The sequence below is a fragment of the Streptomyces olivaceus genome, assembly GCF_000721235.1.
Classification (GTDB): Bacteria; Actinomycetota; Actinomycetes; order Streptomycetales; family Streptomycetaceae; genus Streptomyces; species Streptomyces olivaceus.
On sequence record NZ_JOFH01000004.1, the window covers coordinates 224,236 to 280,183 of the forward strand.

The 55,948-nt window shown below is 72.3% G+C and carries 51 protein-coding genes and 2 pseudogenes (1 of these 53 cut by a window edge); 23 read left to right on the forward strand and 30 right to left on the reverse strand.

The genetic code is table 11. From position 1 onward, the window contains the following. From IG94_RS0107125 to IG94_RS0107150, 6 genes are all read right to left on the reverse strand, one after another. Window positions 1-1,214, reverse strand: the 5' portion of a protein-coding gene (locus IG94_RS0107125) for a YeeE/YedE family protein (RefSeq protein ID WP_031032596.1). It extends 85 nt beyond the left edge of the window; the window shows 1,214 of its 1,299 coding nt (coding positions 1-1,214); its start codon is at window positions 1,212-1,214; the stop codon falls past the left edge of the window. A gap of 281 nt (window positions 1,215-1,495) precedes the next feature. Then, window positions 1,496-2,623: a peptidoglycan recognition protein family protein gene (locus tag IG94_RS0107130; RefSeq protein WP_031032597.1), complete on the reverse strand. Its 1,128-nt coding sequence runs from the start codon at window positions 2,621-2,623 to the stop codon at window positions 1,496-1,498. A 235-nt stretch (window positions 2,624-2,858) separates the two neighbouring features. After that, window positions 2,859-4,760, reverse strand: coding sequence for a molecular chaperone HtpG (htpG, locus tag IG94_RS0107135; RefSeq protein ID WP_031032599.1), 1,902 nt, complete (start codon window positions 4,758-4,760; stop codon window positions 2,859-2,861). A 129-nt stretch (window positions 4,761-4,889) separates the two neighbouring features. Further along, the gene (locus IG94_RS0107140) at window positions 4,890-5,873 is read right to left on the reverse strand and encodes a TAXI family TRAP transporter solute-binding subunit (protein ID WP_052410579.1); all 984 of its coding nucleotides are present in this window, start codon (window positions 5,871-5,873) and stop codon (window positions 4,890-4,892) included. Further along, complete coding sequence (locus IG94_RS0107145) at window positions 5,870-7,318, reverse strand: sensor histidine kinase (protein WP_031032604.1); 1,449 nt, start codon at window positions 7,316-7,318, stop codon at window positions 5,870-5,872. Before IG94_RS0107145 ends, IG94_RS0107140 begins: the two co-directional genes overlap by 4 nt. Window positions 7,319-7,328: 10 nt before the next feature. Next, window positions 7,329-7,988, reverse strand: coding sequence for a response regulator transcription factor (locus IG94_RS0107150; RefSeq protein WP_031032606.1), 660 nt, complete (start codon window positions 7,986-7,988; stop codon window positions 7,329-7,331). Between the two features lie 257 nt (window positions 7,989-8,245). Here IG94_RS0107150 and IG94_RS0107155 point away from each other — a divergent pair, with 257 nt between their 5' ends. Genes IG94_RS0107155 through IG94_RS0107165 form a run of 3 tightly spaced genes read left to right on the forward strand, consistent with a single transcriptional unit; the run spans window position 8,246 to window position 11,610 of the window. Then, window positions 8,246-9,271 carry an amidohydrolase family protein gene (locus IG94_RS0107155; RefSeq protein WP_031032608.1) on the forward strand — a complete coding sequence of 342 codons (1,026 nt, stop codon included), beginning with the start codon at window positions 8,246-8,248 and terminating at the stop codon, window positions 9,269-9,271. Window position 9,272: 1 nt separating this feature from the next. Continuing rightward, window positions 9,273-10,190 carry an amidohydrolase family protein gene (locus IG94_RS0107160; protein WP_031032609.1) on the forward strand — a complete coding sequence of 306 codons (918 nt, stop codon included), beginning with the start codon at window positions 9,273-9,275 and terminating at the stop codon, window positions 10,188-10,190. A 55-nt stretch (window positions 10,191-10,245) separates the two neighbouring features. Beyond that, complete coding sequence (locus IG94_RS0107165) at window positions 10,246-11,610, forward strand: MFS transporter (protein WP_031032610.1); 1,365 nt, start codon at window positions 10,246-10,248, stop codon at window positions 11,608-11,610. Between the two features lie 7 nt (window positions 11,611-11,617). Here the strand turns inward: IG94_RS0107165 and IG94_RS0107170 are convergent, their stop codons facing one another. Next, on the reverse strand, window positions 11,618-12,115 hold the full coding sequence (locus IG94_RS0107170; protein ID WP_031032613.1) for a DUF2975 domain-containing protein: 498 nt from the start codon (window positions 12,113-12,115) through the stop codon (window positions 11,618-11,620). 97 nt (window positions 12,116-12,212) lie between these two features. On the opposite strand from IG94_RS0107170, the gene IG94_RS0107175 reads away from it, so the two are divergent. From IG94_RS0107175 to IG94_RS0107195, 5 genes are all read left to right on the forward strand, one after another. Further along, on the forward strand, window positions 12,213-13,169 hold the full coding sequence (locus IG94_RS0107175) for a GlxA family transcriptional regulator (protein ID WP_031032615.1): 957 nt from the start codon (window positions 12,213-12,215) through the stop codon (window positions 13,167-13,169). Window positions 13,170-13,321: 152 nt separating this feature from the next. Continuing rightward, on the forward strand, window positions 13,322-14,320 hold the full coding sequence (gene gap / locus IG94_RS0107180; protein WP_031032617.1) for a type I glyceraldehyde-3-phosphate dehydrogenase: 999 nt from the start codon (window positions 13,322-13,324) through the stop codon (window positions 14,318-14,320). Window positions 14,321-14,369: 49 nt separating this feature from the next. Further along, window positions 14,370-14,867, forward strand: coding sequence for a peptidylprolyl isomerase (locus IG94_RS0107185; protein ID WP_031032624.1), 498 nt, complete (start codon window positions 14,370-14,372; stop codon window positions 14,865-14,867). 148 nt (window positions 14,868-15,015) lie between these two features. Further along, window positions 15,016-16,494 carry a glutamate-cysteine ligase family protein gene (locus IG94_RS0107190; protein ID WP_031032626.1) on the forward strand — a complete coding sequence of 493 codons (1,479 nt, stop codon included), beginning with the start codon at window positions 15,016-15,018 and terminating at the stop codon, window positions 16,492-16,494. 476 nt (window positions 16,495-16,970) lie between these two features. After that, window positions 16,971-17,909 carry a TauD/TfdA dioxygenase family protein gene (locus IG94_RS0107195; RefSeq protein ID WP_031032628.1) on the forward strand — a complete coding sequence of 313 codons (939 nt, stop codon included), beginning with the start codon at window positions 16,971-16,973 and terminating at the stop codon, window positions 17,907-17,909. Window positions 17,910-18,121: 212 nt separating this feature from the next. Here IG94_RS0107195 and IG94_RS0107200 read toward each other — a convergent pair. From IG94_RS0107200 to IG94_RS0107215, 4 genes and pseudogenes are all read right to left on the reverse strand, one after another. Next, window positions 18,122-19,732, reverse strand: a pseudogene (locus IG94_RS0107200) (glycoside hydrolase family 2 protein); the annotation flags it as partial. A gap of 52 nt (window positions 19,733-19,784) precedes the next feature. Further along, window positions 19,785-20,684, reverse strand: a complete 900-nt coding sequence (locus IG94_RS0107205) for a carbohydrate ABC transporter permease (protein WP_031032636.1) — start codon at window positions 20,682-20,684, stop codon at window positions 19,785-19,787. Between the two features lie 2 nt (window positions 20,685-20,686). Next, entirely contained in the window at window positions 20,687-21,628 is a 942-nt protein-coding gene (locus tag IG94_RS0107210; RefSeq protein WP_031032638.1) for a carbohydrate ABC transporter permease, read from the reverse strand. Window positions 21,629-21,641: 13 nt separating this feature from the next. Next, window positions 21,642-23,018, reverse strand: a complete 1,377-nt coding sequence (locus tag IG94_RS0107215; protein ID WP_031032639.1) for an extracellular solute-binding protein — start codon at window positions 23,016-23,018, stop codon at window positions 21,642-21,644. A 190-nt stretch (window positions 23,019-23,208) separates the two neighbouring features. On the opposite strand from IG94_RS0107215, the gene IG94_RS0107220 reads away from it, so the two are divergent. Further along, window positions 23,209-24,348, forward strand: coding sequence for a LacI family DNA-binding transcriptional regulator (locus tag IG94_RS0107220; RefSeq protein ID WP_031032642.1), 1,140 nt, complete (start codon window positions 23,209-23,211; stop codon window positions 24,346-24,348). A 17-nt stretch (window positions 24,349-24,365) separates the two neighbouring features. On the opposite strand, the gene IG94_RS0107225 is transcribed toward IG94_RS0107220, so the two are convergent. Then, window positions 24,366-25,856: a family 43 glycosylhydrolase gene (locus IG94_RS0107225; protein ID WP_031032644.1), complete on the reverse strand. Its 1,491-nt coding sequence runs from the start codon at window positions 25,854-25,856 to the stop codon at window positions 24,366-24,368. Between the two features lie 253 nt (window positions 25,857-26,109). Here IG94_RS0107225 and IG94_RS0107230 point away from each other — a divergent pair, with 253 nt between their 5' ends. From IG94_RS0107230 to IG94_RS43090, 4 genes are all read left to right on the forward strand, one after another. Further along, window positions 26,110-27,597 carry an NCS1 family nucleobase:cation symporter-1 gene (locus IG94_RS0107230; RefSeq protein WP_031032645.1) on the forward strand — a complete coding sequence of 496 codons (1,488 nt, stop codon included), beginning with the start codon at window positions 26,110-26,112 and terminating at the stop codon, window positions 27,595-27,597. Window positions 27,598-27,661: 64 nt separating this feature from the next. Next, window positions 27,662-28,387 (forward strand): aspartate/glutamate racemase family protein, encoded by a 726-nt coding sequence (locus IG94_RS0107235; protein WP_031032646.1) that lies wholly within the window; start codon window positions 27,662-27,664, stop codon window positions 28,385-28,387. Between the two features lie 146 nt (window positions 28,388-28,533). Beyond that, window positions 28,534-29,214 (forward strand): GntR family transcriptional regulator, encoded by a 681-nt coding sequence (locus tag IG94_RS0107240; protein WP_031032649.1) that lies wholly within the window; start codon window positions 28,534-28,536, stop codon window positions 29,212-29,214. A 126-nt stretch (window positions 29,215-29,340) separates the two neighbouring features. Next, window positions 29,341-29,565 (forward strand): hypothetical protein, encoded by a 225-nt coding sequence (locus IG94_RS43090; RefSeq protein ID WP_211269659.1) that lies wholly within the window; start codon window positions 29,341-29,343, stop codon window positions 29,563-29,565. 50 nt (window positions 29,566-29,615) lie between these two features. Here IG94_RS43090 and IG94_RS0107245 read toward each other — a convergent pair whose 3' ends face one another. After that, complete coding sequence (locus IG94_RS0107245; RefSeq protein WP_031032652.1) at window positions 29,616-30,530, reverse strand: MBL fold metallo-hydrolase; 915 nt, start codon at window positions 30,528-30,530, stop codon at window positions 29,616-29,618. 105 nt (window positions 30,531-30,635) lie between these two features. Here IG94_RS0107245 and IG94_RS0107250 point away from each other — a divergent pair, with 105 nt between their 5' ends. Further along, complete coding sequence (locus tag IG94_RS0107250) at window positions 30,636-31,043, forward strand: winged helix-turn-helix transcriptional regulator (protein ID WP_031032654.1); 408 nt, start codon at window positions 30,636-30,638, stop codon at window positions 31,041-31,043. A gap of 74 nt (window positions 31,044-31,117) precedes the next feature. Here IG94_RS0107250 and IG94_RS0107255 read toward each other — a convergent pair whose 3' ends face one another. After that, entirely contained in the window at window positions 31,118-31,912 is a 795-nt protein-coding gene (locus tag IG94_RS0107255) for an AraC family transcriptional regulator (protein WP_031032656.1), read from the reverse strand. 93 nt (window positions 31,913-32,005) lie between these two features. On the opposite strand from IG94_RS0107255, the gene IG94_RS0107260 reads away from it, so the two are divergent. Next, window positions 32,006-32,842, forward strand: coding sequence for a TSUP family transporter (locus IG94_RS0107260; RefSeq protein ID WP_031032657.1), 837 nt, complete (start codon window positions 32,006-32,008; stop codon window positions 32,840-32,842). Between the two features lie 191 nt (window positions 32,843-33,033). After that, complete coding sequence (locus IG94_RS0107265) at window positions 33,034-33,468, forward strand: hypothetical protein (protein WP_031032659.1); 435 nt, start codon at window positions 33,034-33,036, stop codon at window positions 33,466-33,468. A 19-nt stretch (window positions 33,469-33,487) separates the two neighbouring features. Here IG94_RS0107265 and IG94_RS0107270 read toward each other — a convergent pair whose 3' ends face one another. Continuing rightward, the gene (locus IG94_RS0107270) at window positions 33,488-33,904 is read right to left on the reverse strand and encodes a GtrA family protein (RefSeq protein ID WP_031032660.1); all 417 of its coding nucleotides are present in this window, start codon (window positions 33,902-33,904) and stop codon (window positions 33,488-33,490) included. A gap of 234 nt (window positions 33,905-34,138) precedes the next feature. Here IG94_RS0107270 and IG94_RS0107275 point away from each other — a divergent pair, with 234 nt between their 5' ends. Next, complete coding sequence (locus IG94_RS0107275) at window positions 34,139-34,702, forward strand: tellurite resistance TerB family protein (protein ID WP_031032661.1); 564 nt, start codon at window positions 34,139-34,141, stop codon at window positions 34,700-34,702. A gap of 61 nt (window positions 34,703-34,763) precedes the next feature. On the opposite strand, the gene IG94_RS0107280 is transcribed toward IG94_RS0107275, so the two are convergent. The 6 genes from IG94_RS0107280 to paaA all read right to left on the reverse strand — a co-directional run bounded on the left by IG94_RS0107280 (window position 34,764) and on the right by paaA (window position 40,246). Beyond that, on the reverse strand, window positions 34,764-36,242 hold the full coding sequence (locus IG94_RS0107280) for an alpha/beta hydrolase (protein ID WP_031032662.1): 1,479 nt from the start codon (window positions 36,240-36,242) through the stop codon (window positions 34,764-34,766). A gap of 266 nt (window positions 36,243-36,508) precedes the next feature. Further along, window positions 36,509-37,615: a 1,2-phenylacetyl-CoA epoxidase subunit PaaE gene (paaE, locus tag IG94_RS0107285; RefSeq protein WP_031032663.1), complete on the reverse strand. Its 1,107-nt coding sequence runs from the start codon at window positions 37,613-37,615 to the stop codon at window positions 36,509-36,511. After that, a complete protein-coding gene (gene paaD, locus IG94_RS0107290) occupies window positions 37,615-38,130 on the reverse strand; it encodes a 1,2-phenylacetyl-CoA epoxidase subunit PaaD (RefSeq protein WP_031032665.1) in 516 nt (171 codons plus the stop codon). The genes paaE and paaD overlap by 1 nt, the downstream gene beginning before the upstream one ends. Next, the gene (gene paaC, locus IG94_RS0107295; protein ID WP_031032666.1) at window positions 38,124-38,951 is read right to left on the reverse strand and encodes a 1,2-phenylacetyl-CoA epoxidase subunit PaaC; all 828 of its coding nucleotides are present in this window, start codon (window positions 38,949-38,951) and stop codon (window positions 38,124-38,126) included. The genes paaD and paaC overlap by 7 nt, the downstream gene beginning before the upstream one ends. Window positions 38,952-38,960: 9 nt before the next feature. Next, entirely contained in the window at window positions 38,961-39,263 is a 303-nt protein-coding gene (gene paaB / locus IG94_RS0107300) for a 1,2-phenylacetyl-CoA epoxidase subunit PaaB (RefSeq protein WP_031032668.1), read from the reverse strand. Continuing rightward, the gene (paaA, locus tag IG94_RS0107305; RefSeq protein ID WP_031032670.1) at window positions 39,260-40,246 is read right to left on the reverse strand and encodes a 1,2-phenylacetyl-CoA epoxidase subunit PaaA; all 987 of its coding nucleotides are present in this window, start codon (window positions 40,244-40,246) and stop codon (window positions 39,260-39,262) included. Before paaA ends, paaB begins: the two co-directional genes overlap by 4 nt. A gap of 226 nt (window positions 40,247-40,472) precedes the next feature. Here paaA and paaI point away from each other — a divergent pair. From paaI to IG94_RS0107320, 3 genes and pseudogenes are all read left to right on the forward strand, one after another. Beyond that, window positions 40,473-40,835 (forward strand): annotated as a pseudogene (paaI, locus tag IG94_RS43340) (hydroxyphenylacetyl-CoA thioesterase PaaI); the annotation flags it as partial. Window positions 40,836-40,990: 155 nt separating this feature from the next. Then, window positions 40,991-42,337 (forward strand): phenylacetate--CoA ligase PaaK, encoded by a 1,347-nt coding sequence (paaK, locus tag IG94_RS0107315; RefSeq protein ID WP_031032677.1) that lies wholly within the window; start codon window positions 40,991-40,993, stop codon window positions 42,335-42,337. A gap of 109 nt (window positions 42,338-42,446) precedes the next feature. Beyond that, window positions 42,447-43,745, forward strand: a complete 1,299-nt coding sequence (locus IG94_RS0107320) for a flavin-containing monooxygenase (protein ID WP_031032679.1) — start codon at window positions 42,447-42,449, stop codon at window positions 43,743-43,745. 79 nt (window positions 43,746-43,824) lie between these two features. Here the strand turns inward: IG94_RS0107320 and IG94_RS0107325 are convergent, their stop codons facing one another. From IG94_RS0107325 to IG94_RS0107350, 6 genes are all read right to left on the reverse strand, one after another. Further along, on the reverse strand, window positions 43,825-44,952 hold the full coding sequence (locus IG94_RS0107325) for a tryptophan dimethylallyltransferase family protein (protein ID WP_031032686.1): 1,128 nt from the start codon (window positions 44,950-44,952) through the stop codon (window positions 43,825-43,827). Window positions 44,953-45,159: 207 nt separating this feature from the next. Further along, the gene (locus IG94_RS0107330) at window positions 45,160-46,506 is read right to left on the reverse strand and encodes a cytochrome P450 (protein ID WP_031032688.1); all 1,347 of its coding nucleotides are present in this window, start codon (window positions 46,504-46,506) and stop codon (window positions 45,160-45,162) included. Between the two features lie 15 nt (window positions 46,507-46,521). After that, the gene (locus IG94_RS0107335) at window positions 46,522-47,112 is read right to left on the reverse strand and encodes a GTP-binding protein (protein ID WP_031032690.1); all 591 of its coding nucleotides are present in this window, start codon (window positions 47,110-47,112) and stop codon (window positions 46,522-46,524) included. Continuing rightward, window positions 47,087-47,464, reverse strand: a complete 378-nt coding sequence (locus tag IG94_RS0107340; RefSeq protein WP_031032692.1) for a DUF742 domain-containing protein — start codon at window positions 47,462-47,464, stop codon at window positions 47,087-47,089. Before IG94_RS0107340 ends, IG94_RS0107335 begins: the two co-directional genes overlap by 26 nt. Beyond that, window positions 47,461-47,862 carry a roadblock/LC7 domain-containing protein gene (locus IG94_RS0107345; protein ID WP_031032694.1) on the reverse strand — a complete coding sequence of 134 codons (402 nt, stop codon included), beginning with the start codon at window positions 47,860-47,862 and terminating at the stop codon, window positions 47,461-47,463. The genes IG94_RS0107340 and IG94_RS0107345 overlap by 4 nt, the downstream gene beginning before the upstream one ends. Beyond that, window positions 47,859-49,049: an ATP-binding protein gene (locus IG94_RS0107350; protein WP_031032697.1), complete on the reverse strand. Its 1,191-nt coding sequence runs from the start codon at window positions 49,047-49,049 to the stop codon at window positions 47,859-47,861. The genes IG94_RS0107345 and IG94_RS0107350 overlap by 4 nt, the downstream gene beginning before the upstream one ends. A 319-nt stretch (window positions 49,050-49,368) precedes the next feature. Between IG94_RS0107350 and IG94_RS0107355 the strand changes: the two genes are divergently transcribed. From IG94_RS0107355 to IG94_RS0107365, 3 genes are all read left to right on the forward strand, one after another. After that, window positions 49,369-50,121, forward strand: coding sequence for a sulfite exporter TauE/SafE family protein (locus tag IG94_RS0107355; RefSeq protein ID WP_211269657.1), 753 nt, complete (start codon window positions 49,369-49,371; stop codon window positions 50,119-50,121). Window positions 50,122-50,301: 180 nt separating this feature from the next. Then, a complete protein-coding gene (locus IG94_RS0107360) occupies window positions 50,302-51,660 on the forward strand; it encodes a cytochrome P450 (protein WP_031032700.1) in 1,359 nt (452 codons plus the stop codon). 135 nt (window positions 51,661-51,795) lie between these two features. Then, window positions 51,796-52,632, forward strand: a complete 837-nt coding sequence (locus IG94_RS0107365) for an ABC transporter ATP-binding protein (protein WP_031032702.1) — start codon at window positions 51,796-51,798, stop codon at window positions 52,630-52,632. Between the two features lie 239 nt (window positions 52,633-52,871). Here the strand turns inward: IG94_RS0107365 and IG94_RS0107370 are convergent, their stop codons facing one another. From IG94_RS0107370 to IG94_RS0107380, 3 genes are all read right to left on the reverse strand, one after another. Continuing rightward, window positions 52,872-53,204 carry a transglycosylase family protein gene (locus IG94_RS0107370; protein WP_282916614.1) on the reverse strand — a complete coding sequence of 111 codons (333 nt, stop codon included), beginning with the start codon at window positions 53,202-53,204 and terminating at the stop codon, window positions 52,872-52,874. Window positions 53,205-53,339: 135 nt separating this feature from the next. After that, window positions 53,340-54,809: a sialate:H+ symport family MFS transporter gene (locus tag IG94_RS0107375; protein ID WP_031032706.1), complete on the reverse strand. Its 1,470-nt coding sequence runs from the start codon at window positions 54,807-54,809 to the stop codon at window positions 53,340-53,342. A gap of 87 nt (window positions 54,810-54,896) precedes the next feature. Continuing rightward, window positions 54,897-55,826 (reverse strand): dihydrodipicolinate synthase family protein, encoded by a 930-nt coding sequence (locus IG94_RS0107380; RefSeq protein WP_031032707.1) that lies wholly within the window; start codon window positions 55,824-55,826, stop codon window positions 54,897-54,899. Between the last annotated feature and the right edge of the window lie 122 nt (window positions 55,827-55,948).

Here is a 55,948-nt window from a genome sequence, read left to right on the forward strand (position 1 = left end):
AAGACCCCCCACAGCCAGCCGCTGAGGCTGCCCGAGGCGATACCGGCCAGATAGGCGCCGATGTTGCAGCCGCCGGCCAGCCGGGCGCCGATGCCCATCAGCACGCCGCCGAGCACCGCGGCGAGCGCGGTGCGCCAGGGGATTCCCCGGTGCAGGGCCCAGGTGCCGCCGACCGCCGAGGCGAGGGCCGCGCCGATCATGATGCCGATGTCGGTCAGGCTGGTCTTGTCGGCGAGCACCGGACCCGCCAGCATCTCGGCGTTGCCGGGCCGCTGCCACCAGGTCCAGTTCTCCGGATGGCCGCCGAGGGCACCCACCAGCTCCGAGCCCCACAGGCTGAAGGCGCTCGTGACGCCCCAGGCGCCGCCGGAGACGAGCATGACCCCCGCCCCGAGCAGCGCGAGGACCAGGGCGCCGGCCGCCAGCGGCCACGAGCCGCGGACCGCCCGCAGCGCCGCACCGCGGGCCGAGGGCACGGTCCCCAGCGGCGGCGGATTGCGGCGGGCCTGGACGCGACGGCTGACCAGCACCACCAGCAGCAGCGCGGCGATGGTCACGCCCCAGGAGCCGAACCAGCCGATGTGCTCGGACAGGACGACGGGCTCCCAGGCCGGGAGGTCCTTCCACAGGTCGAACTGCCAGGCGGCCAGCGTGGCACCCCCGACGAAGCCGCCGAGGGTCAGCACGATCGACGTCTGCCCCGAGCCGACCGCGAAGAGGGTGCCCGAGGCGCAGGCCCCGCCGAGCTGCATGCCGATGGCGAAGAGCGCCGAGCCGGCGAAGAGACCGACGCCGATCGAGCCGGCGGACGGCGCCGGCTGGGAGCCGAACAGGCCGGTCTCCGTACCGATGAGCAGCGCGAACAGGGTGGCCGTGGTGCCGAGCAGCAGCGCGTGCGCGCGCAGCCCCGCACCGTTGCCGACGGCGATCAGTTGCCGCCAGGCGGAGGTGAAGCCGAAGCGGGAGTGGAACAGGGCGACGCCCAGGCCGAGCCCGAGCAGGAGCAGCACGCCGGGTTTGGCGCCGTGCGCGGACCAGACGTAGGCGGTCAGCGCGGCGGCGAGCAGCCCGGACACCACCAGGGGCGTCCGCCGCACCGGCGGCAGGGGCGGCGCCTCGGGACGCGGCGAGGAGGTGCGCACGGGAGCGAACAGGGCGGCGGACGCGCGCGGCGGCGCGGCCGGGGTCGACCCGGCGGGGGGCGCGGTGGTCACGGAAGTTCTCCGGGAGGGTGCACGGGGACGGCGGGGACTGGCGGACCGGCGGCGCGGGGCACGGCCGGTGAGGGCTCAGCGGCGACAGAGGCCGTCGTCGACGCACCACGCCGAGCACGCGAACAGCGCGAGGCACAGCAGCGGGGCGGATGCAGACATGCGTGCGAATATACGGAAGAGGGCGCTCCGGACGCCAAGCCGTCTCGCCATGCGGATGGCGTGGCGAGACGGCCCGGCGCCCGGAGCGCCCCGGGTCGCGCGGGTTCGGCTGTCCCCGGTCCTCAGGGAGCGGCCGCGGCGCGAACCTCGGCGAGGAGGTCGTACATCGTCTGGCCGGGGCAGTCGGTCTCGAGCCAGTCGCGGTGGCCGCTGACCGTCGCCACGTCCTTGGTGTCGCCGTTCACCGGGTTGACGAACGTGGTCTCCCCCTGCGGGTCCAGCCCGCCGAGCCGGGCGACGGCCTTGATCAGCCGGATCAGCGAGGCCTTGGCCGCGTCCGTCGGCCCCTGCTCGGACAGGTTGCCGAGCAGGGCGATGCCGAGGTTGCCCGAGTTGAAGCCTCCGGTGTGGAAGGCGGTGACGAGGTTGCCCTCGCCGTCGAAGGCGGGGCTGCCGTCGTCGCCGGAGTAGCGCCCCTCGTAGACCACGCCGGCCTCGTCGACGAGGAAGTGGTACCCGATGTCCCCCCAGTCGAGGGTGACCGCGTGGTACTCGTAGACGGCCCGGATGGTGGCGGCCGGGTCCGGGTCGTCGTTCACGGTGTCCGCGTGGTGGACGGTGATCGTCTGCAACGGGTAGTACGTCTCGGGCGAGTTGACCTCGCCGTCCTTGTACCGCTTGGACTCGTCGGCGCCCCAGGCCGGGCGGGACAGGTACTGCACACCGCGCACGCGCGTGGGCTCGGCCGGCACCTCGACGGTGCGGCGGGGGCCGCCGGTGGTGTCGATCGCGACGGTACGCACGTCGCCGGCGCCCTGCGTGGTGCGCACCTCGTAGCCGGTGGCCGCGCCCGCGGCGACGAGGGCCGCCCCGCCGCCCTCGACCGTGGCGCAGCCGCCGCCCAGTTCCCGCCATTCGCCCGACGCGGCGTCGCCGTCGGTGAAGCGGATCCCGGCTCCGCCGCGCGCGCCCTTCCAGCGCAGGCCGACGTAGGAGGCGGCGAAGGCGGTGGTCGCGGCGCCGGTGCCGGTGGCGGCGGCGGAGCGGGTCGCGGGGAAGTCCTCGCCGCCGGTCCCCTCGGATCGCGGTGCGGACTCGGCCTCGTCGTCGCCGGAGTCGGTGACCGCGAACACCGCCGGGGTCAACACCGCCCCGGCGGCCACGGCACCGCCGGCGGCGAGCGCGCCGCGCCGGGAGAGGGACCGCTTCCTGCGGTGTTCGGAGGGCGTGGGCTGAGGGGTTTCTGGCAAGGCAACTGCCCTTTCAGGCGTTCACGTGACGGGCGGTGCACCGTGCGGACTCCACGACGGCGCGCGCTTGATCGTCAACTCACCCTAAAGGCTGTGTACTTCGGTCATGCATCCCGCTCGCGACCATTTCGTGAAGGTTATGGCCAGAGCCGCGAATTCGCGAGAGCCACGTCCGCACGGGTGAGGCCCCGGGGCCGGGCGCCCCGGGGCCTCGTCCGTGTGCGGGCACGGCCGCCTACACGGTGCGCTCCAGGCGGTCCGCCATAAGCTGCACGAACCGGGCGGGATCGCCCGGCCGGCCGCCCTCGGCGAGCACGGCGAGGGCGTGCAGCAGCTCGGCGGTCTCGGTGAGTTCCGTACGGTCCGCCCGGTCGGTCCAGGCCCGGTTCAGGGACTTGACCAGCTGGTGCTCCGGGTTGAGTTCGAGGATGCGCTTGGCGCTGGGCACCTCCTGGCCCATCGCCCGGTACATGTTCTCCAGGGCGGGCGTGAGCTCCCCCGAGTCGGAGACCACGCAGGCCGGCGAGACGGTGAGGCGGGAGGAGAGGCGGACCTCCTTGACCTCCTCGCCCAGGTGCTCCGACATCCAGCCGAGCAGCCCGGCGTACTCCTCGCCCTGCCGCTCCTTCTCCTCCTCGCTCTTGTCGTCCTCGGTGCCGGAGAGGTCGATCTCGCCCTTGGCCACCGAGCGCAGCGGCTTGCCCTCGTACTCCCCCACCGCGTCGACCCAGACCTCGTCGACGGCGTCGGTCAGCAGGAGGACCTCGACCCCCTTGGCCCGGAACGCCTCCATGTGCGGGGAGTTCTCGATGGCCCGGCGGGACTCGCCCGTCATGTAGTAGATGGCCTCCTGGCCGTCCTTCATCCGCTCCGTGTACGCCTTCAGCGCGGTCGGCTCGTCGGCGTCGTGGGTGCTCTCGAACGAGGAGGCGGCGAGGATCGCGTCCTGGTTGTCGGAGTCGGTGACCAGCCCCTCCTTCAGTACCGCGCCGAACTCCCGCCAGAACGTGGCATAGCGCTCGGGCGCCGACGTCCTGAGGTCCTTGACCGTCGAGAGGACCTTCTTCGTCAGCCGGCGCTGGATCATGCGGATGTGGCGGTCCTGCTGGAGGATCTCGCGCGAGACGTTGAGCGAGAGGTCCTGCGCGTCGACGACGCCCTTGACGAAGCGGAGGTAGGGCGGAAGCAGCTCCTCGCAGTCGTCCATGATGAAGACGCGCTTCACGTAGAGCTGCACGCCGCGCTGGTAGCCCTGCGTGAACAGGTCGTGCGGGGCGTGCGCGGGCACGAAGAGCAGGGCCTGGTACTCGAAGGTGCCCTCGGCCTGGAGCCGGATGGTCTCCAGCGGGTCGCGCCAGTCGTGGCCGATGTGCTTGTAGAGCTCGTGGTACTCCTCCTCGGACACCTCGTCGCGCGGGCGGGCCCACAGGGCCTTCATCGAGTTGAGCGTCTCCGGCTCGCGGGCCTCGTCCGCGTCGTCGCCCGGCCGGGGCAGCAGGCGGACCGGCCAGGTGATGAAGTCCGAGTACTTCTTGACGATCTCCCGGATCTTCCACTCGGAGGTGTAGTCGTGGAGCTGGTCGTCGGAGTCGGCCGGCTTGAGGTGCAGGGTGACGGCGGTCCCCTGCGGGGCCTCGTCGAGCGGCTCCAGGGTGTAGGTGCCCTCGCCCTTCGAGGTCCAGCGGGTGCCCTGCGGTTCCCCGGCGCGCCGGGTGACGAGGGTGACCTCGTCCGCCACCATGAACCCCGAGTAGAAGCCGACGCCGAACTGGCCGATCAGCCCGTCGGCGCCGGCCGCGTCCTTGGCCTCGCGCAGCTCCTCCAGGAACTTGGCGGTGCCCGAGTTGGCGATGGTGCCGATCAGCCGGGTGACCTCCTCGTAGGACATGCCGATGCCGTTGTCGCGCACGGTCAGGGTGCGGGCGTCGGGATCGGCCTCCAACTCGATGTGCAGGTCGCTCACGTCGGCGTCGGGCGCGTCGTCGCGCAGGGCGGCGAGGCGCAGCTTGTCCAGCGCGTCGGAGGCGTTGGAGACGAGCTCGCGCAGGAAGACATCCTTGTTCGAGTAGACGGAGTGAATCATCAGCTGCAACAGCTGACGTGCCTCTACCTGGAACTCAAACGTTTCGGTCGTCATGGCTGGTGAGTACCTCACTGGTCCACAGATCGTCTGCACTGGCGCAGGCAACTCTAGAACAGCGGGGCACGCCTTCGAAGCCGGTCGGCCGTCCTGCGTCGGGCGTACCGGCCCGGACGGCGCCCGCCGTCAGCCGTGCAGGGAGCGGTACGCCGCCACCGCGCCGGGGTGAAGCGGCACGCTGCCCGTGCCGATGAGGCTGCGGACGTCCAGGAACTGGGCTCCGACGGCGTGCTCGGGCACGAAGGCGGAGGCGCGCCGGACCAGGAGGCGGGCGAGGGCCCCGGCCACGGCGGGGTCGAGGTCGGGGCGGCACACGAGCAGGTTGGAGACGCCGACGGTGGCGACGCCGGCCGAGGAGCGGTACGCGCTCTGCGGCAGGGTCACCTCCTCCAGCCCCGCGGCGGCCATGCCCTCCCGTCCGCCCGCGAGGCCGGGCAGCAGGTCGGCGAGCGGAAGGAAGCGCAGGCCGGGATCGCGGTCGAGGCCGGAGAGGGTGGGCAGGGGCACGCCGCCCGCGACCAGGAGCCCGACGACGGTGCCGGAGTGCAGGGCCGCCGCCGCGTCGGCGAGGCGCAGGTGCCGTACGGGGACGTCGGTGCCCGGCGAGAGGCCGGCGGCACGCAGCAGCCGGGCCCCGAGATGCGCCGCCCCGGAGCCGACGGCGCCGAGCGAGACGGGGTGTCCGGCGAGGTCGGCCACGCCGCGTACCGGGGAGTCGGCGCGCACGGCGAACTGGAGGTAGGTCTCGTAGACCCGGCCGATCGCCCTGAGGGGCACGGGCCGGGGGAAGAGGCCGGTGTCCCGGGCGGCCCTGGCGGTGTCGGTGAGGACGAGACCGAGGTCGGCGCGGCCGTCGCGGAGGAGCTCGATGTTGGTGATGCTGCCCGCGGTGGTGCGCACGCGGCACCGGAGCCCGGAGCCGGTCGCTTCGAGCTGCTCGGCGAGGAGCCCGCCGAAGGCGGCGTAGAAGGCGGTCGGCTCACCGCTGGCCAGCCGCAGCAGGCCGTTCGGGCCGGAACGCCCGTGCGCGAGGTCGCCCGCGAGCACACCGCCGAGCCCGCCCGCGGCAGCCGCGCCGAGGGCCGCGCGCAGCACGGCACGCCGGTTCACCGGGTGTCTCCCTCGGCTCCCGCGCGCGGTACGACGGCGCGGGCCCGCAGGCCGTGCGGGTGGGCGGGGGCCAGTTCGAGGCGGCCGTCGCGGCCCGCGAGCAGCTGTTCGGCGATGGCGAGGCCCAGGCCGGTGCCGGAGGTCCCGGCCTGGCGGGACGAGCGCCAGAACCGGGTGGTGGCCCGGTCGAGTTCCTCCGCCCGCAGCCCGGGGCCGTCGTCCGTGACGGTGACGACCGCGTACGGCCCCTCGGCGGCGCAGCGCAGCCGTACGTGGGTGCCGTCGCCGGCGTACTTGATCGCGTTGTCCAGCAGGATGTCCGTCACCTGGGCCAGTTCGCGGTCGGTGCAGGCGGCCGGGACCGGCCCGGCGGCCCGGTCCGCGTCGGCGGTGAGGCGGACTCCGGCGCGCCGCGCGACCGGTTCCCACAGGCGGTGCTGGGTCAGCACCGTTCCGGCGGCGTCGCAGCGGGCGTCCGGGTCGTCCGTGACGGTGAGCTCGCCGGCCCGGTGTTCGGCCGCGGCGAGGGCGAGGATGTCGTCGAGGAGGTTCTCCAGCCGGTCCAGCTCGGCGTTGACCCCGGCGTAGGTGCGCTCGCCCGTGGGCCGCAGGTGGGTGTGGAGGGCGTCCACCCGCAGCCGGAGCGCCGCCATGGGGTTGCGCATCTGGTGCGAGGTGTCGGCCACCAGCCGCCGCTGCTGTTCGAGGGCGGCGGTCACGGTGCGGGCCATGCGGTTGAAGCCGGTGGCCAGCCGGCGCAGCTCGGGCGGGCCGCCGACGGCGGCGGAGCCGCGCCTGCCCTGCGGTGCGCGGGGCGGCGTGTGCTCGGGCGGGAGTCCCGCCGCCAGCTCGCCGACCGCCCCCTCGAGGCGGCCCAGCGGGCTGACCACCCAGCGGGTCGCCGCGCGGGCCAGGAGCGTGCAGGCGAGCGCGACCAGCGCGGTGCCGGCCAGGACGGCGGCCCAGCGCCGGGCGATGTCCCCGGCGGCCGCGTCCACGTCGGCGCGCAGCACCACGGCGCCGGAGATCTGGGTGCCGGTGCCCGCCGGTGCCGCGAACATCCGGTGGCCCCCGGACCAGGGCCGCAGGGCGGCGCGCGGATGGGCGGTCTGGTTGCGCAGGGCCGTGTCGACCAGCCGGGCGACGGCGGGGTCGGCCGCCCGCATGCCGCCGGTCTGCACGACGGGGTGCCCGCGGGTGTCGGTGACGACGAGGGGCTCGCCGTAGAGCTGGGTGTAGCGGCGGGCCTCCAGGGCGATCGCCGAGGTGTCCTGGGTGCTCGCCGCCCGGTCCATCAGGGAGGTGAAGCGGTCGAGGTCGGAGCTGCGGGCCAGGACGAGCTGCTGGGTGCGGTCGGAGGCGGTGAACAGCAGCAGCGGAACGGCGAAGGCGGCCACCGCCAGGACGCCGAACACGAGCAGCACCGTCTGGACCCGGGTACGCACGCGGCGGGCCTCAGTCGCCGAGTCGGAAGCCGAAGCCCCGGATCGTGGTGAGCAGCTCCGGGCGGCCCAGCTTGGCCCGCAGCTGGGTGAGGTGCACGTCCAGGGAGCGGGACACGGCGTGGTTGGCGTCGCCCCACACCTCGTCGAGCACCTGTTCGCGGCTGACGGCAGTGCCGGCCCGGCGGGCCAGTACGGCGAGGACGTCGTACTCCTTGGCGGTCAGCTCGACCTCCGTCCCGTCGACCCGGACCTGCCGGGCGTCGAGGAGGATCTCCACGTCGCCGACGCGCACGGTCCGGGCGGCGGGCGGCGCCTGCGCGGCGGTGCGCCGGGTGACGGCCTCGATGCGGGCGAGCAGCTCGGTCAGCCGTACGGGCTTGACGAGGTAGTCGTCGGCGCCGAGCCGCAGTCCGCGCACCACCGAGCGTTCGTCTCCGCGCGCGGTCAGCACCACCACGGACAGGTCGCTGACCGCCCGCAGCCTGCGCAGCACCTCCAGGCCGTCGACGTCGGGCAGGCCCAGGTCGAGGAGGAGCAGGTCGGAGCTGCGGTGGTAGGTCAGCACGTCCTTGCCGCGGGTGACCCGCCGGGTGACGTGACCGTGGTCGTACAGGACCTCCACGAGCGCCCCGGCGACCCCGTCGTCGTCCTCGGCCAGCAGTATCTCCATCCTGCCGCCTCCCTCCGGCGGCGCCCGCGTCGGTGCCGCCCGTGTCCGGACCGGTTTCGCAGTGTCCGGGTCGGTATCTCTGCGTCCGAATGTAGACCACGCCCGGCTCCGCGTTTCGCCTGGTCCGCCGGGTGGCCGGGCCGGTGGGCCGCTTTGTTAAGGCGAGGTTAGTTCTGTGTCCGGTGCTCTCCCGGCCGTCCGGCGGCCGGGGAGAGGCTGCCGCGGTCGAGGACGACACGATCCGAAGGACGCACCGCATGATCATCGACTGTCACGGTCACTACACCACGGCCCCGCCGGCCCTGGCCGGCTGGCGGGAGCGGCAGACCGCCTCGCTGAGCGACCCGGCGTCGGCGCCGTCGCCCGCCGACCTGAGGATCGGCGACGACGAGCTGCGCGAGAGCGTCGAGCCCAACCAGCTGCGGTTGATGGACGAGCGCGGCATCGACCTGACCGTCTTCTCCCCCCGGGCGTCGTTCATGGCGCACCACGTGGGCGACTTCCGTACCTCCGCCGCGTGGGCGGCCCTCTGCAACGACCTGTGCCACCGCGTCGCCGGGCTCTACCCCGAGCGCTTCGCCCCCGCGGCCATGCTGCCCCAGTCGCCCGGCGTCGACCCGGCGACCTGCGTGCCGGAGCTGACACGCTGCGTCGAGGAACTCGGCGCGGTCGCGGTCAACCTCAACCCGGACCCCTCCGGCGGCCACTGGACCGCTCCCCCGCTCACCGACCGCTCCTGGTACCCCCTCTACGAGAAGCTGGTCGAGTACGACGTCCCGGCGATGGTCCACGTCAGCACCAGCGTGAACCCGGCGTTCCACACCACCGGCGGGCACTACCTGAACGCCGACACCACGGCCTTCATGCAGCTGGTGCAGGGCGACCTGTTCGCGGACTTCCCCACCCTGCGGCTGGTGATCCCGCACGGCGGCGGAGCGGTGCCGTACCACTGGGGCCGGTTCCGGGGCCTGGCGGCGGCGCTGGGCAGGCCCGAGCTGGAGGAGCACGTGCTCGGCAACGTCTTCTTCGACACCTGCGTGTACCACCAGCCGGGCATCGACCTGCTGCTCGACGTGGTCCCCACCCGCAACGTGCTGTTCGCCTCCGAGATGATCGGCGCGGTCCGCGGCGTCGACCCGCGCACGGGCCACCACTTCGACGACACCCGGCGCTACGTCGAGGCGTCCGCCCTGCCGGCGCAGGAGGTCGCGGCCGTGCAGGAGCACAACGCCCGCGCCGTGTACCCCCGCCTGGACGCGCTGCTGAAGCGGCAGGGGCGCTGACATGGCCGACCTCGCTCCCCGGACCCCCGGCTGGCTCGACTGGCACCCGTCGCCGGCCGAGCCCTCCTTCCGGCTGCCGTCCGGCGCCGTCGACGCCCACTGCCACGTCTTCGGTCCGCAGGCGGAGTTCCCGTTCGCCCCGGAACGCAAGTACACCCCGTGCGACGCCGGCCGGGACCGGCTCTTCGCGCTCCGCGACCACCTGGGCTTCGAGCGCCAGGTGATCGTGCAGGCCACCTGCCACGGCGCCGACAACAGCGCGATGCTCGACGCGGTCCGTGCGAGCGGCGGCCGGGCGCGCGGTGTCGCGACCGTCCGGCCGGACGTCACCGACGCCGAGCTGCGCGCGCTGGACGAGGCCGGCGTGCGCGGGGTGCGGTTCAACTTCGTGCGCCGGCTGGTCGACACGTCGCCCAAGGACGCGCTGCGCACGATCGCACGCCGGATCGCCCCGCTCGGCTGGCACGTCGTCCTGTACTTCGAGAGCGCCGACCTCCCCGAACTGGAGGACTTCTTCGCCTCGTTGCCCACGCCGCTGGTCGTGGACCACATGGGGCGGCCGGACGTCACCAAGCCGGTGGACGGGCCGGAGTTCTCGCGTTTCCTGCGGTTCACCGACCGGGGCGACGTGTGGGTCAAGGTGTCCTGCCCCGAACGGCTGACCGTCACCGGCCCCGCCGCGCTGGACGGGGAGCGGGAGCCGTACGCCGATGTCCTGCCCTTCTCCCGGCGGGTCGTCGGGGAGTTCGGCGACCGCGTGCTGTGGGGCACGGACTGGCCGCACCCCAATCTCAAGGACCACATGCCCGACGACGGGCTCCTCGTCGACCACGTGCGGCGGATCGCCGTCACCGAGGAGCAGCGGCGCCGGCTGCTGGTCGACAACCCGACGCGCCTGTACTGGCCCGGCGAGCGGTGAGCCGCTCCCCCTCCCGGCCGTCGCCGTCCCCGAACCACGCGACAAGGACCCCGTCATGCAGCACGCCAACGCGCTGAACCGGATCGACCGGCTGCCGGTCTCCCGGTTCCACAAAGTCACCCTGCTCGCCGTGTCGTTCGCGTACTTCTTCGAGTTCGCGGACATCAACACCTTCGCCACCACCGCCCCCAAGCTCGTCGACCTGTGGGGCATCTCGGTCAACCAGGTCGCCTACGTCACCTCGCTGTCGTTCGTCGGCATGTTCTTCGGCTCGATCGTCGCCGGCACCGTCGCCGACCGCCTGGGCCGCAAACGGACGCTGATGCTGACGACGCTGTTCTTCGGCGTCTTCTCGTTCGCGTCGGCGTTCTCCTGGGACCTGCTGTCGCTGACCGTCTTCCGGGTGCTCACCTCGGCGGGACTCGCGGCGATGACCGTGGTCGCGGTCATCTACGTCAACGAGATGTACCCGTCGGCCGTGCGCGGCAAGTACCAGGCGTACGCCATCGTCATCGGCATCTGCGGCACCCCGGTCACCAATCTGGTCGCGAGCGGGGTCGTGCCGCTCGCCGACTGGACGTGGCGCCTGGTCTACCTGTGGGGCTCGCTCGGCATCCTGCTCGTCCTGTTCACCCGGCACCTGAAGGAGTCGCCGCGGTGGCACGAGAGCCGGGGCGACCACGCGAGCGCCGACGCGGTGCTGCGCGAGATCGAGGCCGGTGCCGCCGCCGAGCACGGCCCGCTGCCGGAGCCGGCGCCGCCGATCGCGGAGGAGCCGGTCACCAAGGCGCCGCTGAGGCTGCTGCTCCAGCGCAAGTACCTCTACCCGACGCTGCTGCTCACCGTGGTGTGGGTGACCCAGACCATCGGCTTCTTCGGCTATTCGAGCTGGGCGCCGACGCTGCTGGCCAAGGAGGGCTTCAGCGTCGAGAAGTCGGTCTTCTACGTGGCGCTGACCACGGTGGGGGCACCGCTGGGCTCGTATCTGGCGGCCCTGGTGACCGACCGGTTCGAACGCAAGTGGTGCCTGGTCGCCTTCGGCACGCTGATCGCCGTGTGCGGGCTCCTGTACGGCCTCACGTTCAACCCGGTGCTCATCATCGTCTTCGGCTTCCTGGTCAACCTCTTCGAGCGCGGTTACACGGCGCTCGGCTACGCCTACTCGCCCGAACTCTTCGACACGCGCGGGCGTTCGCTCGGCACCAGCGTGTCGTACGGTCTCGGCCGGCTGTCGAACGCCGCGGGTCCGCTGATCGTGGCGGCGCTCTACAACGGCCACGGCTACCAGAGCGTCTTCTACTTCATCGCCGGCACCTGGCTGTTCGGCGCGATCGCGCTCAGTGTCTTCGGGCCGCGGACCAGGCCGACGCGGACAGTCGCCGCAGCGCCCGGCCGGGAGCAGGACACCGTGCCCGGCTGAGGCGGCCTCAGACCACCTTGGCCATCTCGGTCGTCAGCTGCGTCGCCTTGTGCAGGAGGCCGCGCATGACGACGACGAGCATGACGAACGCGGCGCCGACACCGACGCACACGACCGCGGAGCCCAGGGCGCCGTTCAGCGCCACGCCGTCGTCGGGCGTGGGGATGTCGGCCAGCAGCAGATGGACGGTGACGCCGAAGGCCAGCAGCGTCGCCACGAGCGTGGCGCCGATGACGGTGTCGACCCAGCGGAAGGCGCGCCGGGTGAAGATGGCGTCGCGCTCGACCATGCTGAGCAGCATCCACACGGCGACCAGCACGGCCTGGACGCAGGCCACGCAGGTGATCGCCACGGCCGCGTAGGGCACGGCGTAGGGCTCGTACGGCGGGAAGCGGTCGACCTCGGCGGACGCGGTCGCGGGTATGACGACGGCCTGCCCGAAGAGGCCGAGGAGGAGCGCGCCGGCGATGCCGGCCCGGAGCGCGGCGATGAAGAGACGGTGCATGTAGCGGTGGGCGAGGAAGAGACGTGGCATGTATCGATTATCGATGGGTACCGATCGAAAATCAATCGACTTCGTGTGATCCGCGTACGCTGTCCCCGTGCCGTCCTCCCCGTTGCGCCGCGTCGCCGTCCTCGTGCTCGAAGGGGCGAAGCCGCTGGACGTCGGCATTCCGGCGCAGGTCTTCACGACCCGGGCAAGCATGCCGTACGAGGTACGGGTGTGCGGCGCCGCGCCCGGCCTGGTGACGGGCGGTGACGGCCTCTCGTACCACGTCGCGCACGGCCTGGACGCGCTGGCCTGGGCCGAGCTGGTCTTCCTCCCGGGATACCGGTTCCCCGACGTGGACGACCCGCCGCGCCCCGTGGTCGACGCGCTGACGGCGGCCCACGAGCGGGGCACCCGGCTGGCCGCCATCTCCACCGGCGCGTTCGCGCTGGCGGCCACGGGCCTGCTCGACGGCCGGAGGGCCACGACGCACTGGCACTACACCAGGGCGCTCGCGGCGAAGCATCCCCGGGTGCGGGTCGACGAGAACGTGCTGTTCGTGGACGAGGGCACGGTGCTGACCTCGGCGGGCGCCGCCTCGGGCATCGACCTGTGCCTGCACATCCTCCGCGGCGACCTCGGCGTGAGCGCCTCGAACCACGCCGCCCGGCGGCTCGTCGCGGCTCCCTACCGCAGCGGCGGCCAGGCCCAGTACGTGCCCCGCAGCGTGCCCGCGCCGCTGGGCGAGCGGTTCGCCGCCACCCGCGAGTGGGCGCTGCGCCGGCTCGGCGACCCGCTCACGCTGGAGACGCTGGCCCGGCACGCGGCGGTGTCGGCGCGCACCTTCTCCCGGCGCTTCGCCGAGGACACCGGATACACGCCGATGCAGTGGGTCATGCGCGCCCGCATCGACATGGCCCGTGAGCTGCTGGAGCGCTCGGAGTGCGGCGTCGAGCAGATCGCCGCCGACGTGGGTCTGGGCACCGGTGCCAACCTGCGGCTGCACTTCCGGCGCATCCTCGGCACCACGCCGAGCGAGTACCGGCGCACCTTCGCCGAGGGCGAGTAGCAGCCGGTCACGGAGGCTGTCCCGCGGCCTGTCCGGCCGGGGCTGGCGTGATCCTTTCGAACCATGGCACCCGCGTCGCTGCCACCGGCGGACGGAGCGCGCGAGAGTGGGGAGCGAAGGACCTGGTGGCGAAACGAAGGGACACCCAACTCATGACGCGCATCGGCATCAACGGATTCGGCCGCATCGGGCGCAACGTGCTGCGCGCGCTGCTCGAACGCGACTCCAAGGTCGAGGTCGTCGCCGTGAACGACCTGACGGAGCCGGCCGCCCTGGCCCGCCTGCTCGCCTTCGACTCCACGGCCGGACGGCTGGGCCGTCCCGTGACGGTCGACGGGGACACCCTCGTCGTGGACGGACGGCGCATCAAGGTCCTCGCCGAGCGGGACCCGGCCCGGCTGCCGTGGGCGGAGCTGGACGTCGAGATCGTCCTGGAGGCCACCGGCCGCTTCACCTCGGCGGACGCCGCCCGCGCCCACGTCACCGCGGGCGCCCGGAAGGTCCTGGTCAGCGCCCCCTCGGCCGGCGCCGACGTGACCCTCGCGTACGGCGTGAACAGCGACACGTACGACCCCGCCGCCCACACGATCGTGTCGAACGCGTCCTGCACCACCAACGCCCTCGCGCCGCTCGCCGCGGTCCTCGACGAGCTGGCGGGGATCGAGCACGGCTTCATGACGACGGTGCACGCCTACACCCAGGAGCAGAACCTCCAGGACGGTCCGCACCGCGACGCGCGCCGGGCCCGCGCCGCCGGGGTCAACATCGTGCCGACCACGACCGGTGCCGCCAAGGCGATCGGCCTGGTGCTGCCGAACCTGGACGGCAAGCTGTCGGGCGACTCGATCCGCGTGCCGGTGCCCGTGGGCTCCATCGTCGAGCTGAACACGACGGTCGCCCGCGACGTGACCCGCGAGGACGTGCTGGCGGCCTACCGCACGGCCGCCGAGGGCCCGCTCGCCGGCGTGCTGGAGTACTCCGAGGACGCACTGGTCTCCTCCGACATCACCGGCAACCCGGCCTCGTCGATCTTCGACTCGGCGCTGACCCGGGTGGAGGGCCGCCACGTCAAGGTCGTCGCCTGGTACGACAACGAGTGGGGCTTCTCGAACCGGGTGATCGACACGCTCGAGCTGCTCGCCTCGCGGTGAACGGGCAGCCGATTCGGCATCGCGGGGGCCCGCACGTCACAATGGTGCGATGAGCAATTCCAAGGTTTACTTCGACATCGACATCGACGGCCAGGATGCGGGCCGCATCGTCTTCGAACTCTTCGAGGACGTCACCCCCAGGACGGCCAAGAACTTCATCGAGCTGTCCACCGGCGAGCACGGCTTCGGCTACGCGGGTTCCTCGTTCCACCGCGTCATCCCGCAGTTCATGCTCCAGGGCGGTGACTTCACCGCGGGCAACGGCACGGGCGGCAAGAGCATCTACGGCGCGAAGTTCGAGGACGAGAACTTCAAGCTGAAGCACACCGAGCCGTACCTCCTCTCCATGGCGAACGCGGGCCCGAACACGAACGGCTCGCAGTTCTTCATCACCACCGTCGTCACCTCGTGGCTGGACGGCAAGCACGTCGTCTTCGGCAAGGTCGTCGAGGGCACCGAGGTGGTCGACAAGATCGAGGGCTACGGCTCCTCGCCGCAGGGCACGACCTCCGCGAAGATCACGGTGCGCGCCTCCGGCAAGCTGTAGGACGTCCTGACCGGCCCTTCCCGGCCGGAAGCGACGGGGCCCACCGCACACGCTGCGGTGGGCCCCTTCTCTTTCGCCTGGTGGGGCGCGCCGGGTGGTGCGACGCTGGGGTGGAGAAGTGTCCGAGGCCGCCGACCCGGGAGGACCGATGGGACGGGACGTCCCGGCGCTGGTCTTCACCCGCGAGGACCGCCGCCGGTACCGGATCAAGATGCAGGAGTGCCTGGACGCCTTCGCGCAGATGCTGCGCGAGTCCCGCTTCGAGACCGAGCGTCCCCAGGTGGGCCTGGAGATCGAGCTGAACCTGGTCGACGACCGCGGCGAGCCGGCCATGCGCAACAGCGACGCGCTCGAAGCCATCGCCGACCCCGCCTGGGCCACCGAGCTGGGCCGCTTCAACCTGGAGATCAACATCCCGCCGCGCCGGCTGACGGCGGGCGGCCCCGACGCGTGGGAGACCGAGATCCGGGCGGCCCTGAACCACGCCGAGGACCGCGCCGCGTCGGTCGGCGCCCACCTCATCATGGTCGGCATCCTCCCCACGCTGCGCCAGTCCGACGTGGGCGAGGCGGCCCTCTCGGAGAACCCGCGCTACCGGCTGCTGAACGACCAGATCTTCGCGGCCCGCGGCGAGGACCTGCACATCGAGGTGGACGGCGTCGACCGGCTGCGCACCTACGCCGACGCCATCACGCCGGAGGCCGCCTGCACCAGCACCCAGTTCCACCTCCAGGTGGCCCCCGAGGAGTTCGCCGCCTACTGGAACGCGGCCCAGGCGATCGCCGGCGTCCAGGTCGCCCTGGCGGCCAACTCGCCCTTCCTGCTCGGCAAGGAACTCTGGCACGAGAGCCGGATCCCCCTGTTCGAGCAGGCCACCGACACCCGGCCGCAGGAGATCAAGGCGCAGGGCGTACGGCCCCGGGTGTGGTTCGGAGAGCGGTGGATCACCAGCGTCTTCGACCTCTTCGAGGAGAACCTGCGCTACTTCCCGGCACTGCTGCCGCTCTGCGACGAGCAGGACCCCGCCGAGACCCTCGACCGCGGCGACATCCCCGAACTGGGCGAACTCACCCTCCACAACGGCACCATCTACCGCTGGAACCGGCCCGTGTACGCGGTCGCCCACGACAGACCGCACGTCCGCGTGGAGAACCGGGTGCTGCCCGCGGGGCCGACCGTCGCCGACACCCTCGCCAACGGCGCGTTCTACTACGGCCTCACCCGCGCCCTGGTGGAGGAGGAGCGGCCGGTCTGGTCCCGGATGTCGTTCTCCGTCGCCGAGGACAACCTGCACACCGCCGCGCGGCACGGCATCGAGGCCCTGCTGTACTGGCCGGGCGCGGGCGAGGTGACCGTGCCCGAACTGGTCCTGCGCCGGCTGCTGCCGCTGGCGCACCGGGGCCTGGAGCTGTCGGGCATGGACTCGGCGTGGCGGGAGCCGCTGCTCGGCATCATCGAGCAGCGCTGCGTCACCGGCCGCAACGGGGCGGTCTGGCAGAAGGAGATGTTCCACCACATCGACGCCACCGGCCGGCCGGACCGCCACGAGGGCCTGCGCCGGATGACCCGGCAGTACATCGACTACATGCACCTCAACGCCCCGGTCCACACCTGGCCGGTCGACTGACGGCCACCCGCCGTGCCCAGGGAGTTGGCAGACGGGGACGGCTTCGGGGTCGGCTGGTTCGGGCCGGAGATGCCGCCGGCACAAGGGCGACGATCTGCTTCCCGTCGTTCCCCGCCGCCCGTGACTCCCGTCACCCACGGCCCCGGCCGCCCGCGGCCCCGTTGACACGGACGGCGGAAGATCACACAATCGGTGCCATGACCACATACCGGTTCGGCACCATCGCGGAGTGTCCCCGCGTGCCCGAGCGATCCGGATGTGAGCGTTCCGGCCGATAACGGCCCTCTTCGCACCACCGACTCGTAGCGCCGGCGGCGGGACCGATGCCCGCACGCCGCGTCGCGCTTCGTCGGCCTTCTCTCCGGTCCACCGCCCGGAGCACCTCTGACGCCTTGGTTTCCCGGCCCCCCGGCGGCGACGAGCCACGCCGCCCCGGCCGGACGTCACGCGTACCGTCGTACAAGGGGAGGATTCCCATGACCGTCACGGCCACCGGCCCGAGCACCGTCCTGCGCGAAGCACGCATTCCGGGGGACGGGATGTACGAGGGCCGGCGCACCCTGCGCCGACTGCCCGAAGGGTGGGAGGAACGGCCCTACGAGCACTTCGAGGCCGTACCGCAGGCACGTACCATCGGCGCCGAGATCAGGGGTGTGGACCTGGCACGCCCGCTCACCCCCGCCCTGCGCGAGGAGCTGAACCGCGCCCTGCTGGAGTGGAAGGTGCTCTTCTTCCGCGCCCAGCACCTGACCTCCGGGCAGCAGCGCGACTTCGCGGGCCACTGGGGCCCGCTGGAGACCAACCCGCTGCTCACCGCCGGCTCGAGCGACGACGTCGTCCGGTTCGACAAGGGGGACGGGGGCGTGCCGACGTACGAGAACGTGTGGCACACCGACGTCACCTTCCGCGAGCGGCCCGCGCTCGGCGCCGTACTGCAACTGCGCGAGGTCCCGCCCTTCGGCGGGGACACGATGTGGGCGGACATGGCGGCGGCCTACGACAACCTGCCCGCTCGGGTGAGGGAACGCATCGACGGCGCGCGCGCCGTGCACGACTTCATCCCGGGCTTCGCGCGGTTCTACGGACCCGAGCGGCTGCTGCCGCTCCAGGATCTCTTCCCGCCCGTGGAGCACCCCGTCGTACGCACCCACCCGGAGTCGGGGCGCCGGATGCTGTTCGTCAACACGTCCTTCACCACGCACATCACGGGCATGGACCGGGACGAGAGCGACCGTCTGCTGCGCTTCCTCTTCCAGCAGGCGCACGTGCCGGAGTACCAGGTGCGCTGGCGCTGGCAGCCGGGCGACGTCGCCTTCTGGGACAACCGGGCCACGCAGCACTACGCCGTGGGCGACTACGGCGCCGAGCGCCGGGTCGCCGAACGCGTCGCCGTCGAGGGCGACCGCCCCTTCTGACGTCCCTTCCGAACACAGGTCCGGGGCCGGCGGCGGATGATCCGCCACCGGCCCCGGACTCGGCTCTAGGGTCTGTCGTCACATTCCCGTCGTCCGCCCGAAGGGCGGGCCAGGCGGCGTCAGGTGCGTGCTCTCGGCGTGCCGGGCGTCGACCGGCGTACTGGTTGTACGTGGTCGGCGCCCGGTGCGGCGAGAGTGCGTGCATGGCGTCCGCGGATGCGTTCGCCGTAGCCCCAGGAGACGGTGCGGTCCTCGCCCGACTGGGCGGCGGCCGCCTCCGGGTCCCACCAGATGCCGCCGAACTCGCTGACGAAGTACGGCTGGCCGCGGTAGGGCTGGGAGTAGGCGGCGCCGTTCTCGTAGGCGTTGACGAAGGGCTCGTCCTTGGCGAGGCCGGACATCTGCTGCCGGAAGGCGGCGGGGTCCTGCTCGTAGCTGTGGGAGTCGTAGATGTCCGTCTCGGCGACCCGGTGGGCGTAGCCGGACGCGTCGACGACCGGCCGGGTGGCGTCCATGGCCTTGGTGGCCAGGAACATCGCGCGGGTCACGTCGTCGAGCTGGGTGATGCGGTCGTGCAGCTTCTGGTAGGTCTCGTTGAGCGGGCACCAGCCGATGATCGAGGGGTGCGAGTAGTCGCGCTCCAGCGCCTCCAGCCACTGGGCGACGTAGGAGGCGTCGGGCTTCTGGTTGTCGCCCGAGGAGCCGCCGGTCTCGCAGCCCCAGTCGCCGAACTCGCCCCAGACCAGGTAGCCGAGGCGGTCGGCGTGGTACAGGAAGCGCTCCTCGAAGACCTTCTGGTGCAGCCGGGCCCCGTTGAAGCCGGCCGCCATGCCGAGCTCGATGTCCCGGACCAGGGCCTCGTCGGTCGGGGCGGTCATCAGTCCGTCGGGGTACCAGCCCTGGTCGAGGACGAGGCGCTGGAAGAGCGGGCGGCCGTTGACGAGGACGGCCTTGCCGCGCAGTCCGACGGCCCGCAGACCCGCGTAGCTCCCGGCGCTGTCGACCACCTCTCCGGCGCCGTCGAGGAGTTCGAGGCGCAGGTCGTACAGGTGCGGGTCCTCGGGTCCCCACTCGCGCCGCCGGTCGTCCGGCACCGGCAGGTGCAGGCGCGGGGCGAGGTCGAGGTCGGCGCGGGCCTCGGCGCGGCTCACCTCGCCGTCGGCGTCGCTGAGGACGGCACGCACCCGGTGGCCGGGACGGTTGCCGGACAGGGGCAGTTCGAGGTGGAAGGCGGAGCCGGCGAGGTCCGGCGTGATCCGGGGGCGGCGCAGGTGCACGTCGGGGACGGGCTCCAGCCAGACGGTCTGCCAGATGCCGGTGACACGGGTGTAGTTGCAGTCGTGGTTGGCGTACTTGACCGCCTGCTTGCCGCGCGCCTGCGGGCCGGACCTGGTGTCCCGGGCGCGGACGGTGATCACGACCTCCTCCCCCGCCCCGGCGATGTCGCCGAGGTCGGCGGTGAAGGGGGTGAAGCCGCCCCGGTGCCGGACGACCTCCCTGCCGTCGGCCCACACGGTGGTGTCGTGGTCGACGGCGCCGAAGTGCAGCAGCACGCGGCGGCCGGCCCAGGCGGCCGGCAGCGTGACGGCCCGCCGGTACCAGACGGCCTCCAGGAAGTCGGTGTCGCCGATGCCGGACAGCTCGGACTCGGGCGGGAAGGGGACGAGGATCTCGTCACGCAGCTCGCGCTCGGGCAGACCGCGTTCGACGCCGCTGTCCCCCCGGTCGGTCTCGAACTGCCAGGCGCCGTTCAGGTTGAGCCAGTCGCGGCGCGTGAACTGCGGTCGCGGGTACTCCGGGCGCGGTACGGAGGGGGTGGGCACACAAGCTCCAGTCGATCGGTGGGTACAGCTGTGGGGGTGGGGTGGGGCGGGTTCACGAACCGCCGAGGCCGGTGGTGGCCACGGAGTTGACGATGCGGCGCTGGAAGAAGAGGAAGACCACGATCAGCGGCAGCGCGGCCAGCAGGGCGGACGCCATGGACTGCGCGTACTCGATGCCGTAGGCGTCCTTCACGGTGGCCAGGCCCACCGGGAGGGTCATGAGGTCGGGGTCGTTGGTGACGATGAAGGGCCACATGAAGTTGTTCCAGGCGCCGATGAAGACGAAGATCGACACCGCGGCCACGATCGGCCGGGACAGCGGCAGCACGATCGAGGCGAAGACCCGGAACTCGGAGGCGCCGTCGATCCGGGCCGCCTCCTCCAGCTCCTTGGGGACGGCGTCGAAGAACCGCTTCAGGATGAACACCATCATCGGCGCGACGACCTGCGGCAGGATGACCGCGGCGTAGGTGTCGACCAGGTTGAACAGGAGCATCTGCTCGAACAGCGGCACGACGAGCAGCTGCGGCGGGACCATGATGGCCGCGACGGTGACGGCGAGCAGTGCCCGGCGGCCGCGGAAGGTGCCGCGGGAGAAGCCGTACGCCGCGAGGGTGGAGACCACGACGGTGATCAGAGTGACCAGGCCGGCGATCAGGAAGCTGTTGAAGGCCCAGACGGAGACGTTGCCGCGTTCCAGGATCTGCTGGTAGGCGTCCAGGGTGAAGGCGCCCTTGAAGGGCCACAGCCCGGTGGTGTTGATGTCCTCCTCGCTCTGGACCGAGGTGACGACCGCCCACAGGAACGGCACCAGCCAGACGACCGCGAGGACGACGAGCGCCGTACCGGCCAGGGCGCGGGGCAGCCGGCCGTGGCCGAGGAGCAGGGGGGAACCGGCGGCTTCCCGGGGTGGACGGCGCCGGGCACGGAGCGGGGTGGCGGTTGCGGACACGGTCAGTCCTCCCGGCGGAAGAGGCGGAACTGCACGAGCGAGATGAGGACGACGAGGGCGAAGAAGAGGTACGAGACGGCGGAGGCGTAGCCGAGGCGGTAGCCGGTGAAGCCCACGTCGTAGACGTACTCGAGGACCGGCCGGGTGGAGCCGTTGGGGCCGCCCTTGGTGAGGATGTAGATCTGGTCGAAGACCTTGAGCGACGCCAGGATCTGGAGCATGGCGACCAGGCCGGTGGTCCGGCGCAGTTGCGGCAGGGTGATGGACCACAGCCGCCGCCAGGCACCCGCCCCGTCCAGTGCCGCCGCCTCGTCGAAGGTCGTGGGCAGGGACTGGAGCGCCGCGAGGTAGAGCAGGAAGTTGAAGCCGACCGTCCACCAGACGGTGAGGGCGGCGACGGACCACATGGCGACGGACTCGTCGGAGAGCCAGCCGACCGGTTCCATGCCGAGGGTGTCGAGGAGTTGGTTGGCCATGCCCAGTTCCGGCTGGTAGAGCCAGGTCCAGATCATGGTCACGACGGTCACGGGCAGCAGGTAGGGGGCGAAGAACGACAGGCGCCACGCCCACTGCCCGGCGAGTCCGCTGTGCACCAGCAGGGCCATCGCGAGGGCGACGAGCACCAGCGGCACGCTGGAGATGACGGTGAAGAAGACGGTGTTGCCGAGGCTGCTCCACACGTCGGGGTCGCCGAAGGCCTCGGTGTAGTTGTCGAGGCCGACGAAGTTCGTGTCGCGCAGGGCCAGCGAGCTGTCGGTGAAGCTCATCCAGAGTCCCTGCACGATCGGCCAGACCATGAAGAGGCCGAAGACGAGCAGGAACGGCAGGACGAAGACGATCCCGTTGCCGGTCGGTATGCGGCGTGCGGCGGTGCGGCGGCCGCCCGCGTCGGCAGCGGGCGCGTCGGTCTGCTCCTCGGCGCCGGGAGGTGCGGTGGTGGTCACGTCGGTCACTCCTTCAGCTGGTCACCGGGTTGGGCTGCCGCAGCAGCGTGTCCGCCTCGCGGACCATCTGCCGCACCGCCTTCTCGGGGGTGGTGTTGCCCAGCAGCGCCGACTGGAGCGGCTGGCACATCCGGTTCTGGAAGTTCGAACCGGCGCCGGTGAACCAGTTGGGCGGGTCGAGCACCGCCACCTTCGCGGCGTCGGCGTAGGAGGACTGGGGGTCCAGGGCCGCGTACTCGGGTTTCGCGAGGACGGGCTGGTACGCGGGGATGTGCCCGGCGCTCGCCCAGGTGAGGCTCTGCTTGAGTATCGCGGCGACGTACCGGTGGGCCTCGCGGCGCCGGGCCGGGTCGGGGCTGTCCTGGTGCGGGAGGACCAGGCTGTGGCTGTCGGTGTAGACCGCGGGCTTGTCGAATACCTGCGGGAAGGGTGCGGCGCCCAGGTCGATGTCGAACTCCTTCAGCGCGGGCAGCTCCCACTCGCCGAGCATGGCCATGCCGCCGCGCCCGCTGGTGAAGGCGGCCACCGAGCCGTAGTAGTCCAGGTTGTTGGGGTTGGTGCGGCCGTCGAAGAGCTGGGTCATGAAGGTGACGGCGCGTACGGCGGCGTCGATGTCGATCTCGGCGGGGCCGCCGTCGGGCAGGCTGAACTCGGCGCCGGTCTGCGCGTAGAGGGCGGCGAACAGCCGCCAGTTCTGCGCGGGGTCGGTGACGTGGCCGAAGAGGATGCCCGCCTGCCCCGTCGCCTCGGCGAGCGCCTTGCCCGCTTCCAGGAGCGCCTCGGGCGAGCCCATGGGGGCCAGCGCTCCGGAGGAGTCGAGCAGCCCGGCCTTCTCCGCGGCCTTCTTGTCGTAGAAGACGATGAAGGGGTGGACGTCCAGCGGGATCGCGTAGACCGTTCCCTCGTGCTGGGTGCGCGACCACACCGCCGGCGTGAAGTCCTTCTGGCCGACGCCGTACTCGGCGAGCAGGTCCAGGTCGAAGGCGTCGACCAGGCCGCCGGGCGCGTAGCCCGCCAGCCGGGACAGGTGCATGGCGGCCACGTCGGAGGCCCGGCCGCCGGCGGCGGACATGGCGAGCTTGGTGTAGTACGACGGGCCCCAGTCCAGGATGGTGCGGTCGATCTCGAAGCCCTCGGCGCCGCCGGCTCCCTTGGACACCGCCTCGATCATGTCGTCCATCAGCGTGCCGTCGCCGCCCTGGAACAGGTCCCAGACGCTCAGCGAGTTCGCCCCGGAGGCCGAGGCCGGTGAGGCGCAGCCGGACAGCGGGCCCGCGGCGAGCAGGGCACCCGCTCCGGCCATGGCGTGTCGCAGCAGCCTACGGCGGCCGATGCGGCGTACGGGATCGGACACGGCCGGCACCCCCTGGGCAGGAAAACGGGAACTCATCGCGGACCTTTCGACGGCCGGAGCTCATGCGGTGGCTTGTTTTTACATCGATGTACATTGGCTGTAAAGAGCTGAGGGCAGGGACGGTCCGCCGGTGACCGCGAGACCGGCGGCGCGGGGGCCCGTGCCGGAGCCCGCCGAGGTGCCGGGACATAGACTCTGGCAGCGCGAGAGAGGCAGGGAGGTCTCGGTGGCACGGCCCAGGATCAAGGACGTCGCACGTCACGCGGGCGTTTCGGAGAAGACGGTGTCCAACGTCATCAACGACTACGCCCATGTCTCCGACCGCACCCGGACGGTGGTGCGCGCCTCCATCGAGCAGCTCGGATACCGGGTGAACCTGGCCGGCCGCCACTTGCGCAAGGGCCGGACCGGCATCATCGCGCTCGTCGTCCCGGAACTCGACATACCGTACTTCGCGGAGCTGGCCCGGCATGTGATCCGGGAGGCCGAGAAGTGCTCCCTGACCGTGCTGATCCACCAGTCGGGGGCGGACCGCGCCCATGAGCTGGCGGCGTTGGCCGGGTTCGGCTCGACCTTCGTGGACGGGATCATCCTCAGTCCGCTCGCCCTGACCGCGGACGACCTGCGCGACCGCGCGGGCTTCCCGCCGACCGTGCTCCTCGGCGAGCTCCTGGAGGAGGGCGCCGACCACGTGGCCATCGACAACGAGCGTGCCGCCCGCGAGGCGACCCGCCACCTGATCTCCCTGGGGCGGCGCACGGTCCTCGCCGTCGGCGGGATCGACGCCCCCGGCCTCGGGACCGCGGAGGCCCGCACCCGGGGTTACCGCGCAGCTCTGGCGGAGGCGGGCATCGCCCACGATCCGGCGGCCCTGGTGCCGGTCGACTCCTTCCGGATGCCCGCCGGCGCGCGGGCGGTGGCGCGGGTACTGCGGGACGGCGTGCGGTTCGACGCGCTGCTGTGCCTCAACGACCAGTTGGCGCTGGGCGCGTTGCGCACGCTGTACGAGCACGGGGTCCGCGTGCCCGAGGACGTGGCCGTGATCGGTTTCGACGACGTGGAGGGCGGGCGGTTCAGTGTGCCGACGCTGAGCACGGTGGCCCCGGACAAGGCGGCGGTGGCGAAGGTCGCCGTGCAGCTGCTGCGGCGCCGCATCGAGGAGGCGACGGACCCGGACGGCGCGGAGCCGGACAGCACGAACCCGGACGGCGGGGATCCGGAGGGCGCGCGGGATGGCGCTGATCCGGACGCCGGGCGGGACGGCGTGGTGGACGGTGCCGGGCCGGGGGTGCAGTCGCCGCAGGACCGCATCGTGGCCCACCGGCTCGTCCTGCGGGAGAGCACGGAGGGCCACGAGGGGCGCTGACGGGCCGGGCCCGGCGGTCAGTTCGTGTAGACCTCGGCGCGGTCGACGCTCACGAAGGACGCCCCGGACTGGGAGTTGTGCTCCCCGGTGACCCGGATCCGCAAGGTGTGTCCGCCGTTCGCCAGCCGTGGGCTGACGTACTGCACCGCCTCTCCGACGCGGATCGGGTTGTGGAAGTCCACCCGCTGCTCGGCCCCGCCGTCGATGCTGACGGCCGCGTAGCCGTTGCCGGTGTCCTTGACGGAGAGCAGGACGATGCGGGTGCCGGTGAACGAGAAGGTGGCCGTGGCACCCGCCCGGTCGCTCCAGTGGTCGTCGCTCCAGAAGCACTGCGTGGCGCAGCCCGTCCCGGAGTTCCAGTCACCGGTGTAGGTGACGCTCCCGGCGCCGCTGGAACGGTTGTCGTCGTTGATCCAGTAGTTGCCGGAGCCGGGGTCGCCGGAGGGCAGGTTCTGGGTGGCGCCCATCGCGAGCGGACGGCCGAAGTCGGGCGTCCCGTCGGCCCGCCAGGTGAACTTCTGCGCCCGCGTGGTGCGGTTGCTGTAGGTGTTCTGCGACGTGGTCTTGGCGTGGTAGACGATCCAGTCCTCGGTGCCGTCCGGGGAGGTGAAGAAGGCGTGGTGGCCGGGGCCGAACACGCCGCGGTCGTCGGCGCGGGAGAACACCGCCCCCTGGTGCTGCCGCCAGTTCCCCGGCACCAGCGGGTCGGACGTCAGCGGCATCGACATCATCCAGACCTGGTAGTCCGGCTTGCCGGTGTCGCAGGCGGAGTACGTCATCCAGACCCGCCCGTTGCGGTAGAGGAACTCGGGCCCCTCCCGCACCTCGGGGCAGCCGCCCGCGGCGTCGAAGGCGACCGCGTTGCCTGAGACGGTGTACGGGTTGGACATCGGGGCGATGTTGAGGCCGTTGTGCTGGTACTGGTTGATGCCGCTGTAGGCGAGGTAGAGCCGCCCGCCGAGCTGGAGGATGCCCGCGTCGATGGCGAAGTCGTCGGCGTGGTTGGGCGGGGCCAGCTTGGCCTTGAAGTGGTACGGGCCGGCCGGGTCGTCGCGCTCCGACTCCAGGACGTAGAGCCGGTGGTGGTCGTCGACGCCGTCGTCGGCCGTGTAGTAGAGGTACCAGCGGCCGTCGAAGCGGTAGAACTCCGGGGCCCAGATGTTGCGGTTGCGCGAGGGGTCGGTGTCCGTCCACACGGTGACGGGGTCGGCGGCCGCCAGGTTGCCCAGGGACGGGGAGCGCCACATCTTGATGCTGCCGCCCTGGGTGGTGGTCAGGTAGTAGGTGCCGTTCCAGTGGGTCATGAACGGGTCGGGCCCGCTGTTGAGCGGGTTGCGGAACGTGCCGGCCGCGGCGGCCTCGGCGCGGGGTCCGGAGGCGGCCGGTGCGGCTGTGGCCGGTGCGGTGAGCCCGGGCAGCAGGCCCACGACGAGCCCGAGGAGGGCGGCGACGAGGAGGCCGAGGCGGGCACGGGAGGGGAGGAGGGGGCGGGAGGAGCTGGGAGGCACGGAGAGTCCTTTCCGCAGCGCTTTGCGACTCGCTTCACATCGATGTCTTCGGACGGTGCTTTACATCGATGTAACGACGAGGCGTCAGGCTAAGGAGGCTCCGACAGGCTGTCAACGGGGCCAGAAATGGTATTCCATTTGCCGCAGACCTCTTGACGGTGTCGTTTGGCGAAAACTACGTTCTGTTCACCGGAAAGCTGCTTTCGCTTTGTGGAACTCTCCAACTCCCCGCACCTGAACCCAGGAGTCCCGCATGACTGCCCTGGAAGACCGCCGATCCACCGGACAGACCGGCGAGACCGGCACCAGCCCCGGTCTGTACACGTACGACCTGGCTCCGACGAAGCGCGACGGACGCCGCTGGGGCGCCTACAACGTCTTCACGCTCTGGGCCAACGACGTGCACAGCCTGGGCAATTACGCCTTCGCCATCGGACTGTTCGCGCTGGGGCTCAACGTGTGGGGCATCCTCGCCGCCTTCGCGCTGGCGTCGGTCCTGCTCTTCGGCCTGCTCACCCTGTCCGGGTTCATGGGCCACAAGACGGGCGTGCCGTTCCCGGTCATGAGCCGCATCGCCTTCGGTATCAGGGGCGCCAAGATTCCGGCGGCGGTCCGGGGCGCCGTGGCGATCGCCTGGTTTGGTATCCAGACCTATCTGGCATCCGCCGTACTGAGCGCCCTGCTGGTGGCCATGTTCCCCTCCCTGGCCTCCCTGGACACGAACTCCCTGCTCGGGCAGTCGACGCTCGGCTGGATCACCTTCATGGTGCTGTGGGCGCTGCAGGTGGTCATCGTCAGCTACGGCATGCAGATGATCCGCCGCTACATGGCCTTCGCGGCGCCCACCACCCTGATCACGATGTGCGCCCTGGCCGTATGGATGTTCGTCCGGGCGGACGGCTCGGTCTCCGTCTCCGTCGGTGATCCGCTCACCAGCGGCGCGATGTGGCTTCAGGTGCTCCAGGCGGCGGCCCTGTGGGTGGTGATCTACGGGACGTTCGTGCTGAACTTCTGCGACTTCACCCGCTCCGCGCGCAGCCGCGCCTCCATCGTCCGGGGCAACGTGATCGGTATCCCGGTCAACATGCTGTTCTTCGCGGGCATCGTGGCGGTGCTCAGCGGCGCCCAGTTCAGCCTCGACGGACATGTCATCACCAGTCCGACGGACATCGTCAGGACCATCCCCAACATGTTCCTGCTGGCCGTGGCCTCCCTCTGCCTCATCGCCCTCACTGTGGCGGTGAACCTGCTGGCCAACTTCGTCGCGCCGATCTACGCCCTGGTCGACCTGTTCCCGCACCGGCTCGACTTCCGCCGCGCCGGTCTGGTCAGCGCGGTCCTCGGCCTGGTGATCACGCCCTGGAACCTCTACAACAGCCCGGTCGTCGTCAACTACTTCCTCGGCGGGCTCGGCGCCCTGCTCGGCCCCCTGTTCGGCGTGATCATGGCGGACTACTGGCTGCTGCGCAGGTCCCGGGTGAACGTGCCGGCCCTCTACACCGAGGACGCGGACGCCGAGTACCACTACCGCCGGGGCTACAACCCGCGGGCCGTCGCCGTCTTCCTGCCCAGCGCCGCGATCGCCGTCGTCGTCGCCCTGGTCCCCTTCTTCCACGCCGCGGCGGGCTTCTCCTGGTTCATCGGCGCGATCGTCGCCGCCGTGCTGTACGCGATCGTCGCCGACCGCGCCTCACCGGTCCGCGACATCGACGGCGAGGCCATCGCCGTCGCGGCGGAATAGCCCCGCCCCGCCGCGGCCCCGCCGTCGCGGACCACCCCCACCCGAGCAGAAGGCCGGCCCCCTCATGCGCATCCTCGTGGTCAACGTCAACACCACGCAGTCCATCACCGACGCGATCGGCAAGCAGGCGGCCGGTGCGGCCTCCCCCGGCACCGAGATCGTCCCCCTGACACCGGCCTTCGGCGCCGAGTCGGTCGAGGGCAACTACGAGAGCTACCTGGCCGCCGTCGCCGTGATGGAGGCGGTCCGGGCCTTTCCGGACCCGTTCGACGCGGTGATCCAGGCGGGCTACGGGGAGCACGGCCGCGAAGGTCTCCAGGAGCTGCTGGACGTACCCGTCGTCGACATCACCGAGGCCGCCGCGAGCACCGCACAGTTCCTGGGCCGCCGGTACTCCGTCGTCACCACGCTCGACCGCACGGTGCCGCTGATCGAGGAACGGCTGGCGGTGGCCGGACTGAGCGCCCGCTGCGCCTCGGTGCGCGCCAGCGGACTGGCCGTGCTCGAACTGGAGCGGGACGAGCAGGCCGCCGTGGACGCCATCACCGAACAGGCCGCCAGGGCGGTCGAGGACGACCGGGCGGAGGTGATCTGCCTGGGCTGCGGAGGCATGGCGGGCCTCGCCGAACGCGTGGTGGAACGCACCGGCGTTCCCGTGGTCGACGGCGTCTCGGCGGCGGTGACGATCGCCGAGTCCCTGGTCCGGCTGGGGCTGTCCACGTCCAAGGTCCGCACCTACGCGCGCCCGCGTCCCAAGCGGATCGTCAACTGGCCGCCGCGCACGGGCTGACCGTCCGTACGGGCCGCCCCGTCCGCACGTCCCGCTGTCCCGGCCGTCCGCCGCAGGCCCCGGGGTATTCTGACGGGCCGCCCGACCGCCGCTCCGCACGAGGCGGCCGGCGTGCCGGGGTACGGGAAAAGCGACGAGGGACGGCGATGGCTGCGTCAGAGGGCTTCACGCCCGAGTCCGAGCGGGTCACGCGGCGGTTGCGCGACGAGATCATCGACGGGATGCGGGGGCCGGGCAGCCGCCTGGTCGAACGGGAACTGGCCGAGTCCCTCGGGGTGAGCCGCCTCCCCGTGCGCGAGGCGCTCAGGACCCTGGTGTCGGAGGGGCTCGTGACGCCGCGGCCACGGACCTGGGCGGTGGTACGGGAGTTCACCACGAGCGACATCGCCGACCTCGACGAGGTCCGCTCGGGCCTGGAGACCCTGGGATTCAGGCTCGCGGCCCAGCGGCACACGCGCGAAGGGCTCGAGCGCCTGCGCGCGACGGTGGACGCCGAACTCGACGCCGCCCGCGCGGGAGACGCGGTACGGGCCCGCAGGGCGGCCGCCGACTTCCACCAGACGGTCATCTCGCTGGCCGCCAACGAGTTGCTCAACGAACTCGAACGCGTCCTGCGCAGCCGGCTGCGCTGGCTCCTGGGCCAGCACGACGACCTGCTGGCCGTCGCCCTGGAACACGACGCCCTGTGCCGGGCCATCGCGGCGCGCGACGTGGAACGCGTCCAGGAACTCGTCCTGCACCACCTGTCGACCAGCCGCAGCGCGGCTCTCGGCCACCACGCGCAGGAACGGGCGTCCCGCGAGGAGCGGCAGCCGGAGCGCTCCTAGGGTGCGTTTCAAAAGTGGATCTTGATGCGCCAGGATCCACTTCATGGGGAGGCCTGACCTGCCGGATGTGAGTGAGCGAAGCCGGCGCCACTACTCCCGGTCGGAAGGAAGCCTGGACGGCCACCAGTGCGCGGCAAGCGGCAGCTGATGGACGGCATACGCCGGCGCACTCGTGCTGGTGCTCCCTGGCGGGACGTGCCGAGTCGAACAGACCCAGAAGCCGATGTCGCTGGTCATCACGGCCGGGCAGCGCGCGCACCCGGCCAGACAAGGTCCGAGCCGACAAGGCATACGGCTCCCGCGCGAACCGCGCCTACCGTGCTGGTCGCGGCCGTCAACGAGTGGCTGTGACCAACACCTTCGAAACGCCCCCCTGGGCGCTGTTACCGGCCTGCGGATCTTTAGAACGAGGCGGGCGGGAGAAGGGCAGGGGACGCGTCCAGTAGCTGGAATCCGTTGTCCCGCTGCTGGACGCGTCCGCTGCTGGGATGCGTGAAGTGGGTGCCCAGCAGTAGGTCACCGGTACCGGCCAGCTCGGTGAGCAGGCGGTGGCGGGTGGTTCGTGCCTCGGCGGGATCGACGTCGCCGACGCTGCCCATCTCGGGGTACGCCAGTTGCACGGGATGATGCAGGCTGTCGCCGCTGATCAGCGCATTGCGGCCGGTACCTGTCAGCTTGACCGACAGGTGGCCGGGAGTGTGGCCGCGTGTCGGTACCAGGCGGACGCCGTCGGCCACCTCAAGGCCCGAGGCCGGGATGTCGAGCAGGTCGTACAGGCCGTTGTCACGGATGGGGCGCAGGGAGTCGCGGTGCACCTGGGCGACTTCCTCGTCGCTTTCGGCGGCGGCGGTCCAGTAGTCCCATTCTCTGCGGTCGGTGAGATAGCGGGCGTTCGGGAAGGTCGGTGCCCAGCGGCTGTCGACCAAGTGAGTGTTCCAGCCGACGTGGTCGACGTGCATGTGCGTGGTGATCACCAGGTCGACGGTGTCCGGGGCGAAACCCGCGGCGGTCAGCCGGGCCAGCAGCGGGGTCTGCAGGTTGTCGGCGTCGGGTATCTGCCGGGGCTTGTCGTTGCCGATGCCGGTGTCGACCAGGATGCGCTTGCCGTTCACCTCGATCGCGAAGATGTGAACGTGCATCGCAAAGGCTGTGCCGTCGGTGAAATCGGGTTGCAGCCAGGGATGGTGCAAGTGTTCCGGTGTGGCATCGGGCAGCAGCCATTGACTGGTTGCCGGCGACATGTCGATTTCGTCGACTCGGCGCACAACGACGCCTCCGAGGTCCCAGCCCAGGAAGGCCGGGGATATACGACTCATGAACACTTTGAATCCATTCGTCTTGTTTGACCACCGGTTCCGCGGGTCGACTCTAGGACTGTCTGCGACCTTTCGTAAGTACGTACCTTTTTGTAAGCTGGTGGCATGGTGGCGAGTGAGCAGTTCGGGGATGTTTTCGCCCAGCTTCCGGCAGACTCTTTCGACAAGGACTGCCCGACGCGGCCGGTGATGGCCCAAGTGACCGGCCGGTGGGGTGCGTTGATCATCGCTGCGCTGGTTCCTGGACCGATGCGCTTCTCCGGCCTTCACCGGCACATCGGCGGCATCAGCCAGAAGATGCTGTCGCAGTACCTCAAGTCGGTGGTGCGGTATGGGCTGGTCGAACGCCTGGTGGAGCCCACCGTCCCGCCGCAGGTCACCTACAGCCTGACGCCACTCGGGCGGAGCCTGGCGCAGCAGCTGTGCGCGCTGCTGAGCTGGTTCCACGCCAACACCCCGGCGCTGGAGGCCGCCCAGCAGCGCTACGACGCTGCCGATTCCCCGGCCGGGTAGCGCGCCACGGGACTGCTTACCGCCGCGCCATCGACCCCCTTCTCTCGGTCTGACCTGACTTGTGGGACATGCCCTTAGGGCCTGCCGGGCCGGGCCGCGGGCCGGGAGGGTGGGCGCGCGAAACGGGAGGGTGGGAGGCCGAAGGTGCGGGTGAAGGCGGCGGTGAACGCGGCGGGCGTCGCGTAGCCGAGGCGGCCGGAGACCTCGCCGACCGGCGCGCCGCGCAGCAGCGGCACCGCGGCGAGCAGGCGTGCGCGGGCCCGCCAGACGGCGGGGCTCTCCCCGGTCTCGCCGCGGAAGAGCCGGGTGAAGGCCCGCTCGCTCATCGCCGTCCGCGCGGCCCACTGGGCGTTGGTGACGGCGGCGTCCGGAGCGGCCAGGTAGTCCCGGCAGAGCGTGGCCAGCCCGGCGGAGGCGGGGATGGCCACGTGGAACGGGAGCGGGGCCCGCGCCGCGATCTCGTGCAGGAGGAGGTCGGCGACGCTGCCCTCGCGGCCCGACAGGCTGTAGTCCGCCTCGAACCCGACCGCGGCGTTGAGCAGTTCGCGCAGGAGCGGCGGTACGTCCACGACCGTGCACGTCCCGGGCCACCAGGGCACGACCCCCGGCTCGATGTACAGGCTGCGGGTGCTCACGCCCAGCATGCGCACCCGGTGCCGGGTGGCGGCCGGGATCAGGACGGCGCGCTCCGGCGGAACGGTCCAGGTGCCGTCGGCGGTGTCGACGACCATGACGCCGGTGGCGCCGTACAGGAACTGCGCGCGCCGGTGCTCGTGCCAGTCCAGGAGGTGGCCGGGCGGGTAGTCGGTGCCGATCGGCAGGACGGCCCGGTCCACATGGTCGACGTCGGCCAGGGGGACGTTCTTCACCCGGCCACCCTACGACCGTCCTGGCCGAGTCGCGAAGAAAGCGTGCCGGACATCGAATGCGGGCAGCCGCGGCGCGCTGGTGAGGTAGTGCCCATGAACCTCGTGGCTCTGCTCGGCATCGGGCTGTTGACCGGCGTGACGACCGTCCTGTTCGGGTTCGGCGGCGGCTTCGTCGCCGTCCCGGTCGTGGTGTGGGCGGACGCCGCCCTGGGCCCGGACGCGATCCGGGTCGCCACGGCCACCTCGGCGGTGGTGATGGTGGTGAACGCCGCCTTCGCGACGGCCGTGACGCCGCGGCGGGTGCTCGCGGCCCTGCGCGGCGGCGGCCCGCTGCTCCTGCTGCTCGCCTGCGGCGCCGCGGCCGGTGCGCTCGCGGCACGCCTGGCCCCGGCCGGGCTGATCCGGTGGGCGTTCGTGGGCTACGTCGCCCTCACCGTCGTGGACCTCCTGCTGCGCCCCGGTTTCCTGCGCCCGCGGACCACGGCCGCACCGGCGGGAGCTGAGCCGGGGTCTCGGCCGGGGCCCGGTCCGGGTCCGGTCGCGCCGCGCCCGCTCCCGGCGCTCGCCGGCGCCCCCGTCGGCGCGGTGGCTGCCTTCCTCGGCGTCGGCGGCAGCGTCATGACCGTGCCGGCGATGCGCCGCTCCGGTCACAGCATGCACGTGGCGACCGCGCTCGCCAACCCGCTGACCCTCGCCATCGCGCTCCCGGCCGCCGCGGTCTTCCTGAGCGGCGCCGGGAGCCCTGCCGCCGTCCACGCGCACCCGGACCTGGTCGGCCTGGTGGACCTCCGCGCGGCCGCGGCCCTCCTGCTGGGCGCGCTGCCGGTGATCGCGGTGCTGCGCCGCCGCCCGCCCCGCATCCCCGACGGCGTCCACGCCTGGACGTACGTCGCGCTGCTCGGTGCGGTGGCCGTGGCGATGCTGCCCTGACGCCGGCGGCGCGTGCACCGGGGACGTTCGGCGCGATTGGGGGGCGCTGGGCGACGGTTCGGGGACGCCGGGCGGCGACTCGGGGACGTGGAACCTCGAACTCTCGGGGACGTAGAACCACGAACCGGGGGCATACGGAAGCCCGAAGCCCTCCTACGCCCCCTGCTCCGCCGCCCCGACGGGAGTCCTCCGTGACGCCGAGCCTGCGCCTCGCCCGCGCCCTCCGTGCCGCCGCCCTCCTCCTTGTCGCCGTCTCCGTCTACGCCGCCACGCACCAGCCCTGGCTCGCCCTGCCCGGCCTGTACACGGCCGGCGTGCTCGCCTGGTGTGCCGCGAGGGAGCAGGCGGCGCACCGGCGCAGGACCGTACGGGCGCGGCGTGCCGAGTGGCTGGCCCGGCCCTGTACCGGGCCCGTGGCCTGGCCGGAACCGTGCTGCGCGTTCTGGCGCAACTCCGGCGGCGCCGTGCACGGCCCGGACTGCGCCCGCCCCGCCGCCGCCCGCGTGCCCCTGTACGAGGACTGCTGCGAGCGGTGGTGGACGTCGTTGGGCGCACAGCACGACGCCGCCTGCCGCCGCCGGTCGGGCGCCGCGGGCCGGGACCGGGCCCGTCCGGCGCCGCAGTAGCAGTCCTCGACGAGCCCGTTCAGCAGCGGACGCCGTCGCCCGGCCGGCGGTCGGGAGTGCGGAAGACGGCCAGCCGCAGGACCACGAAGCGCACGACGGTGACGGCGACCGACGTGGCGGCGAGGACCGCGGTCTCGGCGGCAGGCGTGGCCCCGGGGCGCGCGTGCGTGAACCACAGCACCGCACCCGAGGTGACCAGGTAGCCGAGCAGGAAGAGGCCGCCCGCGCCCAGGTGCGCACGGGCCGGACGGGTCGCGGCCCCGCGGAACGTCAACCGCCGGTTCGCCTCGGTGTTGAGCACCGTCAGCACCAGAAGGGAGACCAGGTTGGCGGCGGCCGGGGGCCACCACAGGCGCAGCGCCCAGTACAGCAGCGCCTGCCCCGCGGTCGACACGACGCCGATCGCGACGAACCAGCCGACCTGCCGCGACCACACCGTACGCTCCCGCCCGGTCGCCGGTTCGGCGACGTCTGTCGGCGCAGCCTACTACGCCCCCATCAGCCTCTTTGCCTTTTCTTTGCCTTTAGGGAACCCTGTGGTGCCACGGCCCGTTCATCCTGGTGGCTGCGGAAACCCCGCGGGAGACCGCGGGTTGGGACCGGGCCGGAACGCACGACGGCCGGACGCACAACAGCCAGACGCACAACAACAGAAGCCGAGGTGGCACGAGTGGCGATGTGGGACAAGATCAAGGACCAGGCCAAGACCTTCCAGCAGTCCCAGGGCACTCGGGGAGCGAGCGGATCCGGCCAGGGCGCGCAGGCGAGCGGCCGGCCGGGTTCGTCCGGAGGCTCCAAGACGCAGCTGATCGGGATGTTCAAGTCCCAGCTCGCGTCGGTCAAGACCGAGTTGAAGAGCGGCTCCTACCGGGACGCCAGCATGGCCATGTGCGCGCTGGTCGCCGCGGCCGACGGGCACGTGGAACCGGCGGAGCGCACGCGCGTGGAGGAGCTGATCGTCTCCAACGAGGTGCTGCAGAACTTCCCCGCGGACCAGCTCCGTCAGCGGTTCAACCAGCACGTGGACCGGCTCCTCGCCAACGTCGAGCAGGGCAGGAGCGAGGCCCTGCAGGTGATCGCCAAGGCGTCGAAGAAGCCCGAGGAGGCTCGTGCCGTCATCCAGACCGGCATGGTCGTCGCCGGGGCCGACGGGGTCTTCGAGCCCTCCGAGCAGCAGGCGATCCGCGAGGCCTGCTCCGCCCTGGGCATCTCGCCCGCGGAGTTCGGCGTCTGACACACCACGAGGTCCGCCCGGCGCACTCGACGTGCCGGGCGGACCGGGCGGACCGGGCCGGCTAGGGCGCGATCCCCACGCCCTGGATCCTGCTCCACGCCCGCTCCCGCGCGGCGGTCATGGCGGGCCAGGTGAGGCCGCCCGGCCGGGGCAGTACCCGCGAGGCGTACGGCGCGGGGCGGAAACCGGGGTCGTAGAAGCAGCCGTCGCCGTACGTCGCGTCGAAGGCGGCGCAGGAGGCCGCGATCGCCCGCGGGCTCGGCCGCCGGCCGGTGCTGACCCAGGTGTCCAGCGCGGCCATGGAGTTGGCGTACTCGGAGTCGCTCAGCGAACTGTGCTCGTGCTCCTTCGTGAACGTCTGGACGAGGTTCCCGCCCCGCCCCGCGCCCCGGAGGGTGGCTCGGTAGGCCGCCTCGTGCTCCACGAAGGCCGTCGGGTCGTCGATGGCGTGCATCGTGAGGACGGGGAGGGACACCTTGCCGGTGAGGTCGCTGTCGTAGGACAGGTCACGGCGCGCGGTGGGATCGGCCGAGAAGCGTTCGACGCCCGCGTTGAGCGCCTTGTCGTCGTGCGAGCCGGTGTAGCGCACTCCCCGGTTGCTCCACGGGTTCCGCCCGTCGAGCCGGTTGGCCACGATGTCCCGGAACGTGAAGGTGGCGAACCGCAGATGCGACTCCAGGGTGTGCTCGGGAATGCCCGTGACGGCGAGGATGTCGTCGAGGTTGCGCTGCTGCGGCCCGGTCCGGTCGGCCGGGTCCGAGGCGTAGCCCGTGCACTCCTGGAGGCGGGCGCGCAGCCCGGCGGTCGTCATCGTGGAGCCGGCCCGCAGCCCCTGCCACAGGGGGTACTGCGGCTCGGTCGGGCGCGGGTGGTTGTGGCAGTAGTACTGGTAGACCACCCGCAGGTCCACGCGGTAGTCGTAGCCGCGCGAACCGCCGCCGAGTACGCCGTTGGTCAGCAGCACCCCGTCGTAGGCGCCGGGGCGTCCGCCGTACGTCTCGGCGACCTTGGCCGCGACGTTGCCGCCCCAGGACTGGCCGTGCAGGTAGGTGCGCTCCGGGCGGCCGAACCGGTCGGTGAACAGGCGCCGCACGTTCTCGGTGTCGGCGGCCGCCATGCGGGCCCCGTAACCGCCGCGCCGGTAGGAGGAACCCGCCCAGGCGTACCCCTCGTCGACCATCACCGCCCAGCGTCCCAGGTCCTCGGTGCTGCGGGCGGGGTCGGAGGTGTCGCCGAGGTCGGGACCGCCGTGGGCGTGCACGACGAGGGAACCGTTCCAGCGGTGGGGCACGGCCATCGTGTAGTAGGCCCCGTTCTCGTCCTGCCCGGTGTAGCAGGTGGCCTTCTCGGCGAGGGCGGGCGGGCAGTCGGCGGCCACCGGCTGCCCGGCCGTCGGCTCCACGGCCGCCCGGGCGGGGGCGGCGGAGACGTTGCCGAGGGTGCCGAGGAACACGGCCGCCAGCGCGGCGGCCACCACCGCGGGGCGGCTTCTGCGGTGCATGGCCCCGGTGGCATGCGTGGGAGCGTCGGGTGTGGTCAAGGTGCGGCTCCTGTACGTGCTGCGTGCGGGCGCGATATTGCGCTGCGAGCCGGGATGTTAGGAACCGTCCGGAGCCGGGGCCAGCCTTTGGATCATTGCGTTCATAGTGTTCGCCCGCCCCGGCGGCGGCCGGTCGGGACGGGCGTGCGCCCGGCAGCCGTGCCACTGGGCGGTCGTCGTCTCCGCGGTCGTCGTCTCCGCGGTCGTGCGCTCGGCAGCCGTGCGCTCGGCAGTCGTCCGTGCTGCCGTGGGCCGGTCGCGCGGCCTCAGCTGTCGTAGTCCACGGTCAGCTGCTCGGAGACCGGGTAGGACTGGCAGGTCAGCACGTAACCGGCGTCGACCTCGGCCGCCTCCAGGGCGTAGTTGCGGCGCATGTCGGCCTTGCCGTCGGTGACCAGGGCGCGGCAGGTGCCGCACACGCCGCCCTTGCAGGCGAAGGGGAGGTCGGGCCGGGTCTGCTGGGCACCGTCGAGGATGCTCCGCTCCCGGGAGAGGGAGGCGGTGGTGGAGCGGCCGTCCAGGGTGACGGTGACCTCGCTGACCGGCCCCCGGGGGCCGCCCTCCTCGTGGTGGACCTCGCGCACGGGCTCGTCGGCGGCGAAGAACAGCTCCCGGTGGACGCGGTCCGCGGGCACGCCGAGGCCGGCCAGGACCTGCTGGGCGTCGGCGACCATGCCCTGCGGCCCGCACAGCCACCAGTGGCCGGCGGCCTCCACGTCCACCAGGGAGCCGACCAGCGCGGTGAGCCGCTCGGCGTCCAGGCGGCCGGAGAGCAGCTCGGCCTCGCGCGGTTCGCGGGAGAGGACGTGGGCGAGCTGGAAGCGGGCCGGGTGGAGGTCCTTCAGGTCGGCCAGTTCGTCGGCGAACATCACCGTGCCGGTGCGGCGGTTGCCGTAGAAGAGGGTGACGGTGGAGCGGTCGTCGGCGGCGAGCACCGACTCGGCGATGGACACCATCGGCGTGATGCCCGAACCGGCCGCGATCAGCACGTGGTGGCCCGGGACGGTCAGGTCGGGCGTGAAGAGGCCGGTGGGCGTCATCACCTCGACGGTGTCGCCCGGGCGCACCTCGTCCACCAGCCAGGCGGAGAACAGGCCGCCCGGCACCACCCGCACCCCGATGCGGGGAGCCGAACCGGCCGCCGCGCAGATCGAGTAGGAACGGCGCTCGTCCCGGCCGTCGACCTCGCGCCGCAGGGTGAGCGACTGTCCGGGCGCGAAGGCATACGCCCCGGCCAGCTCGTCCGGGACCTCGAAGCGCACGGCGACCGCGTCCGCGCACAGCCGCTCCACGGCCGCGACGCGCAGGCGGTGGAAGGCGGGGCGGCGGCGGGCGCGCACGGGGGCCGCCGGTACGGGGGCGGTCGGGGCCATCAGATCTCCTTGACGTACTCGAACGGCTCGCGGCAGGCTCGGCAGCGCCACAGGGCCTTGCAGGAGGTGGCGGCGAAGCGCGAGGTCTCCTCGGTCTCCCGCGACCCGCAGCGGGGGCAGGGCACCGCGGGCCGGGTGGGCGACAGCACCAGCGGGACCGGGCCGCGGGGGGCGCGGCCGGGCGGGGCGATGCCGTGCTCGGCGAGCTTGCGGCGGCCGGACTCCGTGATCCAGTCGCTGGTCCAGGGCGGGTCCAGGACGGTGCGGATCTCCACGCGCGCGTACCCCGCCGCGCGCAGCCGTGCGGCGACGTCCGCGCGCATCTCCGCCATGGCCGGGCACCCCGAGTAGGTGGGGGTCAGGCTCGCGACCACGGTGCCGTCCGCCCGCGTCTCGACGTCGCGCAGGACGCCCAGGTCGGCGAGGGTCAGCATGGGCAGCTCGGGGTCCGGTACGCGCTCGGCGACGCGCCGGGCGCGGTGGGCGTCCGGGAGGGCGGGGCCGGCGGTCACCATGTCGCCTCCGGGTGGGCGCGGGCGATGCCCTGCAACTCGGTGAGCAGGGGTGCCAGATGCTCGGTGTGCTCGCCCGCGCGGCCGGAGCCGGGCCGCGGGCGGTAGACCGGCAGGGGTAGTCCGGCGGCGTCGGTGACCTGGCGCACGTCGGCGGCGACCTCGTCCCGCACGTCGTGGGCCGTGTGCAGTTCGCCGAGGTAGGGGGCGACCTGCTCCAGCGCCGCCCGCATCCGGCGGTGCGACTCGTCCGTGCCGTCGCCCAGGCGTACGCACCACTGGGCGGCGTACTGCCGGTGGTAGGCCAGCTCCTTGGCGCCCTTGGCGGCGACCGCCGCGAGGACCGGGTCCGGGTGGTCCACCAGCCCCCGGAAGTGCGCCAGGCGCCAGCTGGAGAGCACCAGCAGCCGTACGACGGTGAACGCGAAGTCGCCGCCGGGCAGTTCCGCCAGCGTCACGTTGCGGAAGTCGGCGGCGTCGCGGAAGTAGGCGTAGGCGTCCTCGTCGCGGCCGGTGCCGTCGGCCTGCCCGGCGCGGGTGTAGAGCAGGCGGGCCTGGCCGAGGAGGTCGAGGCCGATGTTGGCCAGCGCCACCTCCTCCTCCAGCTCGGGCGCACGGGTGATCCACTCGGCGAGCCGCTGGGCGCCGACGAGGGCGTCGTCGGCCAGCGCCACGCACTCCGCGGCCAGTCCGGCGGCGTCGACGCCCTCGGGCACGGTGGTGTCGACGCCGTGCAGCGGGTCCTCGAAACCGGTGCCGTAGGCCCAGCGGGTGTCGTCCTCGTGTCCCTCGGCCAGGGTGAGGTAGACGTGGTCGTCGCTCATGCCCTGCTCCTAGATGTGGGGGACGTCGTCGGGGATGTCGTAGAAGGTCGGGTGCCGGTAGACCTTGTCGGCGCTGGGGGCGAAGAAGGGGTCCTTCTCGTCGCGGGTGGAGGCGGCGATGTGCTCGGAGCGCACCACCCAGATGCTCACGCCCTCGTTGCGCCGGGTGTAGAGGTCGCGGGCGTGGGTGAGGGCCATGGCGTCGTCGGCGGCGTGCAGCGAGCCGACGTGGACGTGGTTGAGGCCGCGCTTGCCGCGCACGAACACCTCGTACAGCGGCCAGCCCTGCCGCTCGGGCCGGTCGTCGCTCATACCGCCGCTCCCTTCTGCGTGCGGGCCGCCTGCTTGGCGGCGTGGGCGGTGGCCGCCTCGCGCACCCAGGCGCCCTCCTCGTGCGCGGTGCGCCGTCGTTCCGTGCGCTGGGCGTTGCACGGCCCGTCGCCCTTGATGACGCGCGTCAGCTCGTCCCAGTCGGGGGTGCCGAAGTCGTGGTGCCCCGCCTCCTCGTTCCAGCGCAGCTCGGGGTCGGGCAGGGTGACGCCGAGCTTCTCGGCCTGCGGGACCGTCATGTCGACGAAGCGACGGCGCAGTTCGTCGTTGCTGTGCCGCTTGATCTTCCAGGCCATCGACCGCGCCGAGTTGGGTGAGGCGTCGTCGGGCGGACCGAACATCATCAGTGAGGGCCACCACCAGCGGTCCACGGCGTCCTGGACCATCTCGCGCTGCGCCGGGGTGCCGCGCATCATCGTCATCAGCAGCTCGTAGCCCTGCCGCTGGTGGAAGGACTCCTCCTTGCAGATGCGCACCATCGCGCGCGCGTACGGCCCGTAGGAACTGCGGCACAGCGGCACCTGGTTGCAGATCGCGGCGCCGTCCACGAACCAGCCGATCACGCCGACGTCGGCGAAGCTCAGGGTCGGGTAGTTGAAGATCGACGAGTACTTCTGGCGACCCTCGATCAGCCGCTCGGTGAGGTCGTCGCGGTCCGCGCCGAGGGTCTCGGCCGCCGAGTACAGGTAGAGCCCGTGGCCGGCCTCGTCCTGGACCTTGGCGAACAGGATCGCCTTGCGGCGCAGCGACGGGGCCCGCGTGATCCACTCGCCCTCGGGCTGCATGCCGATGATCTCCGAGTGCGCGTGCTGGGCGATCTGCCGGATCAGCGTCTTCCGGTAGCCGTCCGGCATCCAGTCGCGCGGTTCGACGCGCTGGTCGCGCGCGACGGTCGCGTCGAAGTGCTCCTGGAGTCCGTCCGGCCCCTGCGGGGGCGGTGCCTCGGCGGCGTGTGTCGTGGTCATCGTCACCAGCTTCCCAACCGACCATTCGTTCGGTATCAGTGTGACGGGTTTCCGGGCGCCGGGCAAGACCCCGGAGCACCGCTGCCCGCACCCTTGACAGGGTGAGCGACTGGCTGGATTACTGGGCCCTGCCGCAAGCTGACCGAATGGTCGGTCGGGGTACCGGCCGGGATACAGGGTGGTGGGAGAGGTGTCGCAGGCCGCCGGGCAGACGCCCGCGGAGGTGATGTTCGCCGCGGACCAGGCTTCCCGCGGGCTGGGCATCGAGCTGGTGGAGCAGGGCGCGGGATCCGCGGTGGTCCGGATGACCGTGACCCCGGCCATGGTCAACGGCCACCGGATCGCCCACGGCGGCTTCCTGTTCCTGCTGGCCGACACCGCGTTCGCCTGCGCGTGCAACAGCCACGGTCCCGTGACCGTCGCGGCCGGCGCCGACATCGTCTTCGTCGCCCCGGCCCGCGAGGGCGACGTGCTCGTGGCCCGCGCCGAGGAGCGTGCCCGCTACGGGCGCAGTGGGATCTACGACGTGAGCGTGCGGCGCGGCGACGAGGTGATCGCGGAGTTCCGCGGCCGCAGCCGCAGCGCGCGGGGCGACGGGGACGGTCCCCGCGCGCGGGACGACGGTAACGGCCACGACGCGCGCGACGACGAGGACGGCCACGACGCACGGCGCGACGAGATCACCCGCCGCGCGCGGGAGGGCGCGGCGCGCGAGACGCCGGGCACGACGACGAAGGAGTCGCGATGAGCAGCGAGCCGACGACCGGGGCCGCCCCGGCATCCCGACGGGGCGAGCCTCTCCCCCACGACCTGCTCGACGACGCCGAGCGCCTCTCCTGCGAGCAGCTCCGGGAGCTCCAGCTCGACCGGCTGCGGGCGACCCTGCGGCACGCGTACGACAACGTGGAGCTGTACCGCAAGAAGTTCGACGCCGCCGGGGTCGTGCCGGACGACTGCCGCAGCCTGGCGGACCTGTCGCGGTTCCCCTTCACCACCAAGGCCGATCTGCGGGAGACCTACCCCTTCGGGATGTTCGCCGTTCCGATGGCCGACGTACGGCGCGTGCACGCCTCCAGCGGCACCACCGGCCGCGCCACCGTGGTCGGATACACGGACAACGACCTGTCGGCGTGGGCGGACGTCGTCGCCCGCTCGATCCGGGCCGCGGGCGGCCGGCCCGGCCACAAGGTGCACGTCTCCTACGGCTACGGCCTGTTCACCGGCGGCCTCGGCGCGCACTACGGCGCCGAACGCGCCGGCTGCACCGTGATCCCCGCCTCCGGCGGGATGACGGCACGCCAGGTGCAGATCATCCAGGACTTCCGGCCCGAGATCATCATGGTCACGCCGTCCTACATGCTCACCCTGCTCGACGAGTTCGAACGGCAGGGCGTCGACCCGCGCACCACCTCACTCCAGGTCGGCATCTTCGGCGCGGAGCCGTGGACCGAGGAGATGCGGCGCGAGATCGAGGAGCGGGCAGGCATCCACGCCGTCGACATCTACGGCCTGTCCGAGGTGATGGGTCCGGGCGTGGCCCAGGAGTGCGTCGAGACCAAGGACGGACTGCACGTGTGGGAGGACCACTTCTACCCCGAGGTGGTCGACCCGCTCACGGACGCCGTGCTGCCCGGGGGCGAGGAGGGGGAGCTCGTCTTCACCTCCCTGACCAAGGAGGCGCTGCCCGTCGTCCGCTACCGCACGCGCGACCTGTCCCGGCTGCTGCCGGGCACCGCCCGCCCCGCCTTCCGGCGGATGAGCAAGGTCACCGGCCGCTGTGACGACATGATCATCCTGCGCGGCGTGAACGTCTTCCCCACCCAGATCGAGGAGATCGTGCTGCGCACGCCCGGCGTGGCCCCGCACTTCCAGATCCGGCTCACCGCGCGCGGCCGCATGGACCACCTGACCGTACGCGTGGAGGCCCGCCCCGACGTGGGTCCCGAGCAGCGCGAGGCCGCCGCCCGGGCGATCGGGCAGAGCGTCAAGGACGGTGTGGGCGTGAGCGTGGAGGTGGAGATCGTGGACCCGGAGACGCTGGAGCGCTCCCTGGGCAAAATCCACCGGGTCAAGGACCTGCGCACGGCGTGAAACGTGAGGACGGACACGCCTGTTCGCTCCTCGGTCCGGTGTGCGAGTCGGTACGGATGGGCAGGAAGTCCATGATCGGGGAAGGTTTGAGCTTTCTGGGGGGAATCCCGTGCGCGTGTGTGTGATCGGTGCAGGCCTGTCGGGGCTGGCGGTGGCGCACGCCCTCAAGGAGCGCGGCATCTCGTTCGTCTGCCTGGAGAAGGCGCCGGACGTCGGCGGGATCTGGCGTCAGCCGGGGGCCGGCGAGCGGGGGCCGGGCTATCTGTCGCTGCACCTCAACACCGCCAAGCAGCTGACCGGTTACGCGGACTTCCCGATGCCGTCCTCGTATCCGCTCTACCCCCGGCACAGCCAGTTCGCCGCCTATCTGCGCTCCTTCGCCGAGTGGGCCGGCCTGCTCGGCCACGTCGAGCTGCGCACCGAGGCGGTCTCGGTGCGCCAGGACGCGGACGGCGGGTGGACGGTCGTCAGCCGGGACGCGGACGGCGCCGAGACCTCGCGCCGGTTCGAGCAGGTGGTCGTCGCCTCCGGCCACCACACCGACCCGGCCCTGCCCGACCCCTTGCCGGCGGGCGCCGACTCCTTCACCGGAACGATTCTGCACTCGCTCGACTACCGCGACGGCGGCGACTTCGACGGCCGCCGCGTCGTCGTGGTGGGCCTCGGCGCGTCGGCGGTGGACATCGCGGCGGACCTCTCCCGGCACGCCGAGCAGACCCTGCTGTCGGTGCGGCGCGGGCTGCACATCGTGCCCAAGCAGCTCTTCGGGATGTCGGTCGACGAGATCGCCGAGGCCCCGTGGTGGACCGAGATGTCCTTCGCCGAGCAGCGCCGGTGGGTGGAGCAGGCCCTGCTCGTCGCCCGCGGCAGGCTCAGGGACTACGGCCTGCCCGAGCCGGACCACCCGGTGTTCTCGTCCGCGACCACCCTCTCGGACGAGATCCTCAGCCGGATCCGGCACGGCGCCGTGACGCCGAAGCCCGCGATCGGCTCGTTCGACGGCGACCGGGTCGTCTTCACCGACGGCACCTCCGTGACCGCGGACGCGGTCGTCTACTGCACCGGCTTCCGCATGACCTTCCCCTTCCTGCCCGCGGGCTGCCCGGTGGCGGCGGACGGCTCGGTCGCGCTGTACCGCAGGGTCGTCCCGGCCGACCGTCCCGGTCTGTACTTCGTGGGTCTGGTCCGCCCGGTGGGCTCGATCACCCGGCTGGTGGAGGCCCAGGCCCAGTGGGTGGCGCGGCTCGTCGACGGCGAGGCGGAACTGCCGGCCGCCGGGGAGATGCGCGAGGAGATCGCCACGTACCTCACCGGCATCGTCCAGCGGTACGGCCGGGCGCCGGGCGCCTCCGTCCAGGTCGACGTGGGTCCGTACCTGGCGGAGTTCCGGGAGTCCCTGCCCGTCTAGCGGGACCGCGCCGTGCGCTTCACCGCTCGGGCTCCCGGTGCCGTCCACCGGGAGCCCTGCCGTGTCCGGACGGGCCCGCTCAGCCCACCGGTATCGCCGTGGGAGCGCTCCCGCCGACCGCGGGCCTGACCGCGTACGCCTCCGCGGAGAGGTACGCGGTCACCCGCGGCGGGTGGCCCTGCTGGTGGGCCAGCGCCAGGTAGGCGACGAGTCCCGCGCCGTCCTCGAGGCGGCGTCCGGCGACGGCGGCCAGGGCGCGGACGAGGACCGAGGGGTCCATGCCGTGGTGCCGCAGCACGCGCGCCGCCCGCACGAGGGCCTCCCCGTCGTGGCGGACGTAGTCCCGGACAGGGATGTGCAGGGTGAAGCCGCTCGGCCGGACGTCGGCGGTGTCGGTGAAGGAGTGGCAGGACAGGGCGGGCCGCCGGCCGAGGCCCGCCACGTCGGGACCGAGGGCCGCGGCGGCGCGGAAGAACCCCTCGATCGCGGCGGGCCCCGGACCCCGGTCCGTTCGGGACAGCCGCCCGGCCCGCCCCGCCGTGAGGTTGTCGTGCCGCACGTAGACCTTCACCCGGGGCTGCGCCCACTCCCCCAGGTCCAGGGCGAGGAACGGGTACCCGGCACCCTGGGGCAGGGCGGCGAAGGCCCGCCGGTGGCCGAGCCGGTGCAGCGCCTCGCGCACCGTCGCGGCGGAACGTTCCGCCCCGTTGGCCGCCGGGTTCAGGTAGACCTTGACGCCGGGTACACCGCCGGGCCTGAGCTCCAGGGCGCACCACAGGGCCAGCGGCCCCTGGGGACCGGAGGGCAGGAACAGGTCCTCGATCTCGTCCAGTGCGTCGGTGGTGAAGTGCCAGCGTCGCGCCATTCGCCGCACCGCCTCCAGTCCGACGCGGCCGTTGCGGGCCAGGCTGTCTGCGCCGCAGCCCGGTTCCAGGAGCACCCGCAGGGCGGGCGCCGCGTCGGGCCGGAAGGAGAGGGAGTACTCGACGGGGGTGTGGTCGTCGGAGAGGAAGGTACGGGTGGGCGGGGGCAGACTCAACGGCCGTGCGGCCACCGGGCCCAGCGAGTCGGTCAGCACCCGTACGTAGGCCGCGGTGTCCGTCGCGGAGAGTCCGGCGACGGCCGCGAGCCTTCGCAACTGCCCGCCCGTGAGGGCCCCGAGTGTCGGTGCGTCCCGCGGATCGGCGCCCGTCGGTGCGGCGGTCACCGGCCCGTCCCCGGTCGGAGCCGGACAAAGCGATACCCGCCTGGCGAGGCGGGTATCGGGGTTCTCTGCGGCCGGAAAGCGGCGTTCGTGGATATGTGGTCCACGACACCTCCTTTTACTCGTAAGCAACTTGAATGCCGCGTTGCTCACTACCCGTGCCGTTCAAACTTCATGCGAGGGGTACGGGTTGGGGAGATGTTGCGGAGGTCACCGCGTGAGCCAGTTGAGGAACTGGCTCCACATGCCGGCGCGTTCGGCCGGCCGGGCCGGGGCGGCCGCCTTCTCCTGCTCGGCCGCCGGAGCCGGGCGGGGCTCGGTGCGCCGCACGGAGCGGACGGGGGTGAACCGGGCCGGGAGCGTGGCCAGGGCCCGGTTGAAGGGGCCCGGACGCCAGGCCAGGCTGTCCTCGGGGACGGCGAGCGCGACGTCGGGCAGTTCGTTGAGCAGGTGCTCGATGGCCGTGACGGTGATGTGCCGGGCCGGCTCCTTGGAGGGGCAGGCGTGCGGACCCGCGCTCCAGGCCAGGTGGGCCCGGTTGCTGCCGGCCTGGCGCGAGGCCCTGAGGGCCGGCCCGGTGTTGGCCGCGGCGAAGCTCACCAGGACGAGGTCGCCCGCCTGGAGCTGCTGCCCGGCGAACTCCGTGTCGGCGGCCGGGTAGTGCGGCGCGTAGTTGGACATCGGCGGGTTCTCCCACAGCGTGTCGTCGAGCGCCTCGTCGATCAGGCCTCCCTCACGGGCGTACCGCTCGTGGGTGAGGAGCCGGTGCAGGGTGTTGCCGATGAGGTTGCGCAGGGGTTCGGCACCCGCGCCGAGGAGCAGGGCGAGCTGGTGGACCATCTCCTCGTCGTCGAGCCCCGCCTCGTGGCGCATCAGCCAGGAGGTGACGTCGTCACCGGGCTTCTCCCGCTTGAGCGCCACGAGTTCCCCGACCGCCTGGAAGAGCACCTCGGTGGCCTTCTCGGCGTTCACTCCGTCGAACATGCCGGAGATGCCGAACAGCACCCGGTCCCCGATGTCCGCGGGGCAGCCGAAGAGTTCGTTGAACACGAACAGCGGCAGCTGCTTGGCGTAGTCCCCGAGCAGGTCGGCGGAGCCGCGGGCGGCGAACTGCGCGATGAGGTAGCGGGAGATCTGCTCGGTGCTCCGGCTCAGCCGCCGGGTGTCGACCCGCGCCATGCTGTCGGTGACGGCCTGGCGGAGCCTGAGGTGGTCGGCGCCGTCGGCGAACATGCAGTTGGGCCGGTACGCGAGCAGGGGCGCGACCGGGCTGTCCGGGCCCACCTTGCCCTCGTTGAAGGCCCGCCAGCGGCGGGCGTCCTTGCGGAAGGAACCGGAGTCCTGCAGCAGCTGGAGCGCCGCCGTGTAGTCCGTGACCAGCGTGGCCTCGACGCCGGGGGCCAGCTCGACGGGGGCCGCGGCCCCGTAGTGGCGCAGGTACTCGTAGTACGCCTGCGGATCGGCGGCGAACTCCGGTCCGTGCAACGGCACCCGGGCGCCGGATCCGTGGGCCGGGCAGCCGGGCGGCGGCACCGGCGCGGGGTCGTGGGCGTTCATGTCTGCTCCCAGCTCCTAGGCTCTGTCCAGCAGATGGCGGACGAGGGTGGTGAGTGCGGCGGCCGAGGACTTCTCGTCGCGGGCGTCGCAGGTGACGACGGGGGTGTCGTCGAGCAGGTCGAGCGCCTCGCGCAGCGCCCGTTCTTCGCGCGCCGGCGCGCCGTCGAAGTGGTTGACGGCGATGGCGTAGTCGAGTCCGTAGTGCTCGATGAGGTCGATCACCGGGAAGGAGTCCGCGAGCCGCTCGGGGTCGACCAGGACGAGGGCGCCGAGCGCGCCGCGGGCCATGTCCTCCCACATCTGCACGAAACGCTGCTGGCCGGGGGTGCCGAACAGGTAGAGCACGATGCGGTCGCTGATGGTGAGGCGGCCGAAGTCCATGGCGACCGTGGTGGTGGTCTTGCCCTTCACGCCCTTGAGGTCGTCGACCGGCTCGGCGGCCTGCGTCATCGTCTCCTCGGTGGACAGCGGCTCGATTTCGGAGATGGAGCCGATGAGGGTGGTCTTGCCCACCGCGAAGTGTCCGACGACGAGGATCTTGACCGCGGTCTGGGTCGCTCCCTCGCGCACGTAGTCCCGCTCATCCAAACTTGGCGCGGAGCCCATTGAGCACCTCCTCCAGGATCTCCCTGTCCGCGAGGCGGGCGCGGGCCACCGGCGGACGGGTCAGCAGGTGCCCGCCCTCCATCAGGGACGCCAGCAGGATCCGCACCACGCCCAGCGGGAAGTGGGTGTGCCCGGCGATCTCGGCGACCGAGAGGTAGCCGGCGGAACACAGGTCGAGCAGGCTCTGCTCCTCGGGCGAGAGCCGGGCGGGCCGCCGCGTGTCCTCGGCGGACGCGGTGACCAGGGTGAGGAGCGAGAGGGCGTCCTCGTCGGGCAGGTTGCGGCCCTTGGTGATGACGTAGGGACGTACTAATGCGGCGGACTCGGGCGTCCAGCCGTCGCGGCCGGTCATGAGCGGGCGCCGAGGTTCTCGCGCGGCGGTGTCGTCAGCCGCTTGCCGAGCTGGGCGACGAGTTGCTGCATGCGGAAGGTGATGTCGGCCATGTCCACCTCCGGGGAGGCGGAGACGCCAAGGTAGGCGCCCTCGCCGGCGGAGATCAGGAAGACCCAGCCGCCGTCGAACTCGACGAGGGTCTGGCGCCAGTTCTGGCCCGGGTCCTCACAGAAGAAGGAGAGGGTGCGGCTGAGCGACTGCACACCGCTCATCGCGGCGGCCACCCGGTCGGCGTCGTCCTTGTCGAAGTCCTGCGTCCGGGCCATCAGCAGGCCGTCGGCTGATATCAGGACCGCGTGCAGGGCTCCCGGAATCTCCAGGGCGCTGTCGAGCATCCATGACAGATCGTCGTTCACGAGACCTCATGTCCTTCACTGCTTGCACCAGGTGTGCTGCTCGTCCGGTCGGCGTTCTCGGCGTTCTCGGCGTTCTCCGGCTCGGTGCCCCGGCCGGAGCGCGTTCCGCGCTGGAAGGCGCCCATGACCCGGGCCTGCTCGGAGTCGGAGCGTCCGGCCGGGCGCGGGGCGGAGGCGCTGCCGGGCACGATGGCCATCGGCCGCTTGCGGCGCCGCCGGGGCAGACCGTCGTCGGTCCGGGAGGCGGCGGGCACGGCCTCCGGTCCGGCGTCCGGGACCGGCCGGGCGGTGGGGCGGTCGGCCGGTGCGGGCGCCTTCTTCTCCGGCATGGCGGTGAGCATGTCGTGCGGCAGCAGAACCACCGCCCGTACGCCTCCGTAGGGAGAGGAGGAGTCCACCGACACCTCGAACCCGAAGCGCTCGCACAGCAGGCCGATGACGGCGAAGCCGAACTGCGGCGGGTTGCCGAGAGCCGCCACCCCCGAGGCGCGCTCGGTGGCGAGCAGCTTGTCGGCGCGCGCCCGTTCCTCGTCGCTCATGCCGACGCCGGCGTCGTCCACGACCACGCAGATGCCCTTGGGCACGGTGCGGATGTTGATCTCCACGACGGTGTCCGGGCTGGAGTAGCTGGTGGCGTTGTCGAGCAGTTCGGCGAGGGCCAGCGCGACGGGCTCGACGGCGCGGCTGGTGATGCCGAAGTCGACCCGGGAGAGGATGTCCACCCGGCGGAAGTGCCGGATGCGTCCCTGCGCGCTGCGGACCACGTCGTACACCGAGGCGGTGTCGCGCCGGCCGCCCAGCCAGCCGTCGCACAGGACCGCGACGGACTGCGCGCGCCGGCCGAACTGCGAGTTGGTGTGGTCGATCTCCAGCAGGTCCTCGAGCAGGGCCGATTCGCCGTACTTGCTCTGCAGCCGGGAGAGCACCAGCTGCTGTTCGGCGGCGAGGCCCTGGAGAGTCCGCATGGCCGATTTCAGTACGGTCTTCGTCTCGTCCTCGGCCCGCTCCTGAGCGGCCTGCACGGATTTCCCGTAGTTGTTCTCCAGCTGGGTGTAGCGGTCCCGGAGCCCCTCGACCTGCTGCCGCAACGCCCGGGCCGCCCTGCGCTGGCGGCTGACGAGCACGGCGGCGGCGACGAGGGCGACGAGCAGGACCCAGAGCAATGGGTTTGCCGTGTATTCCGTCATAAGACTCTCTTCAGGCGACTTACGGCCGGTTTGCTGCGTTCCGGTCCACGCGGGCGGTCCGGCGGACCGCCGGCGCCCGGGCTGTCCTTGAAGTCGGGGATGCCGTCTTTCACCCATCCGCCCGCTCTGCAAACCCGGTGATCGTATCACCGCATGATCAGGTGAATTAACGTCAAAGAACGCCCATCACGGACCGGTTGAGACCGGGGGTCGGGCCCGCCGGAGCGGTGGGTACAGTCGGGCCCGTGAGAGACGCACAAGGCACGTTCCGGCTGAGTACGGGCCCGGCGCGCGGCGGCACGGGGTGACGCCCGAGGCCATGGCCGCGGTCTTCGCGGCGGGCGTCGGAGCCGGCGCCATCAACAGCGTCGTCGGCTCCGGAACCCTGATCACCTTCCCCGTACTGCTGGCCACGGGACTGTCGCCGGTGACTGCGACGGTGTCCAACGCGCTGGGTCTGATCCCCGGCTCCATCAGCGGTGCCATCGGCTACCGCAAGGAGCTGACCGGCCAGCGCCGGCGCGTCCTGAAGCTGGGCGCCGGGGCCCTGCTCGGCGGCCTGGCGGGCGCCACACTGCTGCTGTCGCTGCCGCCGGACGCCTTCGAGACGATCGTGCCGGTACTGGTGGGCCTCGCCCTGGTGCTGGTGGCGTTCCAGCCGCAGATCGGCCGGCTGGTGCAGCGCCGCCGGGAGCGCACCGGTGCCTCTCCCCGCCGGGACGGCGGTCCGCTGCTCCTCGTCGGCCTGACCCTCGCCAGCGTCTACGGCGGCTACTTCACCGCCGCCCAGGGGATCATCTACCTGTCCCTGATGGGCATGCTCCTCGACGAACCCATGCAACGCCTCAACGGCATCAAGAACGTCCTCTCCGCCGTCGTCAACACCGTCGCCGCCCTCTTCTTCCTCTTCGCCGCGGACTTCGACTGGACCGCCGTCGGACTGCTCGCGGTCGGCTCGGCCCTGGGTGGCTGGTTCGGCGCCAAGGTGGGCCGACGTTTCAGCCCCCTGGTTCTGCGGATACTGGTGGTGACGGTCGGCACGGTCGCCCTGGCTCAGCTGCTGCTGCGCTAGCCAGGAGCCACCGGTGTCGGGGGCGGGCAGGAGTGGAATCTGCCCAACCGCCTCCTCGGCCAATCACTTCCGGCCATCCGGGACACGTGGGAAATGCCACGTTCCGTGGCCGATTGACCCCGGTAGCGATCAGGGAAGCCATGGAGCGCCCATGATCGATGCGAAGGGACATACCCCACCGTGACGCTCGTAGCGCCTCCCCCCATACCCAGGGCAGCGGGTTCGCTGCCGTTCCTGGGCCACGCGGTACAGCTCATGCGCGACAACCTCGGCTTCGTCGCCGCGCTGCGCACCACCTACGGCCCCCTGGTCGAGATCACCCTCCAGCCCGGCACCCGCACCCTCGTCGTGCAGGATCCCGGCCTCATCCGCACCATGCTGACCGACCTGGGACCGAGCCTCGACAAGGGCCGGTTCTTCGAGAAGATGGGACAGCTGCTCGGCGACTCCGTCGTCACCGCGGCCGGCCAGGTCCACGTCCGCAAGAGACGCCAGCTGCAACCCGCCTTCGCCCGCGAGCAGATCGCCCGGTACGTCGACACCATGCGCGCCGAGACGGACGCCGCAGTCGACGAGTGGGTCCCCGGCCGGCCGCTGGACGTCCGCGAGGCCATGGTCGGGCTCAGCCTGAACATGCTGGCCAAGACGATCTTCTCGGGCAGTCTCGACGACGCCACGTTCCGCCGGCTGCGCGCCGACCTGTCGGTCGTGATGAACGGCGTGGGCGCCCGCGTCATGCTGCCCGACTGGGTCGAGCGGCTCCCGCTGCCCGCCAACCGCCGCTTCAACGCGGCGCGCGACGGCGTGCGGGCCACCATCGAACGCGCCGTGAGCGACCTCCAGGACTCCGGCCACGACACCGGTGACATGCTCTCGCTGCTGCTGCGCACGACCGACGAGGAGACCGGAGAGCCGCTGACCGGCCACCAGATCTCCTCCGAGATCCTCACCCTGGCCGTCGCCGGCACCGAGACCACCGCCTCGGTCCTGTCCTGGATGCTGTACGAACTCGCCCGCAACCCGGAGGTCGAGGCACGGGTCCTGGAGGAGCTCGACGAGGTCCTCGGCGACCGGCCGGTGGCCTTCGACGACCTCGGCCGGCTGCCGTACCTGGGCCGGGTGGTGGAGGAGACGCTGCGGATGCACCACACCGGGTGGCTCGTCACCCGGCGCACCGTCACCGAGACCCGGCTCGGCCCCTGGACGGTGCCCCCAGGCACCGAACTCGCCTACTGCCAGCACGCCCTGCACCGCGACCCGCTGCTGTTCCGCGACCCGCTGGAGTTCGACCCCGACCGCTGGCTGGACGACCCGGGGCCGCGGCCCACGCAGGGGTTCCTGCCCTTCGGCGCCGGCAAGCACAAGTGCATCGGCGACCGGTTCGCGTTCACCGAACTCGTCACCGCCGTCGCCACCATCGTGCGGCGGGTACGGCTGGAGCTCGCGCCCGGCCAGACGGTGCGCCCCGTCGCCGCGGCCACGGTCCGGCCCCGCACCCTGCTGATGACCGTCCGCGAGAAGGAGGGGCAGGAGGCATAGGGGGCAGAGGGGAGAACAGGGGAGAAGAGAGCGGCGGCGGCCGGGCGTCCAGGAACCGGACGGTCCGGCAGGCATGTGGTGGATACATCTACTGTGCACGGTGACCGAGGACGTCCCGTACGAAGGAGTCACGGCATGACCGGCCGGACCGCCAGCTCCCCCACGCCCGACCACGACGACGACGTGCTCCGGCTCCAGGACGTGAGCGTCCGCCGCCTCACCACGGACCAGCTGATCCTGGACGGCGTCGACTGGTCGGTCCGCCCGGGCGAGCACTGGGCCCTGCTGGGGGCCAACGGCGCCGGGAAGACGACCCTGCTGCGGCTGCTCGGCGCGCTCATGCACCCCACGACCGGCACGGTCGAGGTGCTCGGCAGCCGGCTCGGCCGGGTCGACGTGCGGGAGCTGCGGGCGCGCATCGGCCATGTGAACTCCGCCCAGCGGGTGCCGCAGGACCTCACCGCGCACGCGGTCGTGCTGACCGGCCACAGCGGCACGGTCCAGCCGCTGTGGCGGACGTACGACGACGAGGTGCGGGAGCGGGCCCGCGACCTGCTGACCGAGCTGGGCGTCAAGGAGCTGGCGGACCGGCCCTACGGCGTCTGCTCGGGCGGTCAGCGGGCGCGGATCCTCATCGCCAGGGCGCTGATGGCCGACCCGGCGCTGCTCCTCCTGGACGAGCCCTTCAACGCCCTGGACCTGCCGTCCCGGGAGGACCTCGTCGAGGCGATGCACCAGCTGACCGAGGGGCGCCCCCGGCTGGCCACGGTGACGGTCACCCACCACCTGGAGGAGCTGTTCCCGGCCGTCAGCCACACCCTGCTGCTGCGCGAGGGCCGGATCCTGTCCCGTGGGCCGGTGGACGACGTCCTCACGGACGACCTGCTGACCGCCTGCTTCGGGCGCGAGATCACGGTCGCCAGGCGCGACGGCCGCTGGTCGGCCTTCTCCGGCCGGCGCACCCGGGGTTAGTCCCGCCGCCGTCGTCGTTCGCCGCTGCCGTCCGAAGGGGCGGAGCGGTCCCGGACGTGTCGGCGTGCGGAACGTCCGGGGCCGCCCCTCGGCTCCCCCGCCGGGGACTGCCCGCTCGGCGCTCCGGACAAACGGAACGCCGCGGAGGCCGGGCCCGGTTCACGCCCGAGGGTGACCCCGGTCAACACACGTCCCCGTCGAGCGCGGACCCCGCGCCCGGGACGTCCCGGGCCGTGGTCTCAGGCGCAGCCCCAGGCCGACATTCCCTGCAGGCCGGCCAGGCGCTTCGCGACGGCGATCTGCTCGGCGCGGGTCGCGAGGTCCGCGCGCGGGGCGTACTTCAGGCCGCCGGCCGCGGCCCAGCTCGACGGGGCGAACTGCAGGCCCCCGTAGTAGCCGTTGCCGGTGTTCGCCTGCCAGTCGCCGCCCGACTCGCAGGCAGCGATGGAGTCCCAGTCCGTGCGCAGCGGGACCGACGGGGAGGCGGCCGCCCCGGTGGTCGCGGCGAGTGCGGCCGCGGCGAGGAGGGCGGCCGCGGCGGTCCGGATCGTGCGACCGTGCGGGCGGCGCACGTTACCCTGAAGAGCATTTCGTCTACAGATCATACTTGGACTGTTACCCCACGTGAGGGCGGGCCGCCGCCCCGTCCGGCGCCGCCCTACGCCGGTCGGAGCACCCGAACCACCCGGTTCGCCGTGGAGTCCGCGTCACTTCGCCGACGGCACGGACAGCGCGCCGTCCGCCGCCGCCTCCGTGGCGAGGTAGTCCGGGACGGCCTCCGGGTCGACCAGCCGGTTGAGGCGGCTGGGCACGTCGAACCCGATCAGCAGGATGACCACGAGTGTCAGCGAGAAGGTCAGCACCGCAAGCGACTGGCCGAGCGACATGGAGGAGGCCAGCCTGGCCCCGAGCACCGGCGCCACGGCGCCGCCCAGCGCGCCGACGTTGTAGGTGAAGCCCAGGGACGCGGCCCGGGTCTCCGTCGGGAAGTGCCCGGCGATGTACTTCGGCAGCAGCCCCGAGATGCCCTGCATGCAGGCGAGCATCAGGAACAGCAGGATGCCGAGCTGCAGTTGGCTGTCGCGGATCGTGAAGACGGGGAAAACGAAGGCGATCCCGACCGCCAGCGTGCACGCGTACGCCCGGCGGGTGCCGAACCGGTCACCGACGAACCCGGTGACGATGCAGCCCGCCATCGTGCCGAACCCGGCGTAGTAGAGCGCGTCGCTGACCTGGGCGGGGGTGAAGCCCAGTTCGGTCTTGAGGTAGGTGGGCAGCAGGGCCTGGACCGGCCAGCTGTAGAGGAAGGCGCAGAACACGGTGGCGCAGAGCGCCACGAACAGCAGCCACCTTTTGCGCCCGCCCAGCTGGACCGCGAAGGCGACGAGGCAGGCCGTCGCCACCACGGACAGGACGGGCACCGCACCGGCGCCGAGCGGAGTGAACACCGCGAACAGCGAGCCGGTGGCGACCACCGCCAGCACCGTGTTGACGCTCGCCCGGCGCCGCCCCGCGAACAGCGGGCGGAAGGGGTTGGGCCGCTCGCCGGTGGCCCCCACCCGTGCCTCCCAGTCGTCGGCCTCGGGCAGCGACCGCCGCACCCACAGGGCGACGACCACCGGGAACAGTCCGATGTAGAACAGCCAGCGCCAGCCGTGGCCCGGCACCACGTGCTCGTAGACCTCGGCCGCCAGCACGCCGCCCAGCGAGAAGCCGGAGATGAGGAATCCGGAGGCGCGGTTGCGCAGCCGGGCGGGCCAGCTCTCCAGTACGTAGGTGGCACTGGCGCTGTACTCGCCGGCCATGCCCATGCCGATCAGCAGGCGCGCGGTGAACAGGCTGGTGTAGTCCCAGGCGAAGCCGCAGGCGAAGGTGCCGACCGAGTACAGCAGGATGCTGGCCACCATGGCGCTTCTGCGGCCGAAGCGGTCGCCGAGCGCGCCGAGCACGGCGCCGCCGAGCCAGCGGGTGATGAACGCACCGGACACCAGGCTCGCGGACTCGACGGTCGACAGTCCGAAGTCGTCGGCGATCTCGGTCAGTACGAGGGTGATGAGGACGAAGTCGAAGCCGTCGAGGAGATAGCCGATCCAGGCGGCGAAGAAGGACTTCCACTTCTGCCGGGTGATCTCTCTGTACCAGGGGCGGGGCTTCGCGGTGGTGCGCGCAGATGACATGACGGGTCCAATGCGGGGTGTGGATTCGCGCGTCGGGGACGGGGTGCGGGCAGGACCGGGGCCGGGCCTGCGGCCCCGGTCCGCGGGTCACAGGAGACCGGCCTCGGTGAGTCGGTCGCGGACCCGGGCCACGGCGCGTTCGTCGAGGGGCACTTGCGGTGCGGCGGTGGCCGGGCAGTCGATGAGACCGAGCAGGTGGGCGGCGGCCTTGAAGGCGCCGAGTGCGCTGGAACTGCCGCCCATCAGGGTCGGGTCGCCCGCGTCGGTGAGCGCGAACAGGGCGGCGAGCCGGTCCTGTTCGGCCCGGGCGGCGGCCCAGTCCCCGCTCCGGGCCGCCGCGTGGAGGCGTACGTAGCCGGCGGCGTCGACGTTGCCGAGTCCGGGCACGACGCCGTCGGCACCGGCGAGCAGGGCACCGTCGACGGTGAGTTCCGAGCCGGTGAGCACCGTGAAACCGGGCACGCGGGGGCGCAGTTCGACCAGCAGCCGGCGCAGCGATCCGTCGTCGCCGCTGGAGTCCTTGAGCCCGGCGAGGGTGCCGTCGCCGGCCAGGTCGAGGACCACGTCGCGGGGCAGCTCGGTGTGCACGGCGGCCGGGATGTCGTACGCGAACAGCGGCAGACCGGTGCCCTCGCGGACGCGCCGGAAGTGGGCGGCGATCTCCACGGGATGGGTGCGGGTGTAGAAGGGCGCCGTGGCCACGAGCGCGTCGGCACCGGCCCGGGCGGCGTCGGCGGCGCGGTCCAGGACCCGGGCCGTGGTGGTGTCGATGACCCCGGCCAGGACCGGGACGCGGCCCGCGGCGGCATCGACGGCGGTCTCCAGCGCGGTGAGCCGCCGGGCGTCGGTGAGGTAGGCGGCCTCCCCGCTGGACCCCAGCAGGAAGAGGCCGTGCACCCCGGCCGTGATCAGGTGCTCGGTGAGCCGGCGCAGCGAGGCGGTGTCCACCTCCCCCGCCGGGGTGAGGGGGGTGATGACCGGGGGGACGACGCCGCTCAGCGGCGTGGGGAGGGGCATGCGGTACTCCAGGTCGTGCTGTTCTCGGCCCGGGAGGGCGGCGCACGGCAGCGCGCCGGAGGCCCGGAAACCGAGGACGTAGGATGTCCCACGTCCTGTTAGAGTGACACATGACGGAGCAG

Excerpts from the sequence above, each read along its gene's own strand:
- htpG (WP_031032599.1), bottom strand. The coding sequence starts at position 4,760 with ATGACGACCGAAACGTTTGAGTTCCAGGTAGAGGCACGTCAGCTGTTG.
- IG94_RS0107150 (WP_031032606.1), bottom strand. The coding sequence starts at position 7,988 with ATGGAGATACTGCTGGCCGAGGACGACGACGGGGTCGCCGGGGCGCTC.
- IG94_RS0107155 (WP_031032608.1), top strand. The coding sequence starts at position 8,246 with ATGATCATCGACTGTCACGGTCACTACACCACGGCCCCGCCGGCCCTG.
- IG94_RS0107160 (WP_031032609.1), top strand. The coding sequence starts at position 9,273 with ATGGCCGACCTCGCTCCCCGGACCCCCGGCTGGCTCGACTGGCACCCG.
- IG94_RS0107165 (WP_031032610.1), top strand. The coding sequence starts at position 10,246 with ATGCAGCACGCCAACGCGCTGAACCGGATCGACCGGCTGCCGGTCTCC.
- IG94_RS0107170 (WP_031032613.1), bottom strand. The coding sequence starts at position 12,115 with ATGCACCGTCTCTTCATCGCCGCGCTCCGGGCCGGCATCGCCGGCGCG.
- gap (WP_031032617.1), top strand. The coding sequence starts at position 13,322 with ATGACGCGCATCGGCATCAACGGATTCGGCCGCATCGGGCGCAACGTG.
- IG94_RS0107185 (WP_031032624.1), top strand. The coding sequence starts at position 14,370 with ATGAGCAATTCCAAGGTTTACTTCGACATCGACATCGACGGCCAGGAT.
- IG94_RS0107190 (WP_031032626.1), top strand. The coding sequence starts at position 15,016 with ATGGGACGGGACGTCCCGGCGCTGGTCTTCACCCGCGAGGACCGCCGC.
- IG94_RS0107195 (WP_031032628.1), top strand. The coding sequence starts at position 16,971 with ATGACCGTCACGGCCACCGGCCCGAGCACCGTCCTGCGCGAAGCACGC.
- IG94_RS0107215 (WP_031032639.1), bottom strand. The coding sequence starts at position 23,018 with ATGAGTTCCCGTTTTCCTGCCCAGGGGGTGCCGGCCGTGTCCGATCCC.
- IG94_RS0107230 (WP_031032645.1), top strand. The coding sequence starts at position 26,110 with ATGACTGCCCTGGAAGACCGCCGATCCACCGGACAGACCGGCGAGACC.
- IG94_RS0107235 (WP_031032646.1), top strand. The coding sequence starts at position 27,662 with ATGCGCATCCTCGTGGTCAACGTCAACACCACGCAGTCCATCACCGAC.
- IG94_RS0107240 (WP_031032649.1), top strand. The coding sequence starts at position 28,534 with ATGGCTGCGTCAGAGGGCTTCACGCCCGAGTCCGAGCGGGTCACGCGG.
- IG94_RS0107245 (WP_031032652.1), bottom strand. The coding sequence starts at position 30,530 with ATGAGTCGTATATCCCCGGCCTTCCTGGGCTGGGACCTCGGAGGCGTC.
- IG94_RS0107250 (WP_031032654.1), top strand. The coding sequence starts at position 30,636 with ATGGTGGCGAGTGAGCAGTTCGGGGATGTTTTCGCCCAGCTTCCGGCA.
- IG94_RS0107260 (WP_031032657.1), top strand. The coding sequence starts at position 32,006 with ATGAACCTCGTGGCTCTGCTCGGCATCGGGCTGTTGACCGGCGTGACG.
- paaE (WP_031032663.1), bottom strand. The coding sequence starts at position 37,615 with ATGGCCCCGACCGCCCCCGTACCGGCGGCCCCCGTGCGCGCCCGCCGC.
- paaD (WP_031032665.1), bottom strand. The coding sequence starts at position 38,130 with ATGGTGACCGCCGGCCCCGCCCTCCCGGACGCCCACCGCGCCCGGCGC.
- paaC (WP_031032666.1), bottom strand. The coding sequence starts at position 38,951 with ATGAGCGACGACCACGTCTACCTCACCCTGGCCGAGGGACACGAGGAC.
- paaB (WP_031032668.1), bottom strand. The coding sequence starts at position 39,263 with ATGAGCGACGACCGGCCCGAGCGGCAGGGCTGGCCGCTGTACGAGGTG.
- paaA (WP_031032670.1), bottom strand. The coding sequence starts at position 40,246 with ATGACCACGACACACGCCGCCGAGGCACCGCCCCCGCAGGGGCCGGAC.
- paaK (WP_031032677.1), top strand. The coding sequence starts at position 40,991 with ATGAGCAGCGAGCCGACGACCGGGGCCGCCCCGGCATCCCGACGGGGC.
- IG94_RS0107330 (WP_031032688.1), bottom strand. The coding sequence starts at position 46,506 with ATGAACGCCCACGACCCCGCGCCGGTGCCGCCGCCCGGCTGCCCGGCC.
- IG94_RS0107335 (WP_031032690.1), bottom strand. The coding sequence starts at position 47,112 with ATGGGCTCCGCGCCAAGTTTGGATGAGCGGGACTACGTGCGCGAGGGA.
- IG94_RS0107340 (WP_031032692.1), bottom strand. The coding sequence starts at position 47,464 with ATGACCGGCCGCGACGGCTGGACGCCCGAGTCCGCCGCATTAGTACGT.
- IG94_RS0107350 (WP_031032697.1), bottom strand. The coding sequence starts at position 49,049 with ATGACGGAATACACGGCAAACCCATTGCTCTGGGTCCTGCTCGTCGCC.
- IG94_RS0107355 (WP_211269657.1), top strand. The coding sequence starts at position 49,369 with ATGGCCGCGGTCTTCGCGGCGGGCGTCGGAGCCGGCGCCATCAACAGC.
- IG94_RS0107365 (WP_031032702.1), top strand. The coding sequence starts at position 51,796 with ATGACCGGCCGGACCGCCAGCTCCCCCACGCCCGACCACGACGACGAC.
- IG94_RS0107375 (WP_031032706.1), bottom strand. The coding sequence starts at position 54,809 with ATGTCATCTGCGCGCACCACCGCGAAGCCCCGCCCCTGGTACAGAGAG.
- IG94_RS0107380 (WP_031032707.1), bottom strand. The coding sequence starts at position 55,826 with ATGCCCCTCCCCACGCCGCTGAGCGGCGTCGTCCCCCCGGTCATCACC.